Raw genomic sequence first — 55,724 nt, 5'->3', positions numbered from 1 at the left:
ATTGTTCTTGAGACTGACGAGACGTTAGAGAACGAATTCTCTCGGATCATGTGCCTAGCTGGTGTCGCGCTCTATCACAGCCGGATTCCGATGGTGCCCGAAATCCGACCCGACACATTGGCACGGATGGAACAGGACTTGCCTGCGACGGCACGGCTTTTGCCACCATCGCTCAGCTTTGATGCAATCGGATTTGGCTGTACCTCGGCCTCGACCGTGATCGGGTCCGAGAATGTGGCCAAGGTGATAAAGACGGTCTGCCCGGATGCACGTGTGACAGATCCGTTGGCGGCAATCATCGCTGCCGGTCAGCATTTAGGAGCCCGACGATTGGGCTTCGTCACCCCCTATATTCCCGAAGTTTCCGCTGGGATGCGCACAAAGCTGGAACAGGCCGGTTTCGAAATCGCAGGTTTCGGGTCGTTCGAGGAAGGAAATGATCGCGTTGTTGCGCGGATCACAGAAGGGTCGATCCTTGACGCTATTGAAAAGGTCGCGGCTCAAGCGCCCTGCGATGCTGTCATTGTCTCTTGCACGAATCTGCGATGCCTTGACGTCATTGTTCAGGCAGAAGAAAAGATCGGGATTCCAGTCATTTCCAGTAATCAGGCGCTTGCCTGGCATATGCTTCGATTGGCCGGCATTGAGGACCTCAACCCTCAGTTCGGACGGCTCTTTGGATAGAGCGAGAAGGGTGTCCGCCTAGGGCGCTTTCGTTCAAGCAGGCGATTTGAGGCCAAGCGTTGCCAGAGTTGCAGCCATTGTCTGGCCCCAACGGTCCTGCAATGCGCTGTTTGTGTTGCGACGCAGGCCCATTGATTTCAACAGCTCGAACCGTTTCGGGTCATCGCCGCCGAAGGACACCGCAACCCGAGGCCACCAGTAAGTGACCGAGTTCTGCATGTCGTCCGCCGCACCGTTCTCGATCAGTTTGACCGCCCCTTCCAACGCCAGCTCGCCATGATGTGCCTCGACCGGGGCGATGGATCGGAAGGCTTCGGCCAGAGGCTGATACGAGATGGTGGAATACTCGGCCAGTTGTTCGGCCACCGCGCGGCTCATCAGCAGGTTCATGACCACAGCGTCTGTCCAGCCGGACAGCGGATAGTTGAACACCGCCAGACGCATGTCATGCTCGGACCGGGTGGCCCCGATATCCGCATCCCGCGACAAGCGCATGGTCCAAGGATGGTGATTGGCATAGCGTTCGGTATCTGCGCCAAATTCGCCCATGATGCTGAGAACACAATTTGCGTGGTCTGACTTTTCCAGCACGATCTTTGCGGCGGCGATCCGTTCCTTGATCCCCGGCCCCTGATTGATGATGTCGGCAAACCCGGCAGCCCCAGCCAGTTCGCTGTCAACAAATGTCGCCATCAGCTTCATCAGCTCGGCCCGATAGCGAGGCGGCACGTTCGATGGGTTGGTCAGAACACCGCCTGCGGCCAGATAGCTGTCGAGTGTCATTGAATCGGACATATCTGCCCCCTTTCTACCGGTCGTAATCGACGACCACGCGGTCTGTTACCGGATAGGCCTGGCAGCTTAGCACATAGCCTTTTTCCACTTCGTAATCTTCCAGCGCGTGATTGGCGAGCATCTCGACCTCACCCTCAAGCACCTTGCAGCGGCAGGTCGAACAGACACCCGCCTTGCAGGCAAACGGGGCATCCATAGCGTTTGCCAGGGCCGCCTCAAGAATGGATTGGTCCTTGGGTATGGTCACGGTCTGGGTGGATCCATCCAGCGTGATCGACGCACTGCTCTGATTGCCCTGCGTACCCGTTTCTGCCGAAATTGGCTTAGCCTTGGCCCGTCCGGGCTGAGCGCTGGCGAACAGCTCGAACTTGATCTGGCTGTCATCCAGACCGTGCTCGCGCAATGCGGCGGCAATGCCCAGCATCATCGGTTCCGGGCCGCAGATAAATGCGGTGTCGACATGGTCGATATCGACCCAATGTTTGAACAGCTGCGCGCATTTTTCCTGGGTCACCAAACCGGTGAACAGCTCGATCTCTTGTGAATCCGTCTCAAGAACGTGGATCACGTTGAGGCGACCCATATAGAGGTTCTTGAGGTCTTCGAGATCCTCGCGGAACATGATCGTGTTGATGCCCTTATTGGCATAGATAAGGGTAAAGCGTGATTGCGGTTCCTGTGCGAGGGTCGTTTTGAGGATCGACAGCACCGGCGTAATCCCCGAGCCCCCTGCAAAGCCCAGATATTGCTTTTCCGCACCCGCATCTATCGGAGTATGAAAGCTGCCCATCGGCGGCATTGCCTCGACGATGTCGCCGACATTCAGTTCAGTATTCGCCCATCCGGAAAAGGCGCCGCCTTCAACACGTTTGATGCCAACCTGCAGCACGCCTTCATCCTTGCCCGCGCAGATCGAGTAGGACCGGCGCAGTTCTTCGCCCTCAAATTCGCGACGAAATGTCAGATATTGACCGGCGGTGAAATCGAACTGATCTGCAGCGCCGTTCACAGGTTCCAGTGTCACCACCACCGCATCGCGAATGGTTTTGTGGATATCTGTGACTTTCAGGTCGTGGAAACGTGCCATCCGGTGGTCCTCCTCAGATGCACTTGAAATAGTCAAATGGTTCCAGGCAGTCGGTGCATCGCCAATGCGCCTTGCAAGGGGTCGAACCGAACTGGCTGACCTTCTCGACCGCTTTGCTACCGCAGCGCGGGCAGCGATCCGGGCCGCCCGCCGGTTGCGGTGGGGCAATGCCATAGTCCTCCAACCGGGCGCGGCCCTTTTCGCTGAGCCAGTCGGTGGTCCAGGCCGGGGCGATGCTGGTTTCGATCTGCACGTCACTGATCCCGCGATCGTGCAAGGCGGTTTCGATATCCAGGCTGATAATGGATGTTGCCGGACAGCCGGAATAGGTTGGAGTGACCGTCACCTTCAACGTCTCGTCCTGCCACTGCACATCGCGCACAATGCCAAGATCGACCACTGAAATCACCGGAATTTCAGGGTCAGGAACAGCATCCAGCCATTCCCAGATTTGTTTGGTCGATGCCCGATCCATCGGCGTTACCAGCTTGCTTCGGGATAGGCGCGTTGCAGCCACTGCATCTGTGTCAACAGATGACCCAGATGTTCCGTATGCATCCGCCCGTCACGCCCACCTTTATGGGCAAACGCGCCTTCCGGGATCGTCAAGGTCGCCTCGGACAGGATCCGCTGCACCAAAGCGTCAAACTCCGCGCTCAGATCCGCGGGGTTCGGCGCAATGCCCGCCGCGACCATCTCGGCGTCAACTTCGTCGCTGGTGAACATCTCGCCTACATACGGCCACAGGTAGTCCAGAGCCGACTGCATCCGGGCGTGGCTTTCCGCTGTTCCGTCCCCCAGACCAACCACCGTGTCGCCCGAGCGTTCCAGGTGATATGCCACCTCTTTACTGGCTTTCGCGGCAATGGCCGCGACACGGTCATCCCTAGAGTTGAGCAAGCGTCCCAGCATGATGGAATGCCATGCATCGAACAGGAACTGGCGCATCAGGGTCCGGCCAAAATCCCCATTGGGAACCTCGACCAGCAGCACATTGCGGAAATCCCAGGCATCGCGAAGGAAGGCCAGATCGTCAGCGGTTTTGCCGCCTTGGATTTCCCCCGCCAGACCCAACCACATCTGGGTTTGCCCGATCAGGTCCAGGGCCGTGTTGGCCAGCGCGATATCCTCTTCCAGCACCGGCGCATGGCCGCACCATTCACTGACGCGATGGCCAAGGATCAGATCGTTGTCGCCCATCCGTAGAAGGAATTGTACAAATGCCGTGTCCCGGTCCATCACATGGCCCCCACTTCATCGGGGATGTCGAAAAAGGTCGGGTGACGATAGACCTTGCTTTCGCTGGGCTCGTATAATGGGCCCTTGTCGCTGGGCGAGGAGGCCGAGATATTATTCGCCTCGACCACCCAGATCGACACACCTTCATTGCGGCGGGTATAGACATCGCGCGCGTTCTTGATGGCCATCTCCGCGTCAGGGGCATGCAACGAGCCGACGTGACGGTGGCTCATACCATGCTGACCGCGGATAAAGACTTCCCACAGGGGCCATTCGTTTTTCATCGGGTTTCCTCCTCAGGGTCGACTTATTCGGCAGCCACTGTGCCAGAGCGTTTCTTTTCGGCATGGGCCATCAGCCCGTCGCGCACCCATTTGCCGTCGTCCCAGGCTTGGTTTCGGGCGGCCAGCCGGTCGGTGTTGCAGGGGCCATTGCCACTGATGACATCGAAGAACTCGGACCAGTCAGGTTCTGAGAAATCATAATGGCCGCGATCGTCGTTCCAATTCAGCTTTGGGTCAGGGATGGTCAGGCCCAGATACTCGGCCTGAGGCACAGTCTGATCGACGAATTTCTGACGCAGCTCGTCATTGGTGTTCATCTTGATCTTCCATTTCATCGACTGCGTCGAATGCACCGAGTCCTTGTCGGACGGTCCAAACATCATCAGCGATGGGTACCAAAAGCGGTTCAAAGCGTCCTGCGCCATTCGTTTCTGTTCCGGCGTGCCTTCGGCCATCTTGCGGATGGCGTCATAGCCCTGACGCTGATGAAAGCTCTCTTCTTTGCAGATGCGGATCATGGCGCGTGAATAGGGACCGTAAGACGTGCGCTGCAACGGCACCTGGTTCATGATCGCGGCGCCATCCACCAGCCAGCCAACGGCACCAACATCAGCCCAGTTCAGGGTGGGATAGTTGAAGATGGACGAGTATTTCATGCGCCCGTCCAGCAGCATTTCGGTGATCTCATCCCGGCTGACACCCAGTGTTTCGGCGGCGCAGTAAAGGTAGAGACCATGCCCGGCCTCGTCCTGAACTTTTGCCAACAGGATCGCCTTGCGTTCCAGTGTGGGTGCCCGCGTGATCCAGTTCGCCTCGGGCAGTTGCCCAACGATTTCGGAATGGGCGTGCTGGCCGATCTGGCGGATCAGCGTCTTGCGATAGCCTTCGGGCATCCAATCCTTAGGTTCGATCTTTTCGTCAGCGTCGATGCGCGCCTGAAAGGCAGCGAGCTTTGCAGGATCTTCCTGTGTCGCCTCGGACTTAACCATCTGAGCATACATGTCCCGTCATCTCCCCTATACGCGTTCAAGAATAAGCGCTGCGCCCTGACCGACGCCGACACACATGGTGCACAGCGCGTATCGCCCGCCCGTGCGCCGCAACTGATAGGCCGCGGTCATAACCAACCTTGCGCCGGACATGCCCAACGGGTGGCCAATGGCAATCGCGCCCCCATTCGGGTTCACCTGCGGCGCGTCGTCTGGCAGGCTCAGTTCGCGCAGTGTCGCCAGACCCTGTGACGCGAAGGCCTCATTCAACTCTATCACGTCCATTTGCTCGATGCTCAGCCCGGCGCGAGCCAAAACTTTGCGGCTAGCCGGAACCGGGCCAATGCCCATGACACGCGGCTCAACCCCTGCGACAGACATGCCCACGACCCGGGCCATCGGGGTCAGGCCGTTCTTTGACGCTGCCGCCTCATTGGCCATCAAAATGGCCGCAGCGCCGTCATTGACGCCCGAGGCGTTGCCAGCGGTCACCATCTTATCCGGCCCGTTGACACCTTTAAGACCGGACAGTTTGTCCACGGTCACATCCGGGCGCGGATGTTCATCCGTATCGACAATGATCGGATCGCCCTTGCGTTGCGGGATCGTGACCGGGGTGATTTCATCCCGGAACAGACCTGCCTCGTGCGCGGCGGCCCATCGGGCCTGACTGCGCGCCGCAAAAGCATCTTGGTCATCGCGGCTGATACCAAAGTCTTCGGCCACATTGTCGGCCGTTTGCGGCATCGAGTCGATGCCATAGGCCTGTTTCATCTTCGGGTTCACAAAGCGCCAACCGATTGTGGTGTCATAGACCGCATTGCTGCGGGTAAAGGCCGAGGTCGCCTTGGGCATCACAAAGGGCGCCCGCGACATGCTTTCGACGCCGCCGGCCACAGCCAGATCATAATCGCCCGCCTTGATGCCCCGCGCCGCCATTCCAACCGCATCCATTCCACTGGCGCACAATCGGTTCACTGTTGTTCCGGGCACATCAACCGGCAATCCAGCCAACAAGGCCGCCATCCGCGCCACATTGCGGTTGCTTTCACCCGCCTGATTTGCATCGCCATAGATCACATCATCAACGCTGGCCCAATCAACCTGCGGGTTGCGCTCTTTCAGGGCGGCCAATGGAATCGCGGCCAGATCATCTGTCCTGACTGACGACAAAGCCCCCCCATATCGCCCAATCGGAGTGCGCGTCGCGTCGCAAATGAATGCGTCCATCACTTAATTCTCCTGTAGGTGCTGATCCGTATCATTGACCGCATGGTCGGTTTTTAGGGCGTCCATCGATTCGAGGCAAGCTTTATGTTACGAGTTCTTTTACTTTTTTAGTTTTTATGTAACATTTAGCGCGAGAGAAACGCCTGCAATGATCGCCGAATGACCAGCATCGGGCGGATCAGATAGGTGACGCTAAAGAAAACCTAGCTGTCCAGCTCGGCTTCCAAGGATGTTAAATCCGGGCGCGGCAGTTTTTCCAACAACTGAGATACAGCCGCCCGGCATGCAGGGCCTTTCCAGTCAACGGGCAGAAACGCTGCAGGAAAGGCGGGATGGCGCAGAACAATACGGCGCCAATTATGCACGATCAGGACACGCAGAATGGCCGTCTTCATCGGGTCGCCCGCCCCCTCGGGCGGCATCTCTTGGCCGATGATCTGTGTCGATCTCAAGAACTGATCATAGGCGGTTTTCAACGCCTCTGGCCCGCAGAGATCCCGAAGCCAGCCAGGAACAGAGATAGCGCTGCTTTCCACGCCCATCAGCTCTTCAAGACCCGCCGGAACCTGACCCGGAGCCATCGACGTTGCGGGATTGAGAGAGATGTAGTCCCCAGTCAGCATCAGGTCAGCCAATTCTTTGCGCGATGAGTCCGAATTGCTGGCGATAAGTACATGCCAGAGGCCGGGTTCCGGCGCTTCCTTGGCATAGATACGCGGTGCGGCGGTCACACTCTGATGACGGCCAAACGCGGTCAGGCGGTGAAAGCTGCTGCGCCCTTTGCGGGTGCTTTCAATCCAGCCATCCTTGCGCAGCCGATGCAGGGCAACACGCGTGGCTTCGGCCTTGATCCCGGCAAGGCTGGTCAGTGCGGTGATCACCGCACCACTTATCTGATCTGTTTCTTCCTGCGCCAGATCACCGAATATCGTCACCAGCACTGACCACACCCGTTGCGTACCCTCAGAGGTCAGATGGCTAACGCAGGTTTCAAACCAATCAGGGGCTGAATCTTTCATACGGCAAGTATAATCGGGCCAGATCGAATTACCATCCGGCCCAAGAATCTTAGTAGGCCACCATGGTCAGCAGCTCATATTCGGCCACAGGCTCATCATCCTGTTGGGTCAGGGTGACATGCCAGCGCACCTCGCCATATTCATCATTGCGGCGGGTTTTCTTTTTGACCGTCAGGCGCACCTTGATGCTGTCGCCTGCCTCTACCGGTTTCATAAAGCGCAGGTTATCGAGCCCAGTATTGGCCAGGACCGGCCCCTCGTTCGGTTCCACAAAAAGACCCGCCGCGAAAGACAGCAAAAGATATCCATGCGCGACCCGGCCCGGAAAGAACGGGTTACGCTCAGCTGCGGCCTGATCCATATGGGCATAGAAGGTGTCGCCGGTGAATTCGGCGAAATGTTCAATGTCTTCCATGGTCACGGTCCGCGGTGCGGTGTGGATCGTCTCACCAATGGCCAGATCGTGATAGCGGCGTGTAAATGGATGGGCTGGCGCACTGACCTCGGCTGCACCCGGCACCCATCTCTCGCCAATAGCTGTCAATATGTCCGGCGATCCTTGAATCGCCGTACGTTGCATATAATGCATCACACCGCGCACACCGCCCATTTCCTCGCCACCGCCAGCACGGCCGGGACCGCCATGGACCATATGCGGCAAAGGAGAGCCATGGCCTGTGGATTCTTTCATCGAGTCTCGGTTGTTGAAATAGAGCCGCCCATGATAGGCCCCTGCCCCCATAACAAATTTGCGGGCAACATCAGCATCATGTGTGATGACTGAGGCCACCAGAGACCCCTGCCCTCGGTTCGCCAGCTCAATCGCGTGGTCGGCATCGCGATAGCCCATGATTGTACTGACGGGACCAAAGGCTTCGGTATCATGCACACGTTGCGCGGCATCGGGATCGCTGCAATGGAACAGCATCGGTGGCAGAAAGGCGCCCTTATCTGCATCGGCCCCATCGACCACGAAGTCGTCCGGATTGCCAAAGACGCACTCGGCCTCGTGCCCAATAATCGCGGCCTTCTCCAAAACATCGCGCTTCTGACTGGCCGAGACCAGCGCACCCATTCGGGTGGTTTCCAGTTTCGGATCCCCAATGGTGGTCTTTGCCAAACGCGCGGACAGCGCCTCAATAACGGCCTGCACATGCGGCTCGGGCGCGATGATCCTGCGGATGGCAGTGCATTTCTGACCCGCTTTGGTGGTCATCTCGCGCTGAACCTCTTTGACGAACAGATCGAATTCGGGCGTTCCCGGCGCAGCATCAGGACCCAGGACCGAGCAGTTCAAGCTGTCCTGTTCCGCCACGAACCGGACCGAATTCTCCAGGATTACGGGGTTCGCGCGCAGCTTCAGCGCCGTATCCGCCGAGCCTGTAAAGCTGACCACATCCTGCATGGTCAGGCGATCGAGCATGTCGCCCAGCCCGCCTGACACCAGTTGCAATGCACCGTTGGGCAATATGCCCGACTCGAGCATCAGCCGAACGCACAGCTCGGTCACATAGCAGGAATTTGTGGCCGGTTTGACGATAGCCGGAACCCCCGCCAGAAGAGTCGGAGCCAGCTTTTCCAGCATGCCCCAGACCGGAAAGTTGAAAGCGTTGATATGGATCGCAACACCTTTCAACGGGGTGCAGATATGTTGCCCCAGAAAGGTGCCATTGCGCGAAAGCTGCTCGACCTCGCCGTCGAGATAGACATGCCCGTCCGGCATCTCGCGCCGCCCTTTTGAGGCAAAGACGAACATCGTGCCAATACCGCCGTCAATGTCGATCAGATGATCCGCCTGGGTTGCGCCGGTATTGAAGGACAGATCGTACATCGCCTGCTTGTGCTTGCCCAGATGAACAGACAGCGCCTTGAGCATCTTGGCCCGCTGGTGAAACGTCATCTTGCGCAGCGCAGGACCACCAACATTGCGCGCATGATCCAGCATTCCCTGAACGTCCAAGGCGTTGTTTCCGGCTGTTGCGATCACCTCTCCCGTCACCGCGCTTGCGATGTTGCGGGCACCTGCCCCCGGCGCAATCCACTCGCCCGCAGCAAAACTGGAAATCTGTTGGATCGTCATAGGTCTCTCCTTACTCGCGGCAGGGCTAGCGCGCGGGGCATTTGCGGTATCTTATTATTAACCGTACGGTCGGTCAATAAATTTCAGAACAAGCAGCGCGGCTAGTTCAAACCTGCGCGGGCAGGTGGGCGAACCCCCGAAACCGGATACGCCCCCCACGCTGAGCACTTTCCGTGATCTGGTAATCAGGGAACCGGTTCAAAAACCGGCTAACGGCAACCCGACCTTCCATCCGGGCCAAGGTCAAACCAACGCAAGTATGCGGCCCGCCCGCAAACGCGTGGTGCTTGTTGGGACGGCGATCCAACATCATGTCATCGGGGAAATCAAATTGTCGCGGATCGCGGTTGGCCGCGCCGATGCAAAGATGCAGATCGGTTCCTGCTGGAATGACATGTCCATGAAATTCCACCTCTTCAGTGGTCAGGCGATTGCCGAACTGGTTCGGGCTTTCCAGACGCAGAAACTCGTCCACTGCGGTGGAAATCAGGTCTGGATTAACCAACAGCTCGGTCCGCTTATCCCTGTGGCGGTCCAACAGATCCAAAGCGTTGCCTATCAGGTTTGTCGTGGTCTCATGCCCGGCATTTAGAATGAAGATGCAGTTCTGGTACAGTTCAACTTCGGTCAGGCCACCCTCGGTGTCATCCTGTATCAACCGGGTCAAAACATCGGTCTCCGGGTTGCGCGGATCGGCCCTGCGGTCGTCGATGATATCGCGCAGAAAGGCTTTGAACTCGCGGACTGCGCGGTTGCCCCAATCTTCCTGCTCGGGCGTCAGCTGCGGTTCCAACGCCCCGAGAATGGCCAAGGACCACTCACGCAACGGCTCGCGCTCGGACCGAGGGATGCCCAGCAGGTTGCCGATGATCTCGATCGGGATCGCCCCGGCAAAATCCTCGATCAACTCAACTGTGCCCTTGGCCTGCATTTGATCCAACAGCCCGTCGACAAGTTCGATCAGACCCGGCTCCATCTGCGCCAAAGCGCGCGGGTTCATCGCGCCCACCATCACCTTGCGGACACGCGAGTGCAGGGGCGGATCATTGAACACAAGACTGGTGGTGTGATGTTCAAACAATGGGCTATCCACCCCGTATTTGGGGCCAAACACGGCCTTCTTGTCCGAAATGAACCGCGTTGTGTCCCGATAGATGATGTCCAGATCCTGATGTCGTGACAGGATCACCGACCCATCGGGTTGCAGGCAGACGGGCGTATCTTCACGCAGCGCCCTATAGGTAGGATAGGGATCATCGTGGAACCCGTCAGGCAGCTTGGTCAGCGCAAACATCAGTGGCCCATCGCCCCCATCTGTTCCGGCAGAACCAGCACAAGCCAGGGCACCAGAACGATCAGGGCCAGCCGAAAGATATCTGCGATCCAGAACGGAGTTACCCCTCTGAAGATCGTCCCAGTCGACACATCCCCGACCACACCCTTCAGAATGAACACGTTCAGCCCCACGGGCGGGGTGATCAGGCTGATTTCGGTGACGACGACCACAACAATGCCGAACCAGATCGGGTCATATCCCAGCGATGTGACCAGAGGAAAAAAGATCGGCACGGTCAGCAGTAGCATCGACAGGGATTCAAAAACACACCCCAAAATGATGTAGATGCCAAGGATCATCAGGATCACCACAAAGGGCGCAACGTCATACGCTGTGACCATGGCGATCAGCGCTTCTGGCAAACCGGCGAGGTTGATGAAGTTCGAAAATATCTGCGCCCCGATCAGGACCGAGAACAGGGCCGCAGCGGTCGCGGTGGTTTCCTTCAAAACCTCGAATGTTGAACCCAGGCTAAGCCCGCCGCGCGACAAGGCAATCAAAAAGGCGCCCATGGCCCCCATCCCTGCCGCCTCGGTCGGGCTGAAGGTCAGGTTCAGCGGTTGAAAATCGAAGGCACCATAAAGCCCGCCAATGACCAGAAAGAACAGCAGCAACACGGCCCAGACCGAGCGCAAGGCCCTCAGGCGCTCGACCCAACCGTAGCGTTCGCCTGCCGGTCCCGCCTCTGGTTTGCGCCAGACGGTCCAGCGCACCGCGAGAAGATAAAAAAGAATGCCAAGCACACCGGGGATAATGCCCGCAACAAACAGTTTGCCAATCGAGGTTTCCGTCAGCAGGCCATAAATGACCAGGATCACCGAGGGCGGGATCAGGATGCCAAGCGTGCCACCCGCTGCAATCGACGCAGTCGAAAGCTCATCCGCATAACCATACCGGCGCATTTCCGGCATCGCGACCTTGGACATGGTGGCCGCTGTCGCCAGAGACGACCCGCAAATTGCCGAGAACCCGCCGCAGGCCGCGACAGTCGCCATGGCGATGCCGCCCCGGAAATGGCCGAGAAATGCATTGGATACCGCATAAAGCTCGCGCGCGAGCCCGCCTTTGTTCACGAACAGGCCCATCAGGATGAACAGAGGCACCACCGACAATCCGTAATCCTGTGCCGTATCGGTGATCTGGCGACCCACCATCGACATCGCCGCCTTCAAGCCGCGCTCCGAAAAGATGCTGCCGCCACGTTCGTAGGCGAACCCAAGCGTACCAACCAGACCCATCGCGAAGACGATAGGCAGACGCACCAGTACAAGCACCAGAACAAGGGCAAAACCGATAAGTGCGGCGGTCATTGAGAGGTCTCCGACAAGGATTGGGGGGAGAAGATAGTAATCAGGCCCGTGACAATCATCGCCATGGCCGTGATCGCAGTGAACCCGGCGATGAACCAGCCGACATAGAATACCGGGATCGACAGGTATTCAGTCACATCGCCATAGTCCCGTGCGCGCTCGGCAAGAATCCAGACGCGTTTGATCGGCCAGATGAGCATCACGCCCGACACAATATATACAACAGCGTCACGCGCTCGGCTCAGCCGCAAGCGGGAAAATACTCCGTCCGTCAGGTCGACGGCGATCTGACCCTTTCCGGCTGAGATCATCGGCAGAACCGAAAACACCATGATCGCCATGAGAATACGTGTCAGCTCAGTCGCTGCCTCAATCGGGGCGTTGAAGACAGACCGCACTATGACGTCAAAAAAGGTCATCACCATCAGGATGAACAGCGCTATACAGGCCAGCAGCGTCGGAGCGATGCTGACGCGACGCGCAAAAGTCACGAGAGATTGCATGATTGGGTCCCGGCTGGTGAATATGGCTGGCGAAGAGACCCCGCCAGCCGGACTGCGTTACTGGGCAGCCATTTCATTTACGATCATGTCATAGGCCGCCTGTGCGTCAACACCGGTGCCGTTAACCTCGTCAATCACCTTGGCGCGGACATCAACGGCGATCGCGTTGAATTTTTCCAGATCTTCCGCCGAGGCCGCGTTGATTGCGTTGCCCTCAGTGGCTTCGGTCGCCTCGCGGCCGATCCCGTCGATCTCGTCCCAGATCTTGCCGATTTCGCGGCTCAACGGTTCACCAAACACATTCTCCTCCAGCGCCTGCTGCAGCTCAGGGGGCAGGTCGGCAAACGTTTCTTCGTTCATGATGAAGGCAAACGACCCGCGATACAGACCGCCCGGAACCTCGTAAACGTTCTGGGCAACCTCGGTCAGCTTAAAACCCTTGCGGGATTCAAACGGCATGACAACGCCATCGGCTGCTTTCGAAGCAAGGGTCTCATAGACTTTCGGTGCAGGCACCTGGATGCCGGTCGCGCCAAGCGCTGTGCCGACGTCACCGCCAACCCCACCCGGGATACGGACCTTGAGGCCCGACACTTCATCCAGCGTGGTCACCGCGCTGCTGGAATGCAGCTGCGCCGGACCATGCGTATGCAGGGCGATCACTTTCACGCCGCGATGCTCGTCCGCGGCCTTGAGATGCGCGTCATAGGTGCGCCAATATGCAACCGATGCGGCCTCTGCCGAGCCTTCATATCCGGGCAGTTCTATCATCTTTGTGGTGACAAAGCGCCCCGGCTGGTAGCCGTGGAAAATGATCGAGGCATCCGCCGCGCCATCCATGATCAGATCCATCTGTGCTGGTGGCGGCGCGATGCCCAACTTCAGTTCGGCGGTGACCTGACCGTCTGTGGCCTCTTCAACCATTTCCACGAATTTTGGCCACATCTTCGCGTTGATACCGTGGGTCGGCGGTGCCCAGCTGGATATGGTCAGCGTATAATCTGCGGCCAGCGCCACGGTGCCCGAAACGGCCAAGGCGGCTGAGGCCAATAGCGTGCTCAAACTGTTGAATTTCATGGTTTTGTCTCCTCCCTCTGAAACATACATTGAATCTGCGTTAATAGTCCGTTTTGTAACCATCAATAGTCATGGTGATGTGGTCTGCCTCGCAATCCTCCAAGACCCGGGGCTTTCAGAGGCGACGGTCTCCATTATTTCCCGCGACAGCTGCGCCCCAATTTCATCTCGATAGTTCATCGGCCCCCCGCGCCAGCGCGGGAATCCGTAGCCATGGATCTGGACCAGATCCACGGCCATCGCGTTTTCGGCGATACCCTCTTCGATGATCAATGCGCCCTCATTCGCAAGTACCGCCATCAAGCGCGACGAAATCTCGGTGCTCGCAAACGCGCGCCGGGTGATGCCATGTTCAGCCGAGTTGGCTTCGATCAAAGCCTCGACCTGTGTATCACGGATCGGCGTACGGTCGCCGTCATCATAACTATACCAGCCTTTTCCGGACCGCTGCCCGAAACGCTCCATCTCGCAAAGCTGGTCGGCCACAGAGACATAGCGCTCATCCGGTGGGCGTGTTGCGGCATTGCGCTTGCGATTGGCCCATGAGATCTGAAGACCGGTCAGATCCTGCAATTCGTACGGACCCATGGGCATACCAAAGTCGCGCATGGCCTGATCCACTTGATAAGGCAGCGCACCATCTGCCAGAAGATAATCAGCCTCGCGCCGATAGGCGGCCAGCATGCGATTGCCGATAAAGCCATCGCAAATGCCCGATAGGACCGCCACTTTGCCCAGCTTTTTGCCAAACGCAAATCCGGTGGCGATGACCTCTGGGTCCGAATACCCGGTATGTACGATTTCAAGCAGTTTCATGACATGGGCTGGGCTGAAGAAATGTAGACCTATACAGCGGGCCGGACTGTCGATACCGGCGAAAATCTGGTTTGGATCCAGATAAGATGTGTTGGTGGCAAGAATTGCGTTTGTGTCCATATGCCGGGCGAGTTCCGCGAAAACCTGCTGTTTGACAGATATGTCCTCGAACACCGCCTCAATGGCCAGTTGCGCATCCCGTGCGTCGGCATAGCTGTCAACGGCGCGAAAGGCGCTCAGACGGCTCTGCATCTGCGCCTCAGTCAGCTTTCCCCGTTTGGCAGCGCCTTCGAGCAGACCCTTAACACGCCCAAAGGCCGCCGCGGCGGCTTCGGCGTTCTGCTCAATCAACGTGACAGAAAACCCCCCATTCAGGGCGGCGGTTGCAATCCCGGCCCCCATCAGACCGCCGCCGACCACCGCGATACGGCTGATGTCGCGCGGGGTTACGCCTCTGATCAAAGAAGGTTTGGACACGCTCCGTTCGGCAAAGAAAGCATGGCGAAGGGCTCGGCTTTCGGCACCTTGGCGCAGGGCCAAATGGCGGACGCGCTCTTTTGGCAAGGCATCGGCAAAGGGTTCGGTCGCCCACCCCAATGCCGTCAGATTTTCCAGCGGAGACTGCTGACCCTTTGACCGTTTCAAAAGTTCCGCGCGCGAAACCTCGATCAGGTCCGGTGCAAAGCTGGTGAGGCTACGCTGACTGACTGGCACTGGTCGCTGCGGCAGTTCGGCCGCAAAGGCCTCAACGGCAGCCTCAGGCTGTTCAGCGACAAGATCAAGGCCACCCAGCCCTAGTAACGTTTCTGCAGTCAGGATCTCTCCCCGGCAGGCCATGTCAATCGCGGCCTCCATCCCCACAAGACGGGGAATACGCTGGGTGCCCCCTGCCCCGGGGATCAGGCCGACATTGACCTCTGGCAGACCAAATCTGGTGCCCGACGCGGCAATGCGCCAAGCGCAAGCCATGGCAATCTCGAACCCGCCGCCCAGAACAGTACCGTGCATGCAGGCGATAAAGGGAACTTCACTGTCTTCGATCATCTGTACTACGTCAGGCAGATGTGGCTCAACCGGTGGGGCGTCGAACTCTGACATATCGCCACCGGCAACAAAGGTTTTACCCGCACATCGCAGGACAGCCACGCGCGCGCCTTTGATGGCACCTACCGCGTCGGCCAACCCCTGACGCACCGCAGCGGATGTCGCGTTCACTGGCGGATTGTTGATCGTTACCCAGGCAACGTCACCCTTCCGCTCAACGCTCACCACCGGCGATTTTGCCATAACCCATCCCTTTGATTTGCTCAGATTCGGCTTGCGTTTATATATTGACCAACCGTTCGGTTAATGCAATCATAAAGTTGAAACGATACCGGCCGAGGCAGTGATGAGCGATACGATTCTTGTAGAAAATCACGGGAACTGGGTCGAGATTACGTTGAACCGTCCAGACAAGCTGAATTCGTTCAACGAAGACATGCATCATGCGCTTCAGGCTGCCTTGAATTCCGCGCGCGATACAGGCGCGCGGGCAGTGCTGCTGACGGGCGCCGGGCGTGGCTTTTGTGCCGGCCAGGACCTTGGCGACCGCGATCCGTCGAAAATGGACGGGCCGCCGGATCTGGGCAAGACCGTCCGCAGTTTCTATGCCCCTTTGGTGCGGCTGATCCGGTCGCTGAACTTCCCTATCATCTGCGCGGTGAATGGTGTCGCTGCCGGCGCCGGGGCCAATCTGGCACTGGCCTGCGACATGGTTCTGGCAGCGGAAAGCGCGAAATTCATCCAGAGCTTTTCTAAGGTCGGCCTGATACCGGACACTGGCGGCAGCTGGCACCTGCCCCGCCTTTTGGGCGAGGCGCGCGCCAAAGGGCTGGCCTTTACCGCACAGCCCCTGCCCGCCAAACAGGCCGAAGACTGGGGCCTGATCTGGAAAGCCATACCCGACGATCAGCTATTAGCAGAGGCTCGTACGCTGGCTGATCAACTGGCCAATGGCCCGACCCTTGGGTTGGGCAAGACCAAACACTGTATCCAAGCAGCGGCGACGACCTCTTTGTCTGTTCATCTGGAACTCGAGGCTGATGCGATGAAAATCTGCGGCGAAAGCGCGGATTATGCCGAGGGCGTGTCCAGCTTTCTTGAAAAGCGCGCGCCCAATTTTCAGGGTAAATGACGATGACACCAAAGGAACGTGCCAGCAAATCAGCCGCTGCGATGTGGGCGAGTGACGAAGCCAGCAAATGGTTTGGCATGGAGCTTGTCGAGGTGGACGAAGGCTGCGCAGTTCTGGCGCTGACCGTCGTTGCGCATCACTGTAATGGGCACGGCATGTGCCATGGCGGCGTGACCCATGCCCTGGCCGACAGCGCCTTCGCCTTTGCCTGCAACAGCCGTAATCACGCGACCGTTGGCCAGCACACGATGATGAGCTATCTCGCCCCCGGCAAGCTGGGGGATCGCCTGACGGCCACCGCGACCGAGGTCTCGGTTACGGGTCGCAGCGGCATCTATGACGTGCGCGTCACCAATCAAGACAGCAACGTGGTCGCCGAATTCCGCGGCATGTCCCGCGCGATTGGTGGCACGAATTTTCAAGAATAGCTTCGCGACCGAAGGAGTAACGCGATGGAGGACCTGTCCCCTAACAAAGCTGACCTGGACCCGATCGAGATCGCCTCGGTTGACGAAATCCGCGCCACCCAGTTGGAGCGTCTGAAATGGTCCCTGCGTCACGCTTACGAAAATGTGCCAATATACACCCAGCGCTTCGACGATGCCGGCGTGCATCCGGATGACCTGCAACAGTTATCTGACCTTTCGAAATTTCCCTTCACCTACAAGAACGACCTGCGTGACAACTACCCGTTCGGCATGTTCGCCGTGCCGCGCAGCCAACTGGTTCGGCTGCATGCCTCATCCGGGACAACCGGCAAGCCAACCGTTGTGGGCTATACCAAAGGCGATATCGACAACTGGGCCGATCTGGGTGCTCGGTCGCTGCGGGCCGCAGGTCTGCGCAAGGGCGATATCGTGCATAACGCTTATGGCTATGGCCTGTTCACCGGGGGTCTGGGCGCGCATTACGGCATCGAACGTCTAGAGGCGACCGTGGTTCCGATGGGCGGCGGACAAACCGAAAAACAAGTTGGTTTAATCACAGATTTTCAACCCGATGGGATCATGGTGACCCCATCCTACATGCTCAACATCCTCGAACAATTCCATAAGGTGGGCCTTGATCCGCGCGAAAGCTCTCTGAAGGTTGGTATCTTCGGCGCGGAGCCCTGGACCGACGCGATGCGCTCGGAAATCGAGGCTGCATTCGACATGCACGCGGTCGACATCTATGGCCTGTCGGAAATCATGGGGCCCGGCGTTGCCAGCGAATGCGTCGAAACCAAGGATGGCCCTGTGATCTGGGAAGATCACTTTCTGCCAGAAATCATCGACCCCGCCACCGGCGAAGTACTGCCCGACGGTGAAACTGGTGAGCTGGTCTTTACCACCCTGACCAAAGAAGGGCTGCCGATGATCCGCTATCGCACGCGCGACCTGACCTGCCTGCTGACCGGAACGGCCCGCTCCATGCGTCGCATGGCCAAGATCACCGGCCGCAGCGACGACATGATGATCCTGCGCGGCGTCAATGTCTTTCCCAGCCAGATCGAGGAACAGGTCATGGCGACCGGAGGCCTTGCGCCTTATTACCAGGTCGAGCTGTATAAATCCGGCCGGATGGATGCCATGCGGGTCTTTGTCGAAGCCTCTCCGGGATCTACCGATGAAATGTCCAAGACGGCGGCCGCCCGGATGCTGACCAAACGCATCAAGGACATCGTTGGAGTTTCAACCGAAATTGTTGTAGGTGAGCCGGGCGACGTCGAACGCTCTCAGGGCAAGGCGAAGCGCGTCATCGACAACCGCGATAAGGATTAAGCCTTGGCCCGGACAATCGCAAAAGACCACGACCAAAAGCGGGAACAAATCCTGAAAACGGCAGCCAAAGTATTTGCCGACCAGGGGTTTGATCGCGCTTCGATGACCCTTTTGGCCAATGAGTGCGGAATCTCCAAGGCTAACATTTACCACTATTACGACAGTAAGGATGCCATCCTGTATGACATCCTCGAAACCTATCTGCGCGAGCTGCGCGACCGCATTTGCGAGGTCGATCTGACGGGTCTTACACCCGAGCAAAAGCTGCGAAAGACCGTTCGTGAGATCCTGTTCGCTTATCAGGGTGCGGATGATGAACACCGAGTGCAGATCAGCGGCATGAACGCCCTGCGCGACGATCAGCAAAAGCTCTTACGAGGGTATCAGCTGGATCTAGTGAATTTCGTCCGGGACATCCTGAAAGACCTGTCTCCGGACTCGTTTGGCGATGACAAGGACAAGCTGCGCGGTGCCACGATGTCAGTTTTTGGCATGCTGAACTGGTATTATATGTGGAACACAGGCGCAGGCACCAAAGCACGTGAGGATTACGCTGATCTGGTCAGCACCCTAACGCTCCACGGAATACGCAAACTCTAGACCCAGGACGGGCCGCTTCGCAGGACAGTTGCCTAACAGAATAATTTTGGCTCACCCCCCAATTCCGATCCATACCATTGGGTCAGAAATAGGGGGATAAGCCTGCTTTCAATCTGTTACAGCTGGATGCGGAAGGCCGCAAAGCCATCTGCGCCCTCACCGGCATCCTCAATCGAAACACCTTTGACGTCACTCATATAGTCACGCGCCTTCGGGCCTGTTTCGAACAGGACCGTGGTGCCGTCCAGCGGCGCAAACGACCAGTTGGCATCTGCTTTGGGGTCAATCGTGCCCTGTTCGACGATATAGCGGACAATCACGTCGCGGTTGGTGTCCGGCGCCTCGAACACAACCGTGTCGCCCATCGCGCCGGGGAAAGATCCGCCACCGGACGCTCGGTAATTGTTGGTTGCGATAATGAACTCCATGTCATCCGTGACCGGAGAACCATTGAAGGCAAGGTCCACGATCCGGGCCGCGCCAGGGTTGACCTCTTCACCCTTGGGTCCAAACCGCGATGGCTGGGACAGGTCGATCTGATAGGTGACGCCGTCCATCACGTCGAAATTATAGGACGGAAACTCTGGGTTCAGCAGGACCGCGTCGCTTGCGCCCGGTTCGACCTGATTAAACATTCCGGCAGACCTCTCCAGCCAACCTCGGACCTGCGCTCCGTTCACCCGTACGGCGCGAACGGTGTTGGGATATAGATAAAGGTCGGCCACATTCTTGATGGCAACGTCACCCACCGGGACATCGGTGTAATACTCCGGGCCACCACGACCGCCGGCCTTGAAAGGCGCCGCGGCTGACAGAATGGGCAGGCCTTCATGTTCCGTGCCCTTCATCATTTCTTCGACGTACCATTTCTGCGCTATCGACACGATCTGTACAGATGGATCATCCGCTACCAGCGCAAAATAGCTGTGCAGCGGGGCCGACGTCTTGCCGACCGCACGGCGCACATAGGCTAGTGTTTCGTCGTGATCTTTCGCGACCGAGGCCAGCACGGCCTGATCGTCCTCGACCAGCGCCGTGATCGAGCGATCTTCGTTGCGAACCGAAATCGGGCGCGCCTCAGACGTTGTGGTCACCACACGCCACTCGTTCCCATCGCGCTCCAGCAGCAGGTCCAGAAGGCCAAGATGTGATCCCCAGAACCCGCCCATGACGGCGGGTTTGCCCATCAACGTCCCTTTTGCAACGTCAATACCGGGACGGTCGGCAAATGTCTCGGACGGGAAAACAAGGTGGTTGTGACCGGTCACCAGCGCGTCAATCCCGTCAACACCGGCCAGCACAACCGAGGCGTTTTCCATACCGTCGGAATGGTCGGCATCGCCAATCCCCGAATGCGAAAGCGCGATGATCAAGTCGCAGCCCTGCTCTTTCATCTCAGGCACATAGGCCTGCGCTGTCTCGACAATGTCGCGGGCCTGCACGTTGCCTTCGAGATGCTTGCGGTCCCAGTTCATGACCTGCGGCGGCGTAAACCCAATGACGCCGACCTTGATCGGGTGTTTGCTGCCATCGCCCATTTCAATCTGGCGGTCGAGAATCGCATAGGGTTTGACCAGCGTTTTATCCTCACGCGGGTTTGCCCCCTGTTCCTTTGCGACGTTGGCCAGTACAATCGGGAAATCCGCGCCAGCAAGCGCCTTTTCCAAAAAGTCCAAACCGTAGTTGAATTCGTGATTGCCCAATGTGGCGGCGTCATAACCGACTGTGTTGAAGGCGGTGATAATCGGGTGGCTGTCGCCCTCTTTCATCCCCCGCTCATAGGCGATGTAATCGCCCATTGGGTTGCCCTGCAGAAAGTCTCCGTTATCGACCAGCAGAGAATTCGTCGCCTCGGACCGGATGCCGTTGATGATCGAAGCGGTGCGGGAGAGGCCTACCGTGTCGCGAGGCTTGTCGGCGTAATAATCATAAGGGAAGACATGCACATGAATGTCCGTCGTCTCCATTATCCGTAAATGCGCCTGATTATTGGCAGCCGCCGCAGAAAAAGGGTGAAGTGTAATGGCCGCGGCGCTGGCGGTGGTGGTCGCAAGGAACTGACGGCGGGACATCAAGCTGGGGTTGGAAAATGGCATGTGACACCTTTCATTTTCGTTTGTCGACGCGACTTGTGCAGGCCCTGCGAAACAGTGGTGTGACACTGGCTGGCAGGTCCTGCCACGCGTCGAACTGGGCATGAACCAAGTCAGTTTGCCCACAAGTTTCAGGGCGCGTAAAGCAATCCCGGGGTCTCAATTCGATTTTTGTAAAATTTTGCCAATGCCCAAAGCCGCGTTCAGGCAATCAATCGGGCAACGCTTTCTGCTGTATCCAGCTAAGGATCGGCGATGAAAGGTCCAAGGCTGTCGCTGAACTGTTCTATGAATTCCAGCGTGACCAGCGATGGTTGCTTCAAAACCGGTCGCACCAGCGACAGCGTATGAGGCAGAAATGGCCTGAAAGACCGATAGCTCAACCCCCTGTTCTGATATTGTACTGCGTCCAGTTCGCTAACGACAGACACCCCAACGCCCTTCACCACCAATTCGCAAGCGGCCGTGAATTGCCGAACCTCGATATGCGAGTTCAGTTCGACATTCGAGTTTTGAAATGCACGCGACAGGCGTGCGAAAAAGTCGCTGTCGCGCCGGGTGTGGATGATCTTCTGATCGGCAATATCTGCCGGTGTCACGGTCGAAAGGTCTTCCAGCGCATGGCCTGCGGGAAAGACGCAAACTGTGCGGATATCAATATGGGTGCTTTCGACAGCCGGGTGGCCATTAAACCCATCTGTGATTCCGAAATCATATTGCTCGCCGATCATCCACTCCAGGATGCGCTCGGGCCGATCCGGCTCTATCGTCATGGTGACGCCAGGCCGGTCGCTCAGAAATCCGGCTACAACATCTGGTAAGTGACTGGTGGCGAAGCCAGGAAGGCAGGCGACGCGAATATGCCCGGCTTTGCGTTGCGTGATGTCCTGACTGACATCCGAGATCTGCCGCATCAATTCCAGCACGCGCTCTACGCTAGGTTGCAGATAGCGGACCTCTTGCGTCGGAACCAATCGACCTTCTCGGCGGTCGAACAGTTGAAACCCAAGCGATTTTTCCAAGTCTGAAAGCAACCTGCTGACCGCAGGCTGGCTGACCCCCAGATCAAAAGCGGCGGCAGTGACCGAGCCATTGACGGTCACCGCCATAAGTGCCTCAAGCTGCCTAATTCTCAGGGTTTGGCTCATGGAGCGTCCTGTTTTTGCTGCAAATCTCGGTCACTTCATAACATCGTATTATATTTTTTGCCAGAAAATCAGGCTTGAATTATATTTCTGTAACGTTAACGTCGTGAAATCGTCATGTGTGCCGATTACGCGTAGCGCTCGGTATTCAACGAAGCATCGCCTTTGATGCATGGGAGGAATCATGAAAACGAAATTGCTTGGCGCTCTTGCCGTATCGACAGCCTTGTCCCCGATCGCGGCAATGGCGCAAACCGAAGTTCAGTTCTGGCATGCCTTTACCGGCCGCCTAGGTGAGCTTGTGAAAGCTCAGGTTGAAGAATTCAACGCCAGCCAGGATGAATATGTCGTGGTTGAAAGCCACAAGGGCAACTATTCGGAAACCCTGAATGCAGGCATCGCCGCGTTCCGCGCCGGTGAACAACCGCAGATCCTGATGGTATTCGAGGTTGGCACCGCAACTATGATGTCGGCCCAGGGCGCGATCAAACCGGTCTATGAGGTGATGGCTGAAAGCGGTGCGTCATTTGATCCGGACGCCTATATCGGCTCGGTCAAAGGGTATTATACGACCACAGATGGCGACATGCTGTCCCTGCCCTTCAACTCGTCCACGCCGGTTCTATGGGTCAACCGCAACGCGTTCGAAGCGGCGGGCGTTGATCCCGACACCGATCTGTCGACCTGGGAAAAGGTCGGGGACACGCTGGATCAGCTCAAGGCCGGTGGTGAAGATTGCCCGTTAGTCACTGCATGGCAAAGCTGGATTCATCTTGAGAACCTGTCAGCCTATCACGACGTCCCCTTCGCCTCGCAGGATAACGGCTTTGCCGGTCTGGATACCGAGCTGATGCTGAACGGCCCGGCCCAGGTTGCGCACCTGACCGCGATGGGTGACTGGGCCAAGGACGGCAAATTCATCTACACGGGCCGCCGCAACGAAGGTGGCGCGAACTTCCGGTCCGGCGAATGCGCCCTGTTCACCGAAAGCTCGGCAGGATACGCCGGGATCAAAGCCGAAGCCGAGTTTGATTTCGACGTGCGCCCACTGCCCTATTGGGAAGCTGTCACGGCCGAGCCGCAGAACACCATCATCGGTGGTGCCTCACTGTGGGTCATGGAAGGTCATGAGGCCGATGAATACAAAGGCGTCGGCGAGTTCCTCAGCTTCCTGTCCTCGTCTGACGTTCAGGCGGCCTGGCACCAGAACACCGGCTATTTGCCCATCACTACTGAGGCAGGTGAGGCGACCCGAGCGTCTGGTTTTTATGACGAAAACCCGGGCACTGACATCGCCGTCATCCAGATGACCGCGAAAGAGCCGACGGCAAACTCGAAAGGTCTGCGTCTGGGATCATTCGACCAGATCCGTGGTATCATCGACGAAGAGCTTGAGGCCATCTGGGCCGGTGAAAAGACGGCTCAAGAGGCGATGGACAGTGCGAAGGAACGCGGCGACGCGCTGCTGCGCCGGTTCGAATCCGCCAATCAATAAGTCGTAATCTGATGCGGGCCTCGTTGGGCCCGCATTCTACTCTGGTGGGCCAATAGAATGGAAAAACGCGTCATTTTTCGCGGCTGGCTGCTGCCGCTTGCGCTGATCGCCCCGCAGGTCATCATTTCCGCCGTCTTCTTTTTCTATCCTGCTGGTCAGGCCGTATGGCAATCGTTGTTCATTCCCGACCCGTTCGGGCTGTCGTCTCAGTTCGTCGGACTGGGCAATTTCGAATTCCTGCTGAGCGATAAATACTACCGCGCCTCATTCGTGACGACGGCGGTGTTTTCGACGCTTGTGACCCTGTGCTCGATGATCCCGGCCTTGTTTCTGGCGGTCATCGCAGACCGGCTGATCAAAGGATCAGGCGTGTATCGGACCCTGCTGATCTGGCCCTACGCCGTTGCCCCTGCCGTGGCCGGTGTGCTGTGGCTGTTCATGTTCAACACCCGCGTTGGTGTGGTCGCATGGTATCTGGGCCAGCTCGGCTATGACTGGAACCACGTCCTGAACGATGCCGAGGCCATGGGGCTGGTAGTTGTCGCCTCGGCCTGGGGTCGCATCAGCTATAACTTTCTGTTCTTCTTTGCCGCGCTGCAATCCGTGCCTCGCTCGGTCATCGAAGCGGCGGCGATTGATGGGGCCCATTTTTGGCGCCGGTTCTTTACCATCGTACTGCCGCTTTTGTCGCCGACCGCGTTCTTCCTGCTGGTCGTGAACATTGTCTATGCCTTCTTTGAAACTTTCGGCGTGATCCACACGATCACCGGAGGGGGTCCGCAACAAGCCACAACCATCCTGGTCTACAAAGTCTTTTCCGATGGGTTTGTGGGCCAAGATCTGGGGTCGTCTTCGGCCCAGTCGGTCATCCTGCTGGTGGTTGTCGGCCTGCTGACAGTGATCCAGTTCAAATATGTTGAGAAGAGGGTGCATTACTGATGGCGGCCCAACAACATGGAATGGTCGAGAAACGTGGTGCGGGCCTGTGGCTGACCCATGCGTTTATGATCCTTGGCGTTCTGGTCATCTTCTTCCCGATCTGGCTGGCCTTTGTGGCCTCGACCGTCACGCAGGCCGATATCATTTCGCCCCCGATGCCGGTTGTGCCAGGTGATCAGTTCTGGGTGAATTACAAGGCGGCCCTGTTCTCAGGCGTGAACGTCCCGGTCGCAACGATGCTGTTCAACAGCCTGGTGATGGCGATTGGCATTGCCGTGGGCAAGATCGTCATCTCGCTCCTGTCAGCCTTTGCCATCGTCTATTTCCGCTTTCCCGGGCGGAACACGTTTTTCTGGCTGATCTTCCTGACCCTGATGCTGCCGGTTGAGGTGCGGATTGTCCCGACCTTCGAGGTGGTGGCCGGGTTTGGTATGCTCAACAGCTATTCGGGGCTGATCTTTCCGCTGATCGCCTCGGCCACTGCCACGTTCCTGTTCCGCCAGTTCTTTCTGACCATCCCGGACGAACTGGCCGAGGCCGCGCGCGTGGATGGCGCCCGCCCCATGCGGTTTTTTATTGATATCGTGATCCCGATGAGCCGAACCAACATCGCGGCCCTGTTCGTGATCCTGTTCATCTATGGGTGGAACCAATATCTCTGGCCGCTGCTGATCACGACCGACCCCGAGATGAACACCATCGTGATGGGCATCAAACAGATGTTCCCCTCGGGCGATGATTTTGCCCATTGGCCGACGATCATGGCGACCTCGATCCTGGCAATGATCCCACCGGTCCTTGTGGTGGTGTCGATGCAAAAGCTTTTTGTCCGCGGCCTTGTCGATAGCGAGAAATAAGAAATGGCAACAGTATCCCTTGAGAACGTCAAAAAGAGCTTTGGCCCGACGGACGTCATTCATGGCATCGACGTCGATATCGCGGATGGCGAGTTTATCGTGATCGTGGGCCCCTCCGGCTGCGGCAAATCCACTTTGCTGCGGATGGTGGCCGGGCTTGAGACTGTGACATCCGGCGAAATCCGGATTGGCGAAGAGCGCGCCAATGACAAGGAGCCGATGGACCGGGACATTGCAATGGTGTTCCAGAACTATGCTCTGTACCCCCATATGTCGGTACGCCAGAACATGGGCTATGGTCTGAAAATCGCCGGATTGCCCAAGGCTCAGATTGACCAGAAGGTGACCGAGGCCGCTAAGCTGTTGCAGCTTGAGCCGCTGCTTGACCGCAAGCCCCGTCAGCTTTCAGGCGGTCAACGCCAAAGGGTTGCCATGGGCCGCGCTATTGTCCGTGAACCTGCCGTGTTCCTGTTTGATGAGCCGCTCTCAAACCTGGATGCAAAGCTGCGTGTCCAAATGCGTCTGGAAATCCGCGAACTGCAAGAAAAGCTGGGTATCACCTCGCTATACGTGACCCATGATCAGGTCGAGGCCATGACCATGGCCGACAGAATGATCGTGATGAACGGTGGTGTTGCCGAGCAAATCGGCACCCCGCTTGAGGTCTATGAGACGCCGCGGACGCTGTTCGCTGCGCAATTCATCGGCAGCCCGGCGATGAATACCTTTGATGCAGAGCGCCAGGGCGGAAAGATCAGGATCAACGATACCGAGATTGGCCCATCAGGCGGGCCCGATGGCCCGTTCAAATTGGGCATACGACCAGAGCATCTGTTCCTTGATGAAAACGGGCCCTTCGATGTCATAGTTCAGATAGCCGAACCGCTGGGGGCGAATACTTTGTTGCACGGTCAGGTGTCAGGCTCTGGCGCGGCAATCACGATCAGCCTTCCGGGTGTTCATCCGATCGAAGGCCGTCATCCCAATATGCGTTTTTCTGTTGCGCCAGAGCATATGCATCTGTTTGACCCTACCTCTGGCATAAGGCTCGAGGGCTGATGCCTTTCCCTCAGGTCGAGGCGTTTCGCGGCGGTAAAAACCTGATCCGTGTAGTAGGGCACCGGGGGGCACGCGGCGTCCTGCCCGAAAACAGCATGATCGGTTTCGATTTTACGCTGTCCATCGGGGTTCCACTTCTTGAGTTTGACGTGGTGCTGACGGCGGATGATGTGCCTGTCATAACCCATAACCATCGGCTGCACGCGCCGACCTTTCGGGATGCCAGCGGTCAGTTTTTGACCGGAAAAGAACCCAAAGTCTCGTCCCTGTCCTTCGACCAGATTCAACAGTTCGAAATCGGGCGCTTGGACGGACACTCGGATTATGGTCGACGGTTCCCCGATCAGGCCCAACTGGACGGCGTTCGCGTGCCAAAGCTGCAGGTCCTGCTGGATCTGATCAATCGGCCGGAATACGGCGAAGCCAATCTGATGCTCGAACTGAAATCTGATCCGGATCTGGCCCATGACACGGCCTATCTGGACCGCTTTGTCGAACGCGTGGTACAGCAGGTTCGGGCCGCTGGCCTATCCGATCGCGTGTTGCTGCACAGCTTTGACTGGACCCTGTTGGAAGTCTGTCAGCGGCAGGCACCTGACATGCCGGCATCTTACCTGACGCAGCTTCCCGAAAATGCCGATGACGTTGGCGAGGATTCCTCCAAGGCCGTTTGTCCGGACTTTCGAGGCCAAAGCGAAAAAATCCCGCAAATGGTCAAGCAAGCGGGCGGCGCGCTTTGGTGTCCGTATTTCGCAGATGTGATATCTGAGGACGTCGCGCTTGCCAAAGAACTTGGGCTTTGCGTAGCCGTATGGACGGTCAATGAACCGGCGGATATCAGCAGGATGATTGATCTGGGCGTTGATGCCATCGTCTCGGACTATCCTGGACGGGTTCAAAGGCATCTGTCGGATTTGGGCATGAGATGGGTGTGATCCAGCCGCGATTTCCGACACGATCGCCATCGCTAATGACGGGACCATTCAGGATCACATCGCCTCGCTGTCGGGTTAGTCTATAGCTGGGCCGCGCGGTTGTTGCTGCACTACGTGCGCGAGGATTCGAACGCCGCCCATGCTTGTTCAAAGGCTTCAAAATCGAACTCTGACGCGCGTGCTGGGCCAAGAATAAGCTTTTCGGTTTCAAGCAATTTGCGGATCGCCTGTTCCAGGCTGTCCACCACTTCGGGCGGGATCACCAAAGCGCCGTGCCGGTCCGCATGCACCAGGTCCCCGTCCTTGATCGAGAGGCTGAAGATGGTCACCGGGGTGCCCACCTCTTTGACATGCACGAACCCGTGGCTTGGACCGACCGAGCCCGACACAACCGGAAACCCATCCGGCAAATCGCCCAGATCCCGCATCACGCCGTTGGTCAACGCACCGCTGATGCCAAACCCTTTGTGGACCGTGGTATTGATCTCACCCCAATAAGCACCGATGCAGTCCGGGAAATCCAAATCTTCGACAACCGTGACAGCCGGGCCTGTGCCCGTTGCCATGTGCCGGTAGTAATCCATCCGGCGCTGACGGATCACCTCGGGGGGGTCTTCAGGCGGGTTCACTGCCGCGATTTTCGCGGTTCTGGCATAGCCGACCATTGCCCCCGCATCGGGGTCCGAGCACAGCATTGTGCCGCGCGTGAAACTGTCGAACCCCCGCTTGCCTTGCGCCACCTCGATCGCGTTGCAAACGGTGGGGGTGTCGACGGACTTCAAAAGATCCAGCAAGGGTTTTTTCATAGTGCCTCCAGCCAACGGCACAGAGCCGCTGTCGTCCGTTCGGGTTGTTCAAGTGTAGGCAAATGCCCTGCCTGCTCGATGACCTCGAAACAGCTGTTGGGCAGAAGTTCATGCATCAAGGCGTGTCGCGAAACCGGGCACAGAGCATCATCTTTCCCGCACAGGATCAGGGCCTGCCCGGTATAACCGCGTAAGGTATCGCTTTGGTCGGGGCGATCTCGCAATGCTTTGGACTGGTTGATAAAAACATCCGGTCCAAGACTCAACGCCATATCCATGCACAGGTTCAGAATTGCCTCGCGGTTCGGGCCGTCGGTCAGGTAGTTTGGTTTCATCTCCTCGGCCATGACCCGGCCCAAGCCCCCACTGGACACAGAGGCGATTTGTGGACCACGCCTGGCTTTGACGTCATCCCGTTCGGCCAAGTGGTTGGTATCCATCAGCGCCACGCTGACGACGCGCTGCGGTTGCTGCCGGATTATTTCCATCGCAACGATGCCACCCATGGACAGACCCGCAAGGACAAAGCGCGGGGGCGCATAAGACAACACTTCGGCGGCCAAAGCCTGCACCGTGTCATGCCCCCCAATCGGCGCGTAGAGGATAGGATTGCTGCTCGAAAGCGCCGCGATCTGCGGGGCAAAAAGCCGGGCGTCGCACATCATGCCGGGCAACATTACAAGTGGTTTCATGTGACCAATGCAGCCCCGTCGGCCAGAGATCCAAGCTTGGCAAAGGCGATATCAGGATCAACCGCACCAAATCCGGCAAAAGTGCCAAATCCGCAATCCGAGCCCGCGATCACTCTTTCGCGGCCGACAATATTCGAAAACCGTTCAATACGTTGGGCGACCAGTTCCGGATGTTCGACAAAATTTGTCGTGGTGTCGACAACTCCAGGTACAAGCACTTTGTCCTCTGGTATTTCGGCTTTGCGGTCACGGAACACTGTCCATTCATGCGCATGACGGGGGTTCGAGGTTTCGAACAGGACATAGCGGGATTTGGTCGACATCAGCGTGCCGAACACTTTGTCCATTCCAATGTCGCAACAATGCGGTCCTTCGTAATTGCCCCAGCAAATATGGACGCGCACCTTGTCAGCGGGAACGTCCTGCAATGCGTGGTTCAGGGCCTCAACATGCAAATTGGCGACTTTGACAAATTCCTCGTCCGAAAGGTCAGAGAACAGCATATGGCGAGACAAGGCCAGGTCGGGGCAATCCAGCTGTAGGTCCAGACCGGCCCCCACAATGGTTTCGTACTCTTGCTTCATCGCATCGGCGAGTGCAGCCAGATAGGCTTCACGCGTGGGGTAGAAATCATTTTGCAGAAACAGCGAGATGACACCCGGGCTGGCCGCGTTCATAAAACCACGCTCGACACCATGCGCGGCCATGGCGGCCTTGAGGTTGTCGATGTCTTTTTGCAGTTCACCTTGCCCTTTTGACCGCACCTCACCCACACACATTGGGCGCGCATATTGTGGCGTACCGCCATCATCAGCCAGACGTTTCAGGAAGCCGGGAAACATCTTCAGATCCGCTGGCGCGTTGCGCGGGCTGTCCCCGTCAAAGCCGGTATAGCGGTCTTTGACATAGGTGGCGTATGAGATCTTCGATGTCTCGCCATCCGATACGATATCGACCCCGGCTTCGACCTGTTTGCGCACTGTCTCGGACACGGCCGAGGTCATACAGGCATCAAACGCATCCGCGTCAAATGGCTCTGCACGCTCGCGCGCAAAGATGAAATCCACGACCTCCTGACTACGCGGAAGGCTCCCTACATGTGTGGTTGAAATGCGGGTCATTCCTTCTTCTCCCTCTGCAAGTCTAATCTGCGCCGCCCGGAAGGCAGCGCAGTTTGTTTCATGCACCTGTCCAAGTTGTACCTGCCGGATCTTCGGTTGCGGTAACGCGATAGAGCCCCGCGTCACCGGTCATCGAAGGCGTGACGCCATAGCTTTCGCCGGGCAGAACCAGTGCGGTATCCCCATTTGTCAGGGTTGTTTCGACATCCTCAATCGTAATCCGCCAGTGGCCACTGGCCGGCATCAAGACCACAGGCTTTTCGGCTTTGACCGGATCAGACACGCACGAGCCGCGACCAAGGAAATCAACCTCGAAACCCGGCTTGTCTTTGATCAGGCCGTTTTCACCGATCACAACGGCAGGCTTGTTTGATGACAGCGCCATCAAATCCCAATAGCGGGCCACGTAATTGCCAATCACATTTTCGACGGGGACCTCGGGATAGGCTTTCAACTGCTCTTCAGTCAGCAAGGGCATGGGCTGTACGTTATGCGGCAGCGTTTCCCCTTTTTTGCTGTCGTAAAGAACCCCATTGTTTCCCAGCATCAAGCCATGGGCCTGCGCATCCTGAATAACCTGCGGCGCCCAGGTGACCCCGCCCCCGGCATCGTCACCACCAAGGACCGCCATGATCATCCCATAGTCCTGCCCCACATTTTCAAACCCGCGGAAGATACCGGTCGGGATGTTGAAGATGTCTCCTTCTTCGGCAATGAACTCACCAGCCGATCCGTATCTGCCCCAGAAGAACCGCCAACGGCCTTTGGCGACAAAGAACACTTCGGCCGTGGTGTGGCTATGCAGAGAGTTCCGGCATCTCGGCGGTTGGCCTGCGGCACCGATGTTGAAACCAATCTTGTCGGTGATGTGGACATGCTGGTCGGGGCTTTCAGATACGCCCCCGCCGATGATGGTGAAGTTTTCCTTTTGATCTGACCCCGGGGTATGGGCGTCGATGAACGCGGTTTTACAGGGTTTCAATTCGCCATAACGGACGATGCGGCTTTGGATGGTACTCATTTCAGTCTTCCTTTTGGTTGGAGTTCGCTGCGGTCAAACTCCGAAACCAGGCGGGCGGTTGTTCAGTCGCCGGGCACGCAGGCTGGCCCGGTGGGCGTGAAAAAGCCGCAGGGCCTGCCCAGCCTCCAGATTTGAGAGACGATGCGACATTTTACAGATCACCGGTTTTCAAAAGGATCTGTTTCCAGACCGACGTTTCATCAAACAGAGTGTATTCACGGCGCAGGCCCCAGGGGCCGAATTCGGCGTGGCTGATACCCAGCACAAAGACCTCGGCCCCCGTCGGCGTGCCGAACACACCCCATCCATCATGCTTGCCATGCAGCGACCAGCGGATCGCGGCGCGAGGCGGCATCATTGGGTCATCGCGACCGATCTGATGTTGAATTTTGAACTCGGCATTCGGGAAAGAGGCGCGAAGTCCCATCCAAAAGCGATCGACCGGAGCCCAGCTGTGACCAGTCGTGCCGCGCGGATATTCCGATTGCACGGCGCGGTCATACTCGGCACTGATCACGCTCAGGTCTGCAGACATGACCCGGTTCAGAATGTCGGCGTATTTCTGACCCCATTCATTGTCATTACCACGCCCTTTGTAAGGTCCAGGCTGATCATTCGCCGGCGTGTAAGGCTGGGCGCAAGCCTCTGGGCCGCCTTCGCGGGCGATCAGATCGCGGGCATATTCTTTTGGGTCCCAACCCATCTGTTGGACAATCGCACCCTGGTCGCGGATCAGCCATTCATCGTTGATCTGGTTGTTGATGGCGTGACAGTCAGCAAGGATACGGTAGACCAGCTTTTTCCCGGTAGCCTTCCCATAGACACCGTCGCCCAGATGGGTCGCAGTCGACAAAAGCCTGTGCGAGGACAGCATGCCATTTTCCGGTGTGCCGGACCAAATCACATCCTCACCCAGCAATGTGCGGTCGGGGAACTCGGCAAGCGTTGCCATGGTAGCGGCAATGACGCCCTGATTGCCAACGACAACTGACCCCGGGGATCGAACCACGATATCGGGTGCATAGTAATGGTGCAGCGTGGCAATGCCCCGATCTTCCCAGATTTCTTTTGTGATCCCAATAATATAGTCAGGGAAATCTTTGAATTTCGGGTCAAATCCCTTCATGTCTTCCATCCTTCAGGTATACGTGCAGAACCGCGAACAATCAGCGGTCCATCTATTTCCAATCGGTGCGGACCAACATCGGGCCCTTCGATTTTGCTCAGCAAAATGTCCACGGTTTCGGCAACCATACGGTTTGCAGGCTGTCGTACAGTGGTCAGGCTATAGGTTGGCCATGCTGCAACGGCCACATCGTCATATCCGACAACCGAAACATCTTCGGGAATCCTTAGGCCCAACTCGAATCTGAGGGTGTCCATCACTGCAATAGCCATGTGGTCATTGGCCACAAAAACGGCGTCGGGCGGGTCCGAAGCAAACATCTCAAGCGTTGCCGCCCGCGACTGTTCGCTGGTGAAGTTCCCAACGCCGCGCGCATGCAGTTCCGCCCCCGCATCATGCAAGGCGGCCCTGAAACCTGCTTCGCGGTCGCGCTGGGTCGACGCGCCTTCCCAACCGGCGATGTACCCGATCTTTTTATGCCCCCCGGCCAAAAGGAATTCGGCAGCCTTGCGCCCACCCGCGATATTGTCCGAGGTGACCGCCGACATGGCCGGGTCGTCCTGAACCCGGTTAAACAGCACCATCGGCACACCGGCAGCCAGACAACGATCCGACAGATCCGACGACAAAGCCACCGAAGCCGCGATAATCCCATCAACCTGAAAATCCAGTATTTCTTCGATCACGTTGTCTATGTTGCCGGCTTGATGCGACGCCATGAAGACCAGCACGTGGTAGCCGCGCTCTTGCAACTTGTTTGTCAGCTTTTCCAACGCTTCAGGATAGAACTGATTGTTCAGATAGGCGACCACAAGTCCAATGATCCGGCTTTTGCCCGAGACAACCGCACGGGCCAGAAAATTTGGCCGATATCCCAGCTCATCCGCTGCCTTGCGCACTTTCGCGACCGTTTTTTGCGAGGCAGATGCACCAGGCGTAAAGACCCGGCTAACGGCGGATTGGCTGACCCCGGCCAGCCGGGCAACGTCCAACGATGTAACCTTCTGAGTAACCATCAGTCTGCCGTCCAGCCTCCGTCCACCAACATTGCTGTTCCTGTAACCAAAGCCGACGCCTCTGATGCCAGGTACACTACCGCGCCCATAATATCCTCAATCTCTCCCGGGCGGCCCAGCTTGATCTTGTCCAAAATCCAGGCCCGTTTGGTCGGGTCCGCGAATGTAGGCCGGGACAAATCCGTCAGGATGAAAGTCGGGCAAATCGTGTTGACACGGATCTTTGCGGGCCCGAATTCCAGCGCCATCGCCTTGGTAAAACCCTCGACCGCAAACTTGGAGGCGCAATAGACCGCGCGTTCCTGCCCGCCGACATGGCCCATCTGGCTTGAGATATTTATCAGCGATCCGGGACGCCCGGCCTCAAGCAACCCTTTGGCAACGGCTTGGGTTAGGAAATAGGCCCCCCGGACATTGACGTTCATGACCAAGTCAAAATCTTCGGGCACCGTTTCGACCGCCTTGCTATGACGTGCAAACCCTGCCGAGTTCAAAAGGATGTCAAACGGCCCGTTTTCGGCGACAGCCGCGGCAGTTCCTGCGACATCGGTGACATCCATCTCAAGCACCTTGGCAGACCATCCCCTGGCAGTCATCTGATCGGCTATCTCTTGTAACGCACTTGCGCGGCGCGCCGCCAATGTGACCTCGGCACCATGCTCTGCCAGCGCTACGGCGCAGGCCAGACCTATGCCCGACGATGCCCCGGCGACTAGCGCACGTTTGCCGCCTAGACTGAAACTAGGGGTACTGGGAAAATTGAGCATATCAGACCTCGCCGACTGGGTATGGAATTTCACCTGCGACACGCGCTTTGTTGAATTCGCGCAGGCGGGCAAAGACATCTACGCCCAGTTGCCGGTACACGTCCAGCAGGTCGACCAACACCCAGTTCTCCCGGATCAGGCCATCTTCCAATCGCCAGAAATCCAACGATCTCATAGTGATGCGCTGGCCAGAAGGGGCGATACCCATCCAGCCGTCATGAGTGATGGTCTGGATCATGTCCGGCCAGCCGGTAACAGCTGCATAATCACCGTCACCAAAGAAATGAAAGGTGATCTCGTCGGCGTATTTGCCTCGGTCCGGCATGCCACCTAGGAAAGGGATCTGGTGCCAGTTGCGAAACCCTGCAATGCCGCGCCCGGTGCCGATCCCAGCGGGGCCGTACCAGTTCATGCGCGGATGCCAGAACCTTTCCATCTCCATCACTTCGGGGCCACCCTGACTGGGATGCTTTTCCAGATGTTCAAGCATGGAAACGATATGGTCGCAGGAGGCCTTCGATTTTGCCTCATCCCAGGGGCCCCGCACGATACCGTCCAGCGTCGCCGGGCCGGGAATACAGAACTCCTGCCCCAAAGACGGGGCCATCGGCCAGGCCTTCGCCTGCATCATCACTTCGGGAATGTCCCAGAGTGCCTGGATTTCGACAACTTTGCGATTTTCAAAGCGGTAGAATTCGTGGAACCGCATATGGGTCAGATGCCCGGTCGGCGGGATGTCCAACCAAGGGGCGACGAAGGTGCCTACGTAGTGGCCGCCACAGCAGACCCAATCATCACCATGTTGCGTCGGCCCGCCCATCACAATCCAATCCCGGCGTTCCAGATCGGGCATGGATTTCAAAAGCGGTGTGTAGCAGGCATCATAGAGTTCCTGCGGCCCGGTCAGGTCGCCGAATGGATGGGGCATGTGGATGACGGCATCGGGCGCAATCACCGCCTGCAGTGCAGCTCGGACGCCGGTTTCGTCAAAGTTATACATGGCTTCGCGCAATGGCGCGATCAGGGCCTTATGGGTAGAATGTGTGTCCATTGCGAAATCTCGCATTGTGTTATCTGCTTTTCTTTCAAAACCCGTGGTGCCCGGGCAAACCCCAAGCGCAAGTTCTGCAGCAATGACCTCACTCTTATGAGGACGCGTCTGCAGCCTCGCGATAAGCCGCACCTTCGCCGTAAGGTACGTTGATGCCCCCATAACGCCGGACGCGAATATTGCATTGCTCGGCATGGCCGACAAAGCCTTCCAGCATACACAGGCGTGAGCCGTATTCGCCGATCATTGCCGCAGCCTCGTCAGTAACAACCTTCTGGTAGCTGTGAGTTTTCATGAACTTGCCGACCCACAAGCCGCCGGTATAACGTCCGGCCTTTTTGGTCGGCAGCGTGTGGTTCGTGCCGATCACCTTATCACCGTTTGCAACATTGGTCCGCGCCCCAAGAAACAGCGCGCCATAGCTGGTCATGTTTTCCAGGAACCAGTCGTCACGGTCGGTCATCACCTGCACATGCTCAGAGGCGATATCATCGGCAACTTGCAGCATTTCGTCATAAGTGTCGCAGACAATGACTTCCCCATACTCCTCCCAGCTGACTTTTGCGGTTCCGGCGGTAGGCAGGATACCGAGGATACGGTCGATCTCGCTCAGCGTTTCTTCGGCCAGCTTGCGCGAGTTGGTGACCAGAACACAGGGGCTGTTGTAGCCATGCTCGGCCTGCCCCAACAAGTCGGTCGCACAAAGTTCGGCATCGGCAGCGGTTTCGTCGGCAATGACCATGGTCTCGGTCGGGCCCGCAAAAAGGTCGATGCCAACGCGACCAAAGAGCTGCCGTTTGGCTTCTGCCACAAAGGCGTTCCCGGGGCCGACCAGCATGTGGACCGGATCAATGGTTTCCGTTCCGATCGCCATGGCACCAATCGCTTGGATACCACCCATGACATAGATCTCATGCGCCCCACCCAGATACATGGCAGCGATCACGGCCGCATTGGGCTTGCCCTGAAACGGCGGCGTGCAGGCGATGATGCGAGGCACACCCGCGACTTTAGCGGTCGCAACCGACATATGCGCCGACGCAACCATCGGGAATTTACCGCCAGGAACATAACAGCCAACAGACTGCACCGGAATGTTCTTGTGGCCGAGGATGACGCCCGGCAAGGTTTCAACCTCGATATCCAGCATTGAGTCGCGCTGCGCCTGGGCGAAGTTTATCACCTGTTTCTGAGCGAACTTGATGTCGGCCAGCTCGCGTTCGGTCAATGAGGCGATCAGCTCGTCGATCTGTTTCTGGCTCAGGCGGAAGCTTTCCGGCGAGTAATTATCAAACTTTTCCGACAGATCACGCACTGCCGCATCACCTCGGGTTTCGATGTCTTTCAGCGTCGCTTCAACGACAGCGCGGGTTTTGGCGTCATCTTCGGCCCGGTCGGCCTCGGGTTTGCCGCTTTTCAGATATTCGATAGCCATTGTCCTAATCCTCAATTTTCGGGCCGGGGCGGAATTTCTTCTCCCCGGTCAAATGTTTCCCACCCTTTGCCCTGGAACAGATCGACTCCAAGCTGCGAGGCGACATGGGCAAAATCGACATTCACCCAGTTGTCGACGATCTTGCCGTCGACAACTTTCCAGAAATCCATGTAACGGATCTCGACGCGCTTGCCGGTGGGCGCAATCCCCAGAAATTCGCCAGAATGGGTTGCTTCCTGGCGGCCAAAAGCTGCCGCCCACTCGCCCATATAAAGCCGGGCCTCGTCGATGCAGGTCTTGTCGGAAAACGCAGCCTGGAACGGGCGTTGCCAGTTTTCCTGGAATTCCTTCAGGCCCATCTTGGTGCCGCAACCCTGGTTGCCAAGCCAGCGGAACCCTTCGGCGAAGAATTCGCCGATGTCTTCGATACGGTGGTCGTTCAAACCATCGACCATCCCCTCGATCACGGCGCGGGTCTCGTCGGTTTTGCTCATGTCCGTGTCACGTGTCAGCACGGCCTGTTCGGGGCGGGAGCCCTTCATGTTTCTCTTCCTTTTATGGTTACCAAGGGGTCTTCTGTGTGGAGGGCGAGGATTAATCCGCCGTCAGAAAATCCCTTGGCATCCGGTTGAGCGCCGGATGGCGCGCAACGGCGTTATGTCTGGCAGAGCAGCTCATGCAGCCTGCTCGGCGATTTCAGCAAAGAGGTCATAGCCCAGTTGCAACAGCACATGCGGGACATCGACAAAAACCCAGTTTTCGACCAGCAGATCGTCCTCGCGGCGCCACCAGTCGCAGACCCGCATGAAGACGCGTTTGCCACTTGCGGACTGGCCGAGGAAAGGTTTCACCTGGACGCCAGTTAACGAGGGCCAACCGCCCGAGCATACGTAGTTACCTTCGCCATAGCGGGTGAAATGCGCCGTCATACCGTTGCCCGCAGTGCCGCCGGACCAGCCTTCAAAGGTGGCTTCGAAAGGCACCTGGAAGCTGGCAAAACTCTCGATCCCGACGAAAGAACCGAAGGCGCCGGGGCCGTACCAGACCATGTTGTCATGCCAGTAGGGGCGCCAAGCCTCGTTCTCGGTAGCAAGCCCGGCCAGCATTTCTGTGACCATATGATAGCTCTTGGCACCCTCGGCAGGATCCTGCGGAGTGGTCAAGATGCCATCATGGCTGGCAGGGCCCTGAATCATGCCGGTGAAGCCGCGGGTCTTGCCCGGGCTGTCGGGGATCGGCCATTGTCCAGCGGCCAGCATCAGCTCTGGAATATCGAAGAAGATATAGCTTTCCACCGCCTTGCCGTCCTGCATCCGGTGGAACTCGCCGAAGCGCAGATAGGCAAGCTCGCCTGTGGCCCGGATGCCGAGCCAGTCGCGCGAGAACCGACCAACGAAATAGCCGGTGGCGCTGATCCAGTCCTGCCCGTCAAATTCGCCGGCCATGACGATGTCATCGCGCCGAAAAAGCCCGTCGAAGGCAGCGGCGAGCGGGGCGATGACGTGATCGTGCAGCCCGAGGCCGCCCGCGACCTCATTGAAGGGATGCACCACGTTGACATGTGCACCGGGGGCGAAGAAGGCGTCAAATGCCGGCCGGAAGTTGCCAGGATGGCGTTGTGCTTCGGTGAATTTCAGAAAGGGTTTACGGTCGAGGTTTTTCATCTTCTCTGTCTCAATGGGGTCTGTTCGGGGCGTGTTCGGAGAAGCGCCCCGCAAGGTCCCGCGCGCATCAAAGCAAATGGAATTCGTCCCGGCCGCCGGGTCCTGCGCGCAGCCACATTCAGTCTGGCTGTATGCGCATGGGCAGATACGGACTGAGGATGAGTGCGTCCCATCAGAGTTAGCCTTTCACAGCCCCGGCCGTCAGACCGCCTACAATCTGTCGCTGGAAGAACATGACCAGAATGAACAGTGGAACTGTGGCTGAAACCACAGCCGCAACCGCGAACATCACGTTACCTTCAGTCTGCGTTGTACCAAGAAACGCGGCAATGGCAGGCACCATCGTGCGGTTGCTTTCGGACAGAAGCATCGCCCCGACAGCAAAATCGTTATAGGCCAGCAGGAACGAGAACAGCCCGGTGGTGATCACCCCTGGCCACATAACCGGAATGATCACGCGACGAAATGCCTGGAACTGGTTGCATCCGTCGACCTTGGCACTTTCATCCAGCTCGCTTGGGATATTCTTAAAGAAAGAATGCAGCATCCACAGAGTGAACGGCTGGTTTATCGCCACAAGCACGATGATCGTGGTTGGAAGGATCCCCCAGATGTTCCATTCGAAGAAAGGCAGCAAATATCCCGAGACCAGCGTAATCGGTGGCATAGCCCGGAAGATAAGTGCCGTGATCAATAGCCAGAACGTATAGTTGTAGGTCGACCGGGACAGAGCATAGCCCCCCAGCGTTCCGATTGTGAGCGAGATGGTGACAACAAAGAAACAGACGATCCCTGTGTTGAGAACATTCCGCCAGAATTCTTCCTGTATCCAGGCGCCCTCGTACCCTGTGGTTGTGAAAGGCGAGCCATAGACGGCTTCGGTCCGTGCTCCGGTGATGGCATTGGTCCAGTCGGCGATCGAAAAGAAATCCAACTCTACTTTGAACGAACCCCAGACCGTCCAGAGGAACGGGAAAGCGGCCAGAACGAACCATAGGATCACAAATAAGGACGAGGCGATCCGGAGACTTCTAGGCATTCTTTGTGCGCGGCTGGCCATATTATCTTGCTCCTTTGAAGTCGCGCCAGGTGCGGACAAGCACCGGTGACAGCAGAATGGCGACTCCGATTATCGTGATCACAGAGGTCGCGGCCGCGGAAGAAAGCTGCCGGGTTTCACCGCCTAAGTCGTTGAAGATGAATGTACTAAGGGATTGTGCGTGCGCACCTGCGCTGAACCCGATTATCGGTTCAAACACCTTGAAGTTGTCCATCAACTGAATCAACGCAACAAATGTGACCAGTGGCATGAGATGAGGAACGACCACGAACTTAACCTGTTGCCAGCGGGTTGCCCCGTCTATCTGGGCGGCCTCGATTTGATCCTGGGGCAATGTTTGCAACCCCGCATAGAACACGACAAATGCAAATGGAGCGGCGTGCCAAACTCCATAAACCATCAGCGCCACCCACATCAGCCCGGTTGAGGCCTTCAGGCTAAAATCCGGATCCCCGGCCAGATATACTAGGGCGTTGCCGATGACCCCGCGGCTGTCAATCATCCAGAACAGGATAAGCGAGCCAATCAACGGAGTGACGATCATCGGCAGAAGCGAAAAGAAGATCAGCAGCCCTTTGAGATTTCGGTGCAGGGAGTTGATTGCCAGCGCAATCACCAGCCCCAAAATGATTGTGAGCGGCGTCACAACAAACGTGAAGGTCAGCGTAAAAGCCATTGCCCTGTAAAAGGGCAAATTACCGATCTTTGAGAAGAAACCGCCCCAGGTTTCATTCGCAGCCCAGATCTGTCCAATTTCCTGGATCGCCAGGTGGCCACGGTCCAGGTAAATGTCCAATCCGACAAATCGGCCCAGTGGTTTCTCGGCGCGAAGGGCGGCTGTTGCCTCTTGATCAATCGTGGTCTCTGTCGTGCAGCCAATCAGGGGGGTGCAGCTTTCGACCTCTAACAAAACGGCCGGATGAGGCGCGAAAATGGATTGGGTCACCACCGAGACTATCGGCATCGCGATGAACAGCAGCATCGCAAGCCCGGTGGGCAGGAAGAACCACAGGAAGGTCTTATGGCGCATGTCGCAATCCCCACGTGAATTGGTTTGTGCGGGCGGTCCTTACAGACGCCCGCACGAGTCAGGCCCTACTGGAGGAAACCTTGTTCGATGGCAGCCGCGCGATATGCGGCTTCGACATCGGCCAGCGCCTGCTCAGCGCTTTCCTTGCCTTGCATGAAGTCTGAAAGTTCATTGCCTAGCGCGCTGTGCATCAGGCCCATGTAAGGCAACATCGGATAAGGCGGTGTGCCCATTTTGGCCGCCTCAAACACGCCTTCGGCGTCCGCACCAGGCTCGTAGCCTTCGATCAACCATACCGCCAGCGGCGTGGTTTCATCGTTCAGCATGTCAGGACGGATACCGTGTTTCATCGCGATGAACGTAGCCTCGGCTTCTTCATCCGAGATGTTCTTGCCGACGGTCCAGCCGTCCCACCACAGGGTCGATGCCGGCGTCGAGCCGCCGCCGACTGTCAGTGGTGCGCCGATCGCATGACCGTCGATCACTTCCTGAAGCACGCCTTCGGTCGTGGTTTGCTGCGATGCGCGTGAACCCCACATGTTCATGATTGCAACGTTTCCAGCGCGGTATTCGGCATTAGTGGCATTGGAATCGTGGGTCAGAAAGTCGGGGTTCATGTATTCCGACAAAGCCTTCATCATGTTCAGCGCATTGACACCAGCCTCAGAATTCACGTTGGGCTCAGCTGTTCCGGCTTTGAAGTGGCTGCCGCCATAGCCAAGAAAAATGTTGTTGAATTCCTGTGCCAGATTCCAACCCGACGCATAGGCGCCGCCAACCGGGTTTTGCATGATGCCCTGCTCGCGAATGGCTTTGGCCGCTTCGAGCAATTCTTCATAGGTTGTCGGCACTTCGACACCGGCCTGTTCCAACACGTCCTTGCGATACATCAGGTGCTGAGCATTCGCCATGAACGCCACGGCCATAATGTCATCACCAATCTTGATCAACTGACCTGGCTGCAGGTCCTGACCATGCTGTTCCACCAGATCGTTGAGCGGCCGAATAACATCTTCGTTCATCAACGCCACGATCGAGCTGTTGGCGATGATGGCACTGGTGTATTCAGACGGGTTTCCGGACAGACCAGCCACGTTGATGGTCTGGTGCTCGGAGGTCAGGTTTGAATCGACCGATGCGCCTGTGCATTCTTTCGCGCCGGTTGCGACGGCCTGAATGGCCGCAAATTCGTTACCAACGATATTCACGCGCCCGCTAATTTCACAGGCATAACCTGCGCTGGCGGCAAAGGCGGCCAAGGACCCAGCCAATGCAATTTTCTTCAGAAACATTTGTATTCCTCCCTAGGTAGATGGGTGCATCTTCGAAGTCTGCACCTGCGTTAAACCCGGCAATGCGGGTTTGGATTTTCTGTTCAGCGCTCCAAACGCGTTCCGGTTTGCGCATCAAACAAGTGGCAGTGATCGGTGTGGATATGGATTGAAACCTGATCATCGATTTCAGCGCGATAGGTTTTGTCGGCTTTGACCGAAACCAGCGCGCCACCGATCCGAACCGAGACCATCGTGCTGTCGCCCAAAAGCTCCTGCGTGTAGATGGGCCCGTTAATCTCGCCGCCGCTTTCCACGACATTGGCGTCCTCGGCGCGAAAGCCCAGCGTAATCGGGCCGTCCGACGCATTCAGCCCATGCACCTCAGTGTTCTGAGCCCGAAACACCCCATCCTGAACCTGACCATCGATAAGGTTCATTGCCGGATTGCCAATAAAGCTGGCCACAAAAGTGTTTGCGGGTGCATCGTAAATATCGGTCGGAGAGCCAACCTGCTGCACGATACCCTGCTTCATGATCACCACACGATCTGCAAGAGTCATCGCTTCGATCTGGTCATGAGTCACGTAGATCGTGGTCACGGCAAGCTCGTGGCTGAGGTTCTTGATCTGCGCGCGCGTCGAAACACGCAGCTTGGCGTCAAGGTTTGACAGCGGTTCGTCCATCAGAAAGACATTTGGCTCGCGAACAATGGCGCGGGCCAAAGCGACGCGCTGACGCTGGCCGCCCGACAGCTCTGCCGGTTTGCGATGCAGAAAGTCATCCAGTTCGACCATGGCCGAAGCGCGGCGCACTTTTTCGTCATGTGTGGAAGGGTCGATGCCGCGCACCTTCAGCGGGAACCGGATATTCTCATAAACATTCATGTTCGGATAGAGCGCGTAGGACTGAAACACCATGGCAACATCGCGGTCCTTGGGCTCCATGTCATTGACACGCTCGCCATCTATCAGAATGTCGCCCTCGCTGGCGTCTTCCAAACCCGCAATCATGCGCATGGTCGTCGTCTTGCCACAGCCTGATGGGCCAAGAAGAACCAGAAACTCTTTATCGGCAATAGTCAGGTCGAAATTATCCACCCCCACAAACGATCCCCAACGTTTCCCAACACTGCGAAGTTGAATTTCGGCCATTCTGTCCTCCCATGTGCACTTGTCGTGCATACGTTTGCAAGAGCATAGACATCTGATGGAACATCAGGCAAGCTTTTTTTGCATGCGTTTGCAAATCTACGTTTCACTATACAGAAAACCTGTGCTCAATTCCTGGTAAAGCACTGAAAGAAAAGAATATGCCTTACGAAGCCGAGAAAAATATTGTTCTGGATCTTTATGAAGCTCTGAGCCGAGCTGAAGAATCAGCGGTCCCTGACGTGATCTCGAAATATTGCGCCGATGACTATCTGTGGCGCGGATTCCATCCCTTTGACGAACTGCATGGCCCCAGTGACGTAGGTGCCCAGTTCTGGCTTCCGCTGAAACAAAGCCTGACCCGAATGCAGCGCCGTATGGACGTATTCATGGCCGGAGAAAACGAGATGGACGGTTTCACCTCGGTCTGGGTTGTATCAATGGGCCATCTCATGGGGCTGTTCGACAAAGATTGGCTAGGTATCTCGCCAAACGGCAAAATGACATTTCTGCGCTATTGCGAATTCAACAAGGTCGAAAACGGAAAAATCACTGAAACGGCGATGTATTTCGACATACCTCATTTCATGATGCAGGCCGGATTGCAGCCGTTCCCGCCTCAGACAGCCGCGCAGCTCGTGCAGCCGGGGCCCATGACCCATGACGGCCTGATGGTCGGTCCGCAACCTGCGGCGGAAGGAGAGCGGACTCTGGCGGCCATCAACTCTATGATCTCCGATCTGGGCCAATGGAACAGCGGCCTCAGCCTTGAGGACGAACTACGGCGCACATGGTCCGAAGACATGATCTGGTGGGGGCCATCCGGGATCGGGGCGACCTACACGATCGAACGCTACGCCCAACAGCATGCAGGCCCTTTCCGTGCTGGTTTCACTGACCGGTCGAAAACCAAACACATATGCCGCCTGGCAGAGGGTCACTATGGCGGTTTTTTTGGCTGGCCGAACTTCACAGCCCGTCCAACTGGCGGGTTCATGGGAATGCCTGCAACTGACAAAGCCGGTGAATTTCGGGTGATAGATATCTATCGGCGAGACGGGGATAAGTTGGCCGAGAACTGGATATTCATCGACCTTTTGCATTTCTGGAAACAGCAGGGTGTGGACATCCTTGCCAGAATGTCCGAGCTACCGCGAACATAACCGGCAGGATTGACGCACATCAGACCTTGGCTCTGTGCACTACCCCTGGCTCATGGCGCGCAGGGTCAAAAGGTTCTTTGGCGACCCAGCGCCGATTCACCGGGAATACATGCTGAACGAGTTCCGGTCCGACGCCGCCCCAATCGGGGCGGCATTTTTTTGTTTGCAAACGGAGCAAGCGCTGGCTCATATCCCAAGCCTCACATGGGCCCGGCGCCTGAGCGGGATTGCGTATCTGAGCGAACGAGAATGGGCCAAGCGGCGGCGTTCAGGGCGTCCCATTGGCCGGGGTCAACCTCAATCCCCTGTTCCAAAGCTTGGTTATAGTTGGCTGCTAGCTGCGCCGCCGAAATTTCAAACCGCTGAAGTTCGGGTTGCTCCACCTGACGTGTCACCGCGTCCGCCAGCAATGCAGGCTGATTTGTGCAGATGATAGTGACGGTCGAGATTTCTTTTCTGTCATCTGCATTATCCAATCGCCAGTAAGGCGGGAAAGTCGCGCCGCTTTCAAAGCTCGCTCCGTGTGATCCAACCTGATCTTTCCGATAGGCTGAGATATAGACGCCCAACTGCGCGACCATCGACAGGCTTCGCAGGATTAGACCAGGATAGCGGCAGTTGGCCAGTTCGATGATCGCAAAGCCCGACTTGTTGGCCTTGGAGTGCATCAGATAGGCCGCCAATGAGCCGTGCTCGCAGACATCCGCGCCACCTGCATCAAGAACGGCGATGTCGTCATTTTCGAACACCAACCGCGGAGTCGCTCCACCCTTGGGGGCCCAGTGGTGGCAGGGTGATACGGTCGAACCCGCTCAGACCCGCCATTTGCAACCAAGTGACCAATTGGCCAGCTTCCTCATAGTCACCGATCTCGTGCACGGCTCCTTCGTAGGCGCGGGACAGCGCGGTGATCATTTCGTTACGGGATACTTTCATGCCTGTGCCTCCTCAATCTGCGGTTTCAGTGGCAGGAACCAGCTTTCATAGGTCTGGCCGATGTCATCAATCAGCGGTGCCCCCTGATACATTGTGTTACGTACCCATAGCTTCGAACGAGGGGCGAACTTGCTGACGCCAAAGAAGGCAAGCTTGCAGCGCAACAGATCCATGGGGCGCACGTTCCGGTCCGCAAGGTTGGCTCGGATTTCGGCGTATTTGTGCCTGCTCATGGTTTGGATGCGGCGCACGATGCTTTTCAGAGCTGGGCGGCGCAACAGGAAATGAATGACGTCACTGCCTGGATGCTCTTCAAGGTCTTCCAACAACACGTCATAGCAGGCGCGAACACGGCGCCCGATGGGCAGCGGCATTTGTTTCTCAATCCCCGGATCAGCACCGGCAAAACCCAGCTGCTGAGCCTCCCCAACTGAACTGGTCCCCCTTTATGTTTAGGAAACGGAGGACCTAGAATGGCAAACAAGAGACCGAAGCCGGAAGAGATTGTCTCGAAGTTACGGCAAGTTGAAGTTCTGATGGGTCAAGGCATGTCCCGTCTTGATGCGATCAGACAGATCGGAGTTGTTGAGCAAACCTATTACCGCTGGCGGAAGAAGTACGGCGGAATGGGTGTTGATCAATTGAAGGAACTGAAACGGCTTCAGAAAGAGAACGAGCGGCTGAGGCGCGCAGTTTCAGATCTGACGCTGGACAAACTGATCCTGACGGAAGCCACAAAGGATGAAGGGCGGTTAGCAAACCATCCCGTGGATGGTTTGTAGCCCTGAACGCGAAGCCCTACTGAGCCCCGCTCGCCGTCGTGCTTGTATTAATCATGTACGCAACCAGCTGAACGTTTCCGAGAGACGCGCCTGTCGCGTTCTGGGGCAACACCGGTCCACGCAACGGCGCGCCCCACAAGGTCGCGCAGACGAAGGCCGACTGGTGGCCGACATGATCGAGTTGACCCGACAGTACGGCCGATATGGCTATCGCAGGATCGCAGCGCTGCTGAGAGAGGCTGGATGGTCTGTCAGCGATGGGCGAATTGAACGGCTTTGGCGACGAGAGGGGCTGAAAGTGCCAATAAAGCAACCGAAGAAAGGACGGCTCTGGCTAAATGACGGCTCATGCGTTCGGCTACGGCCAGAGTATCGCAACCATGTTTGGTCGTATGACTTCGTTCATTGTCGAACCGACGACGGCAAAGCCTTCCGGACGCTGAACATCCTTGATGAGTACAGCCGGGAATGCTTGGCAATCAGGGTCGAGCGGAAACTGAACTCGACCGATGTAATCGACGTTCTGACAGACCTGCTCATACTTCGCGGCGCGCCCAGTTTCATACGTTCTGACAATGGGCCGGAATTTGTCGCCCAGGCGGTCCGAGACTGGATCGCCGCCGTTGGCGCCAAGACGGCTTACATCGAACCTGGGAGCCCGTGGGAGAACGGATATTGTGAAAGCTTCAATGGCCGGTTCAGGGATGAGCTGCTCAACGGTGAGATCTTCTACAGCTTGCGCGAAGCTCAAATCCTGATCGAACAATGGAGGAAACACTACAACACAAAACGTCCCCACAGTGCACTGGGCTGCCGCCCGTCAGCTCCCGAAACCATCATCTCAATGGATCACAGGCCAATGATGCACTAACAATCAAATTGAACCAGTCAGATGAGGCTGCTCAACAATCAATCATTCATAAGGGAGTAGCAGTTGTTTTAGCCCTCGAAAAGTTTGATGTTAGGTTTGAAACTCTGTCGCTTTGGGCTCACACTGGACGTCGAATGCGATGCAGCATCCGGTGATATGCTGCACCGGTCAACGTCGGGTCGTCGAAGTGGGAGGGAATGGCGGTTCGGAGGATCAGTCATGGAAACACCAAACTTACCCGCCATTCGCGCGCTTCGCCCGGCCTGAAACAAGGGCCGGATCGTAGGACAAAAGCGCCCTCTGAAACCAAAACACATCTGGGCGATCAGGGTTGGACTTGAGCTAGCCAAAATCCACCGGGACTTTGTCGTCTTCAATATGGCAATAGACAACAAGCTCCGAGGCTGCGATCTGGTCCGAATGCAGGTGGTCGATGTAATGGCCTCCGGACAGGTCAAGGAACGAGCCTCCGTTCTGCAGAGTAAGACGCAGAAGCCGGTGCGTTTCGAGATCTTCGAAGGCAGACGTTTGTCAGTCGCGAAGTGGATGGAAAACCCGCTGATGGTTGGTTCGGAATACCTTTGGCCTGGCCGGTTTCATGAACGACTTCATATATCAACGCGCTAATATACGCGGATCGTACGGGATTGGGTCACTTTGAAAGTGCCTTATTACGGGGCTTATAGTTTCCACGCTTCTTTGGTGCGGGTTCGTTGGCATCAACGATAGCAACCAGTTCAGCTATATTCCAGAGGCGATCAGTCAAACCCGCTTCCATTGGAGGTGTCACCTTTAACGTCTGATGCACCTTCACAGAGTTGTAGTACATGAAACGCAGCGCAACGGAGTGCATGCGGTTTTCAACCTTCTTGCTGAAACCACTTGTCAGGCGGGTAAAACGGCGCATGGGCATACGCATGGTCAGGTTTTGACACTCTACATTCGACGTGCTGATCAGAGATTTGTCGGTGCGACCTGACCTAGCTCGCCAAGGTGACTTTGCAGAGCGTTGATCAATTGCGTGCGCTGCCGAGCCAACAATTCCCGGGACCGAAGAACCATCGCTGACGCCTAGGTCTCTTCACGCTTCACAGCAACAATGCGCATCGTTGGTCGACTTGCAGCTTCACAGTTCTGCTTCTGCATCGTCCATATCGTTCTTCTGACGTTAGACGAATGGCTTCACGTGGCCGGATTGATCAGCCTGACTTTGTGACCCAAACGACCGATCTCGCGCGCCCAATAATGCGCACTGGTGCAGGCCTCCATTGCAAACACGCTACGCGGGAATTTGGCAAAGTACTCGAGGACCTGGCCCCTGCGCAGTTTCTTCTGAAGAACCGGGTGACCTGTTCTAGCCGCTCCGTGGACCTGGAACACATTCTTCGCCAAATCCAGGCCAATCATGCCAATCTCTTCCAGTGACGCCTCCATTCAGTTTGTTTGCAAACCCACAATGGCACACCGAGGCCAGCGGGGGCCTCTACACCTTCAGAACCGTTCAAGGGTCGTGTTGTGGCCAAGTCGTCGGTCCTGGGAGTGAGGTCAATGAATTTGCGCGACGACATGATCTACGGCCCAATCACCTGTCGACGTGGCAACGGTTGGCAATGGACGGCTATACGTCATCAGATGTTTTGAGACAGATGGCGGTTTGGCTTTGTTGTGTCATCGCTCATCTGGTTTCAAGCAGCACGGATGGTGGCATTCCAGACGTCAAATAGCTCAAATCGTTTAAGAACGATGCGCTCAAACTATGATCTGGATCAAAATGTACCAGCCTCAGAACGATTATGCAGTAAACTCAGAAAAGGAATCAGAGATAGCCAGGTCAAAGCGATATGAGTCAACTGACCAGCCGACGCGCGTTTTTGGGCGTCACCGCATTCCGGGAGGACAGTAATCTTGTTCGACCTCCGGGTTCGGTTGTGCCTGGTTTTGCAGATCAATGCAGTAAATGTGGCGACTGTGTCGAGGCTTGCCCCGAAAGTGTGATTGCCATTGGTCAGGATGGGTATCCGGTGTTTCAGCCCACCGAGGGTCCCTGCACTTTTTGTGGGAGTTGCGCTCAATCCTGTCCCACGGATGCCCTGGACATAGAACGCCTGCATGATTGGCCGTGGCGCGCGTCGGTCGAAGCTGCGTCCTGCCTGTCTGTCAATGGTGTCAGCTGCCGAGTGTGTCAGGATAATTGCGAACAGAACGCCATCAACTTCAGGCTGCAACTGGGTGGCCGCGCGGATCCATCAATAGACCTCGACGCCTGCACTGGCTGTGGGTCGTGTATGGCGTCTTGCCCGGTCGATGCCGTCACATTGAAACGCAAAACCATATCTCAAACGGAAGTCAGCCAATGAATATCTGCGGATGCCTTTTACATATCGCGCCAGCGCAGGCACTGGCGGCGTCCGAGGCAATGAAAAACACTGTCGGTGTCGAAATTCACGCCGAGGCCGAAGACGGTCGTTTTGTAATTGTTGTCGAAGACACGCCGACACGCCTTGCGTCCGAGATCATCATGGACCTGCACCAGATCCCCGGGGTGATTTCTCTGACGTTGACGTACCACCATTTCGAGGACACTGCGGACAGCCATCCGCATCCCGATGCCCCAAGCCAAACCACCAGCCGGAGGCCCACGCTATGACCATTTCAGAAACTCGTCGGACATTCCTCAAGGCCTCAGCGGCCGCAGCTACGGCCTCTGCCGCAGGTATTCCTCTGGCCACTGCTCAGGCCGCCGCGCAGGTGGGCACCCCTGACATTCGCTGGGACAAGGCCGCCTGCCGGTTCTGTGGCACCGGCTGTTCTGTGCTGGTCGGCACCAAGGACGGGCGTGTTGTCGCCACTCAGGGAGACCCTGACGCGCCGGTCAATCGCGGGCTGAACTGCATCAAGGGCTATTTCCTGTCAAAGATTATGTATGGCAAGGATCGCCTGACCACCCCATTGCTGCGCAAGACCAACGGCGAATATGACAAGAACGGTGAGTTTGAGCCGGTCAGTTGGGACGAAGCCTTTGACGTCATGGCCACCAAGTGGAAAGAGGCGCTGGCCAAAAAGGGCCCGACCAGTGTCGGCATGTTCGGGTCAGGCCAGTGGACGGTTTGGGAAGGCTATGCTGCTTCGAAATTGATGAAAGCCGGGTTCCGGTCCAACAATATCGACCCCAACGCGCGGCACTGTATGGCTTCCGCGGTCGTGGGCTTTATGCGTACCTTCGGAATTGACGAGCCGATGGGTTGCTATGACGATCTGGAACACGCGGATACTTTCGTGCTGTGGGGATCGAACATGGCCGAAATGCACCCGATCCTGTGGTCGCGCCTGACCGACACGCGCCTGACCAAGCCGGGATGCGAAGTGCATGTTCTATCGACATTCGAACATCGCTCATTCGAGCTTGCCGATAATGGCCTAGTGTTTAACCCGCAGACCGATCTGGCGATCCTGAATTACATCGCCAATTACATCATTCAGAACGGCGCGGTGAACGAAGAGTTTGTCAACAAGCACGTCAACATCACCAAAACCGCCACCGATATCGGTTATGGTCTGCGCGATACAAACGCGCTGCAGCAAGAGGCAGAGAACCCAAACTCGGGCAAGCTCGAGACGATCAGTTTTGAAGAATACGCCGAGGCGGTCGCACCTTATACGCTGGAATACACAGCCGAACTGTCTGGCGTGCCCGCCGATAAACTTGAGAAGCTGGCGCAACAATATGCAGACCCGAACCGCAAAGTGATGAGCTTGTGGACCATGGGTTTCAACCAGCACACCCGCGGATCGTGGGTGAATTCGCTGATGTATAATGTGCACCTTCTGGTTGGTAAGATCTCTGAACCCGGCAACTCGCCTTTCTCGCTGACCGGTCAGCCCTCGGCCTGTGGAACCGCGCGTGAGGTGGGCACGTTCGCCCACCGCCTGCCTGCAGACATGGTGGTGGCAAATGACGAACACCGTCAGATTTGCGAAACCGCCTGGAATATCCCGGCAGGTACTATTCCACCTAAGCCCGGGTTCCATGCGGTCTTGCAGCACCGGAAGCTGAAGGATGGTGAACTGAATGCCTATTGGGTGCAGTGCAACAACAACATGCAGGCGGCACCCAATATCAACGAGGAAGGTTACCCGGGTTATCGCAACCCGGAAAACTTCATCGCAGTCTCTGACCCTTATCCAACTGTCACAGCTGTCTCTGCAGATTTGATCCTGCCCACCGCCATGTGGGTCGAAAAAGAAGGAGCCTATGGCAACGCGGAACGCCGTACTCAGTTCTGGCGCCAGCAGGTGAAAGCGCCAGGAGAAGCAAAATCTGACCTGTGGCAGTTGATGGAGTTTTCGAAGCGCTTCACCGTTGAAGAGGTCTGGGATGAAGAACTGCTGGCTAAGATGCCCGAACACCGCGGCAAGACCATGTATGATGTGCTTTACGCCAACGGATCGGTGGACAAGTACCCCCTAGCCGAAACTGCGGAAGGCTTTGACAACGACGAATCCGAGCATTTTGGGTTCTACGTTCAGAAAGGCCTGTTTGAGGAATATGCCGAATTTGGCCGTGGTCACGCACATGACCTTGCACCGTTCGAAACCTACCATCAGGCGCGCGGGTTGCGCTGGCCGGTCGTGGACGGGCAAGAAACCCTTTACCGCTTCCGCGAAGGGTACGATCCGTATGTGCCCGAAGGCGCGGATGTTAAATTCTACGGTCACAAGGACGGCAAGGCAAAAATCATCTTTGCCCCCTACGAACCCGCCGCAGAAGAGCCAGACGAAGAATATGATCTGTGGCTGTCGACCGGTCGCGTCCTGGAACATTGGCATTCAGGCTCGATGACGCGCAGGGTGCCGGAACTGCACCGGGCGTTCCCGTCGGCAGTTGTCTATATGCATCCACAAGACGCCAAGGATCGCGGCCTGCGCCGCGGGCAGGAGATCGTGTTGTCGACCCGCCGTGGCGAGGTCACCAGTCGGGTTGAGACACGCGGGCGTAACAAGGTGCCGCGCGGTTTGGTCTTTATGCCGTGGTTTGATGAACACCAGCTGACCAATAAGCTGACGCTGGATGCAACCTGTCCGCTGTCGAAGGAAACCGACTACAAGAAATGCGCCTGTAAGGTCGAGCGCGCGTAATCGGCACGGATCGCAAAGGTAATCCCCATGCCCCTCGCCAAGACTCCTCTTTCGCCGAAACGTCGCCTTTTCCTTCAGGATACGGCGCGTGCGGCAGGCGGCTGTGTGGTCGGCGGGTCACTGCTGGCCTGGCTGGCCCGCGACGCCCGTGCATTGTCGGCCGAGGCTTTGCGCCCCCCCGGCGCGCTGCCAGAGCGGGAGTTCTTGTCGGCCTGCATTCGCTGCGGGCTGTGTGTGCGAGACTGCCCCTATGATACCTTGAAACTGGCCGAGCTTGGGTCGGATGCCGGGGCGACGGGCACGCCATATTTTATCGCTCGCGATGTGCCTTGTGAAATGTGCGACGATATTCCTTGTGTTGCCGCCTGCCCGACCGGTGCGCTAGATCCCAAGTTGGATAACATTGACGATGCCAAAATGGGCGTCGCGGTTTTGGTCGATCAGGAAAACTGCCTGAACTTCCTGGGTTTGAGGTGTGACGTTTGTTACCGTGTCTGCCCGGTGATTGACGAAGCGATTACGCTGGAAACGGCGCATAACGCCCGCTCGGGCCACCATGCAATGTTTATCCCAACCGTACATGCCGACCGCTGCACCGGCTGCGGCATGTGTGAAAAAAGCTGTGTACTGCCAGAAGCCGCAATCAAGGTATTGCCGGCACGTCTTGCGCGGGGCAGCAGCGCGGATCATTACCGCAAAGGTTGGGAAGAAAAAGATGCCAAGGGCGCGCCGGTTGTTGAAGGCATAATCGACCTGCCCGACCGCCTGCCCGGCCCGGGGGTCGACAACCTAATCGCACCGGGTGGTTTTGAACCCGGCTATGATCTTCCAGGGGTGGGACAATGACCACCCGCACACATATGCCCATAGGCCAAGAAGCCGTGGCGGTCAAAGGCTGGGTCGGCGCGCATAAATACCTGATACTGCGCCGTATCAGTCAGCTGTTCTTTCTGGTCCTGTTCCTGTTGGGACCCTGGTTCGGCATCTGGGTCGTAAAAGGTACCTTGGCAGGATCGCAGACCCTGGGTGTACTGCCGCTGACGGACCCATTCATCCTGTTGCAAAGCATCATCGCCGGGCATTGGCCGGCGATGACCGCTTTTATTGGCGGCTTGATCGTCGTGGTGGCCTATGCGCTGGTCGGAGGCCGCGTCTATTGCTCGTGGGTCTGTCCGATCAACCCAGTGACCGACGCCGCCAACTGGTTGCACAGGCGGTTGGATTTGCCGAAAGGTTGGCAACCTAAACGGCGCACGCGGTTGTGGATATTGGCCACCGCGCTGATCGTCTCGGGTCTCACCGGCGTGATCGCATGGGAGATTATCAACCCAATCACCATGCTGCATCGCGGACTGATCTTTGGGGCCGGTTTTGTCTGGGCCATGGTCGTTGCGATCTTTGTCTTTGATGTGCTTGTCGCCCGTCACGGCTGGTGCGGCCACATATGCCCGGTCGGTGCGTTTTATGGCCTGATCGGCACCAAAAGCCTGTTACGGGTCAGCGCGGTTAACCGCTCGGCCTGTGACGATTGCATGGATTGTTATGCCGTATGCCCCGAAAACCACATCATTTCGCCCGCGCTGAAGGGCAAGCCGGGTGCCACGCCGCTGATCCTGTCAACCGACTGCTCAAACTGCGGTCGCTGTATCGATGTCTGTGCAGTTGATGTCTTCAAATTTACTCACCGGTTCGACGACCAAGTCGCCGCACCTTCCGATCCAGTTCCCGCGCCTGAACCGCGCGTAGCCAGACCTATTTAAGGGAGTGCCGAGATGAACAAGCCAATCCTCACAGGTGTCGTCGCCCTGATCCCCGTTATATTCCTGAGCGGGTTCGTCCTTGCGCAATCTGCGACGGTGCAAACCCTGCGTGGCGCCGAGGTGGATGAACCCATTCCGTTGGACCGGATTCACAAGAACGTGGAAGGACGGATGCAGCGCAACTATCGCCAGCAACCACCGCTTGTCCCCCACTCGATCGAGCAATACCAGATTGACGTGCGCACCAATCAATGCCTGTCCTGCCATGACTGGACCAAAGCCGGGGAACGCAATGCGCCGACCCTGTCGATGACCCATTATCTGGATCGTGACGGCAATGAGTTGGATCACATCGCCGGGACCCGTTATTTCTGCAACCAGTGCCACGTGCCTCAGGCAGATGCGCCTGCGTTGGTCGACAACGTGTTTGAACCCTCGTCCGGCAACTAATCCAACGCATGTCTGAAAGGAGCACCAAGATGGCAGACTCCCCCGAAAACCGCGGTTGGATCCGCCGCCTCTGGAACGCGATCTGGACCCCGGCTGTTATGTTCAGCTCGGGCTTTCTGATCCTCGCCGGGTTTCTGGCCGGTATTCTGTTCTGGGGTGGGTTCCACTGGACATTGGAACTGACCAATACCGAGGAATTCTGTACCTCGTGCCACACGATGGAAACCAATCTGGGCGAATACCGCGAGACGATCCACTATAACAACCACTCCGGTGTCCGCGCGATCTGTTCTGACTGCCACGTGCCACATGAATGGAACCACAAGATCAAGGCCAAGATCATGGCTGTTAAAGATGTCTATCACGAGCTTGCCGGAACCATCAGCACGCCTGAGAAATACGAAGCGCATCGGCTAAGTATGGCTTCGGCGGTCTGGAAAAAGATGAAGGCCTCTGACAGCCGCGAGTGCCGCAACTGCCATAACTTTGACTATATGGATTTCACCATTCAAGAAGCACGCGCTGCATCGGAACATCAGCGGGCAATTGACAACAACATGACCTGCATCGACTGCCACCAAGGCATCGCACACAGCCTGCCGCAGGGTTATCAGGAAGAATACCAGAAAATCACCGATGCGCTGGCTAATAAATCCGCAGGTAACTTGCAACAACAGGTTGCAGACGGCAGCGCAGAAATCCGGTCATACCTGACCACACAGTCGGACTGAAAAGGGGTAAGTTATGCTGGAACTTCTGGGAACAATCGGCGGCAACATCATCGGCCTTCCAGGCATTCTGGGCGTTGCGCTTGGCATGATGACGCGCCGCCTCTGGCTGGGGGCCATGATGGGCGGTTTGATCGGCATTGTTGGGACGCTGCTGTTTGCCCATTGGGACTTTGCCAATGTTGCAACGACCGAACTTTTGATCGCCATTGTTGTGGGTCTGTGTGCCGGGACACTGGGTTCTGCGATCCGTATCAAAGGGGCAACGGTCTAACAGAAAGACCGAAGCGTGCTGGGCAATGGCGGCGTAATGATTGGTCCTTTACCCGATGCTCTGGGGTAGATAGCGGCTAGGTGCAGAAGGGCTCTGATGGAATGGACATCCCCTGATTTCTCATCTGATAGGTTTTCGAGATGGAAGCCGTCAGAACTATCGAGCAATCCGTGCCGAGGGACCATTGCTCGCGTTGGTGTAGATTTTCAGCTGCAGCCCACGCGCCACTGGAGCATTCGACCACGCCTTGCAATGGACAGGTATTACGACATCTAGCTGCAATAAAATAGATATCATATCAAACCCTTAAAGATAGTGTTTCAGCCAAATTGATTCAGGAAAGTAGGCCTCAATGAGTCCACCGCAGATTGATTCCATATCTTATTGCGCACAATGGCGCCCCTAAGCGCGTAATCTTAGGGTCAGGACCCATTGATTTCCGTTTTGCGGCGTGATTCACGGTTCAAAAACGAGCGGTGAACATGTCTGATCTCTTCTGGCTTACGGATGCGCAAATGGCGCCTCTGGAGCCTTTCTTCCCGAAGCCCCACGGCAAGCCGCGCGTCGATGACAGGCGTGTGTTGAGCGGGATTATCTTCATCAATCGCAATGGTTTGCGGTGGCGGGATGCCCCTGCCGCCTATGGACCGCACAAGACGCTGTACAATCGATGGAAACGGTGGAGCGACAAGGGCATCTTCGCGCGAATGATGGCCGGTCTGGCCGCCGAGCACGGCGAACAGAAGACTGTGATGATCGACGCGACCTATCTGAAGGCTCATCGGACAGCGACCAGCATGGGCGTCAAAAAGGGGGGCGTGGACGCCTGATTGGCCGAACCAAGGGCGGCATGAACACCAAACTGCACGCCATCTGCGACAGTCAGGGACGCCCGCTGAACC

55 protein-coding genes and 4 pseudogenes (1 of these 59 running past the window's edge) are annotated in these 55,724 nt (G+C 57.1%); 23 read left to right on the top strand and 36 right to left on the bottom strand.

The features are described from left to right. Positions 1-684, top strand: the 3' portion of a protein-coding gene (locus AC2FFF_RS09345) for a maleate cis-trans isomerase family protein (protein WP_142639862.1). The gene continues 57 nt to the left of window position 1, outside the view; 684 of the gene's 741 nt are visible here — the last part of the coding sequence; its start codon lies beyond the left edge, outside the window; it ends in the stop codon at positions 682-684. 33 nt (positions 685-717) lie between these two features. Here AC2FFF_RS09345 and AC2FFF_RS09340 read toward each other — a convergent pair whose 3' ends face one another. The 14 genes from AC2FFF_RS09340 to AC2FFF_RS09275 all read right to left on the bottom strand — a co-directional run bounded on the left by AC2FFF_RS09340 (position 718) and on the right by AC2FFF_RS09275 (position 15,736). Further along, positions 718-1,479 carry a Phenylacetic acid catabolic protein gene (locus AC2FFF_RS09340; RefSeq protein WP_271949049.1) on the bottom strand — a complete coding sequence of 254 codons (762 nt, stop codon included), beginning with the start codon at positions 1,477-1,479 and terminating at the stop codon, positions 718-720. A 13-nt stretch (positions 1,480-1,492) separates the two neighbouring features. Then, complete coding sequence (locus tag AC2FFF_RS09335; RefSeq protein ID WP_271949052.1) at positions 1,493-2,566, bottom strand: 2Fe-2S iron-sulfur cluster-binding protein; 1,074 nt, start codon at positions 2,564-2,566, stop codon at positions 1,493-1,495. Between the two features lie 13 nt (positions 2,567-2,579). Next, positions 2,580-3,041 (bottom strand): 1,2-phenylacetyl-CoA epoxidase subunit PaaD, encoded by a 462-nt coding sequence (gene paaD, locus AC2FFF_RS09330; protein WP_142639942.1) that lies wholly within the window; start codon positions 3,039-3,041, stop codon positions 2,580-2,582. Between the two features lie 5 nt (positions 3,042-3,046). Further along, on the bottom strand, positions 3,047-3,805 hold the full coding sequence (gene paaC / locus AC2FFF_RS09325; protein WP_281972862.1) for a 1,2-phenylacetyl-CoA epoxidase subunit PaaC: 759 nt from the start codon (positions 3,803-3,805) through the stop codon (positions 3,047-3,049). After that, complete coding sequence (gene paaB / locus AC2FFF_RS09320; protein ID WP_142639870.1) at positions 3,805-4,089, bottom strand: 1,2-phenylacetyl-CoA epoxidase subunit PaaB; 285 nt, start codon at positions 4,087-4,089, stop codon at positions 3,805-3,807. The genes paaC and paaB overlap by 1 nt, the downstream gene beginning before the upstream one ends. Positions 4,090-4,112: 23 nt before the next feature. Beyond that, a complete protein-coding gene (gene paaA / locus AC2FFF_RS09315) occupies positions 4,113-5,090 on the bottom strand; it encodes a 1,2-phenylacetyl-CoA epoxidase subunit PaaA (RefSeq protein ID WP_281972861.1) in 978 nt (325 codons plus the stop codon). Between the two features lie 15 nt (positions 5,091-5,105). After that, entirely contained in the window at positions 5,106-6,308 is a 1,203-nt protein-coding gene (gene pcaF, locus AC2FFF_RS09310) for a 3-oxoadipyl-CoA thiolase (RefSeq protein WP_496882924.1), read from the bottom strand. Positions 6,309-6,511: 203 nt separating this feature from the next. After that, positions 6,512-7,327, bottom strand: a complete 816-nt coding sequence (locus tag AC2FFF_RS09305; protein WP_496882923.1) for a PaaX family transcriptional regulator C-terminal domain-containing protein — start codon at positions 7,325-7,327, stop codon at positions 6,512-6,514. A gap of 49 nt (positions 7,328-7,376) precedes the next feature. Beyond that, the gene (paaZ, locus tag AC2FFF_RS09300; protein WP_142639877.1) at positions 7,377-9,407 is read right to left on the bottom strand and encodes a phenylacetic acid degradation bifunctional protein PaaZ; all 2,031 of its coding nucleotides are present in this window, start codon (positions 9,405-9,407) and stop codon (positions 7,377-7,379) included. Between the two features lie 106 nt (positions 9,408-9,513). Further along, entirely contained in the window at positions 9,514-10,701 is a 1,188-nt protein-coding gene (locus AC2FFF_RS09295) for a cytochrome P450 (RefSeq protein ID WP_281972858.1), read from the bottom strand. Then, positions 10,701-12,053: a TRAP transporter large permease gene (locus AC2FFF_RS09290; RefSeq protein ID WP_142639881.1), complete on the bottom strand. Its 1,353-nt coding sequence runs from the start codon at positions 12,051-12,053 to the stop codon at positions 10,701-10,703. Before AC2FFF_RS09290 ends, AC2FFF_RS09295 begins: the two co-directional genes overlap by 1 nt. Then, complete coding sequence (locus AC2FFF_RS09285; RefSeq protein ID WP_142639883.1) at positions 12,050-12,556, bottom strand: TRAP transporter small permease; 507 nt, start codon at positions 12,554-12,556, stop codon at positions 12,050-12,052. The genes AC2FFF_RS09290 and AC2FFF_RS09285 overlap by 4 nt, the downstream gene beginning before the upstream one ends. 57 nt (positions 12,557-12,613) lie before the next feature. Continuing rightward, entirely contained in the window at positions 12,614-13,633 is a 1,020-nt protein-coding gene (locus AC2FFF_RS09280) for a TRAP transporter substrate-binding protein (RefSeq protein ID WP_271949076.1), read from the bottom strand. Positions 13,634-13,702: 69 nt separating this feature from the next. After that, on the bottom strand, positions 13,703-15,736 hold the full coding sequence (locus AC2FFF_RS09275; protein ID WP_281972855.1) for an FAD-dependent oxidoreductase: 2,034 nt from the start codon (positions 15,734-15,736) through the stop codon (positions 13,703-13,705). Between the two features lie 103 nt (positions 15,737-15,839). Between AC2FFF_RS09275 and paaG the strand changes: the two genes are divergently transcribed. Genes paaG through AC2FFF_RS09255 form a run of 4 tightly spaced genes read left to right on the top strand, consistent with a single transcriptional unit; the run spans position 15,840 to position 18,988 of the window. Continuing rightward, positions 15,840-16,625: a 2-(1,2-epoxy-1,2-dihydrophenyl)acetyl-CoA isomerase PaaG gene (gene paaG, locus AC2FFF_RS09270; protein WP_142639889.1), complete on the top strand. Its 786-nt coding sequence runs from the start codon at positions 15,840-15,842 to the stop codon at positions 16,623-16,625. A 2-nt stretch (positions 16,626-16,627) separates the two neighbouring features. Then, positions 16,628-17,053: a hydroxyphenylacetyl-CoA thioesterase PaaI gene (gene paaI / locus AC2FFF_RS09265; RefSeq protein WP_142639944.1), complete on the top strand. Its 426-nt coding sequence runs from the start codon at positions 16,628-16,630 to the stop codon at positions 17,051-17,053. Between the two features lie 24 nt (positions 17,054-17,077). Beyond that, a complete protein-coding gene (gene paaK, locus AC2FFF_RS09260) occupies positions 17,078-18,388 on the top strand; it encodes a phenylacetate--CoA ligase PaaK (RefSeq protein ID WP_281972854.1) in 1,311 nt (436 codons plus the stop codon). A gap of 3 nt (positions 18,389-18,391) precedes the next feature. After that, positions 18,392-18,988 (top strand): TetR/AcrR family transcriptional regulator, encoded by a 597-nt coding sequence (locus AC2FFF_RS09255; protein ID WP_142639893.1) that lies wholly within the window; start codon positions 18,392-18,394, stop codon positions 18,986-18,988. A gap of 116 nt (positions 18,989-19,104) precedes the next feature. Here the strand turns inward: AC2FFF_RS09255 and AC2FFF_RS09250 are convergent, their stop codons facing one another. Next, positions 19,105-21,084 (bottom strand): bifunctional 2',3'-cyclic-nucleotide 2'-phosphodiesterase/3'-nucleotidase, encoded by a 1,980-nt coding sequence (locus AC2FFF_RS09250; protein WP_282021800.1) that lies wholly within the window; start codon positions 21,082-21,084, stop codon positions 19,105-19,107. 239 nt (positions 21,085-21,323) lie between these two features. Continuing rightward, a complete protein-coding gene (locus tag AC2FFF_RS09245; RefSeq protein ID WP_281972852.1) occupies positions 21,324-22,229 on the bottom strand; it encodes a LysR substrate-binding domain-containing protein in 906 nt (301 codons plus the stop codon). Positions 22,230-22,410: 181 nt separating this feature from the next. Here AC2FFF_RS09245 and ugpB point away from each other — a divergent pair, with 181 nt between their 5' ends. The 5 genes from ugpB to AC2FFF_RS09220 are packed head-to-tail and all read left to right on the top strand — an operon-like array spanning position 22,411 to position 27,511. Then, entirely contained in the window at positions 22,411-23,721 is a 1,311-nt protein-coding gene (gene ugpB, locus AC2FFF_RS09240; protein ID WP_281972851.1) for a sn-glycerol-3-phosphate ABC transporter substrate-binding protein UgpB, read from the top strand. A gap of 57 nt (positions 23,722-23,778) precedes the next feature. Beyond that, positions 23,779-24,660, top strand: a complete 882-nt coding sequence (ugpA, locus tag AC2FFF_RS09235; protein ID WP_142639899.1) for a sn-glycerol-3-phosphate ABC transporter permease UgpA — start codon at positions 23,779-23,781, stop codon at positions 24,658-24,660. A 20-nt stretch (positions 24,661-24,680) separates the two neighbouring features. Further along, entirely contained in the window at positions 24,681-25,517 is an 837-nt protein-coding gene (gene ugpE, locus AC2FFF_RS09230; protein ID WP_281973021.1) for a sn-glycerol-3-phosphate ABC transporter permease UgpE, read from the top strand. A gap of 3 nt (positions 25,518-25,520) precedes the next feature. Continuing rightward, positions 25,521-26,576 carry a sn-glycerol-3-phosphate ABC transporter ATP-binding protein UgpC gene (gene ugpC / locus AC2FFF_RS09225; protein WP_281972850.1) on the top strand — a complete coding sequence of 352 codons (1,056 nt, stop codon included), beginning with the start codon at positions 25,521-25,523 and terminating at the stop codon, positions 26,574-26,576. Beyond that, on the top strand, positions 26,576-27,511 hold the full coding sequence (locus tag AC2FFF_RS09220; RefSeq protein ID WP_496750714.1) for a glycerophosphodiester phosphodiesterase family protein: 936 nt from the start codon (positions 26,576-26,578) through the stop codon (positions 27,509-27,511). Before ugpC ends, AC2FFF_RS09220 begins: the two co-directional genes overlap by 1 nt. A 110-nt stretch (positions 27,512-27,621) precedes the next feature. Here the strand turns inward: AC2FFF_RS09220 and AC2FFF_RS09215 are convergent, their stop codons facing one another. The 15 genes from AC2FFF_RS09215 to AC2FFF_RS09145 form a co-directional block, all read right to left on the bottom strand. Beyond that, the gene (locus AC2FFF_RS09215; protein WP_281972848.1) at positions 27,622-28,317 is read right to left on the bottom strand and encodes an RraA family protein; all 696 of its coding nucleotides are present in this window, start codon (positions 28,315-28,317) and stop codon (positions 27,622-27,624) included. Next, on the bottom strand, positions 28,314-29,009 hold the full coding sequence (locus AC2FFF_RS09210; RefSeq protein ID WP_281972846.1) for an alpha/beta fold hydrolase: 696 nt from the start codon (positions 29,007-29,009) through the stop codon (positions 28,314-28,316). Before AC2FFF_RS09210 ends, AC2FFF_RS09215 begins: the two co-directional genes overlap by 4 nt. Next, a complete protein-coding gene (locus tag AC2FFF_RS09205; RefSeq protein ID WP_142639909.1) occupies positions 29,006-30,130 on the bottom strand; it encodes a cobalamin-independent methionine synthase II family protein in 1,125 nt (374 codons plus the stop codon). The genes AC2FFF_RS09210 and AC2FFF_RS09205 overlap by 4 nt, the downstream gene beginning before the upstream one ends. A 58-nt stretch (positions 30,131-30,188) precedes the next feature. Further along, positions 30,189-31,151, bottom strand: coding sequence for a cupin domain-containing protein (locus AC2FFF_RS09200; protein WP_281972845.1), 963 nt, complete (start codon positions 31,149-31,151; stop codon positions 30,189-30,191). Positions 31,152-31,302: 151 nt separating this feature from the next. Further along, on the bottom strand, positions 31,303-32,277 hold the full coding sequence (locus tag AC2FFF_RS09195) for a nuclear transport factor 2 family protein (RefSeq protein ID WP_281972844.1): 975 nt from the start codon (positions 32,275-32,277) through the stop codon (positions 31,303-31,305). Further along, positions 32,274-33,293 (bottom strand): LacI family DNA-binding transcriptional regulator, encoded by a 1,020-nt coding sequence (locus tag AC2FFF_RS09190; protein ID WP_142639914.1) that lies wholly within the window; start codon positions 33,291-33,293, stop codon positions 32,274-32,276. Before AC2FFF_RS09190 ends, AC2FFF_RS09195 begins: the two co-directional genes overlap by 4 nt. Continuing rightward, a complete protein-coding gene (locus AC2FFF_RS09185) occupies positions 33,293-34,060 on the bottom strand; it encodes an SDR family NAD(P)-dependent oxidoreductase (protein WP_271949099.1) in 768 nt (255 codons plus the stop codon). The genes AC2FFF_RS09190 and AC2FFF_RS09185 overlap by 1 nt, the downstream gene beginning before the upstream one ends. A 1-nt stretch (position 34,061) precedes the next feature. Then, the gene (locus tag AC2FFF_RS09180; RefSeq protein WP_281972843.1) at positions 34,062-35,111 is read right to left on the bottom strand and encodes an ester cyclase; all 1,050 of its coding nucleotides are present in this window, start codon (positions 35,109-35,111) and stop codon (positions 34,062-34,064) included. Between the two features lie 94 nt (positions 35,112-35,205). After that, the gene (gene hisD, locus AC2FFF_RS09175) at positions 35,206-36,546 is read right to left on the bottom strand and encodes a histidinol dehydrogenase (RefSeq protein ID WP_142639918.1); all 1,341 of its coding nucleotides are present in this window, start codon (positions 36,544-36,546) and stop codon (positions 35,206-35,208) included. 11 nt (positions 36,547-36,557) lie between these two features. Next, complete coding sequence (locus AC2FFF_RS09170) at positions 36,558-37,088, bottom strand: ester cyclase (RefSeq protein ID WP_281972842.1); 531 nt, start codon at positions 37,086-37,088, stop codon at positions 36,558-36,560. 132 nt (positions 37,089-37,220) lie between these two features. After that, positions 37,221-38,210: a nuclear transport factor 2 family protein gene (locus AC2FFF_RS09165; RefSeq protein ID WP_142639922.1), complete on the bottom strand. Its 990-nt coding sequence runs from the start codon at positions 38,208-38,210 to the stop codon at positions 37,221-37,223. 178 nt (positions 38,211-38,388) lie between these two features. Beyond that, positions 38,389-39,270, bottom strand: coding sequence for a carbohydrate ABC transporter permease (locus AC2FFF_RS09160; RefSeq protein ID WP_281972841.1), 882 nt, complete (start codon positions 39,268-39,270; stop codon positions 38,389-38,391). A gap of 1 nt (position 39,271) precedes the next feature. After that, entirely contained in the window at positions 39,272-40,300 is a 1,029-nt protein-coding gene (locus AC2FFF_RS09155; protein ID WP_142639926.1) for a carbohydrate ABC transporter permease, read from the bottom strand. A 65-nt stretch (positions 40,301-40,365) separates the two neighbouring features. Beyond that, on the bottom strand, positions 40,366-41,592 hold the full coding sequence (locus tag AC2FFF_RS09150; protein WP_271949112.1) for an ABC transporter substrate-binding protein: 1,227 nt from the start codon (positions 41,590-41,592) through the stop codon (positions 40,366-40,368). 83 nt (positions 41,593-41,675) lie between these two features. Continuing rightward, positions 41,676-42,725 carry an ABC transporter ATP-binding protein gene (locus AC2FFF_RS09145; RefSeq protein WP_142639930.1) on the bottom strand — a complete coding sequence of 350 codons (1,050 nt, stop codon included), beginning with the start codon at positions 42,723-42,725 and terminating at the stop codon, positions 41,676-41,678. Positions 42,726-42,883: 158 nt separating this feature from the next. Between AC2FFF_RS09145 and AC2FFF_RS09140 the strand changes: the two genes are divergently transcribed. After that, entirely contained in the window at positions 42,884-43,885 is a 1,002-nt protein-coding gene (locus AC2FFF_RS09140) for an ester cyclase (RefSeq protein ID WP_142639932.1), read from the top strand. 200 nt (positions 43,886-44,085) lie between these two features. On the opposite strand, the gene AC2FFF_RS09135 is transcribed toward AC2FFF_RS09140, so the two are convergent. From AC2FFF_RS09135 to AC2FFF_RS09125, 3 genes are read right to left on the bottom strand one after another with little or no spacing between them, the layout of a single operon-like run. Beyond that, entirely contained in the window at positions 44,086-44,634 is a 549-nt protein-coding gene (locus tag AC2FFF_RS09135; protein ID WP_142639934.1) for a hypothetical protein, read from the bottom strand. Further along, a complete protein-coding gene (locus AC2FFF_RS09130; RefSeq protein WP_142639936.1) occupies positions 44,621-44,821 on the bottom strand; it encodes a DUF3726 domain-containing protein in 201 nt (66 codons plus the stop codon). The genes AC2FFF_RS09135 and AC2FFF_RS09130 overlap by 14 nt, the downstream gene beginning before the upstream one ends. Next, positions 44,818-45,195 (bottom strand): hypothetical protein, encoded by a 378-nt coding sequence (locus AC2FFF_RS09125; RefSeq protein ID WP_142639938.1) that lies wholly within the window; start codon positions 45,193-45,195, stop codon positions 44,818-44,820. Before AC2FFF_RS09125 ends, AC2FFF_RS09130 begins: the two co-directional genes overlap by 4 nt. A 99-nt stretch (positions 45,196-45,294) precedes the next feature. On the opposite strand from AC2FFF_RS09125, the pseudogene AC2FFF_RS09120 reads away from it, so the two are divergent. Both AC2FFF_RS09120 and AC2FFF_RS09115 read left to right on the top strand, forming a co-directional pair. Next, positions 45,295-46,474 (top strand): annotated as a pseudogene (locus AC2FFF_RS09120) (IS3 family transposase). Positions 46,475-46,852: 378 nt separating this feature from the next. Then, entirely contained in the window at positions 46,853-47,101 is a 249-nt protein-coding gene (locus tag AC2FFF_RS09115) for a site-specific integrase (protein ID WP_246097372.1), read from the top strand. A 25-nt stretch (positions 47,102-47,126) separates the two neighbouring features. Here the strand turns inward: AC2FFF_RS09115 and AC2FFF_RS09110 are convergent. Beyond that, positions 47,127-47,462, bottom strand: a pseudogene (locus AC2FFF_RS09110) (IS1 family transposase); the annotation flags it as partial. Further along, positions 47,444-47,908, bottom strand: a pseudogene (locus AC2FFF_RS09105) (IS110 family transposase); the annotation flags it as partial. The pseudogenes AC2FFF_RS09105 and AC2FFF_RS09110, both read right to left, overlap by 19 nt. Between AC2FFF_RS09105 and AC2FFF_RS09100 the strand changes: the two are divergent. From AC2FFF_RS09100 to AC2FFF_RS09055, 10 genes and pseudogenes are all read left to right on the top strand, one after another. Further along, positions 47,896-48,198, top strand: coding sequence for a transposase (locus AC2FFF_RS09100; protein ID WP_425595617.1), 303 nt, complete (start codon positions 47,896-47,898; stop codon positions 48,196-48,198). The pseudogene AC2FFF_RS09105 and the gene AC2FFF_RS09100 overlap by 13 nt on opposite strands. A gap of 117 nt (positions 48,199-48,315) precedes the next feature. Next, positions 48,316-48,831, top strand: coding sequence for a ferredoxin-type protein NapF (gene napF, locus AC2FFF_RS09095; RefSeq protein WP_281973978.1), 516 nt, complete (start codon positions 48,316-48,318; stop codon positions 48,829-48,831). Beyond that, a complete protein-coding gene (locus tag AC2FFF_RS09090) occupies positions 48,828-49,121 on the top strand; it encodes a chaperone NapD (protein WP_281973977.1) in 294 nt (97 codons plus the stop codon). Before napF ends, AC2FFF_RS09090 begins: the two co-directional genes overlap by 4 nt. Next, positions 49,118-51,610 (top strand): nitrate reductase catalytic subunit NapA, encoded by a 2,493-nt coding sequence (gene napA, locus AC2FFF_RS09085; protein WP_281973976.1) that lies wholly within the window; start codon positions 49,118-49,120, stop codon positions 51,608-51,610. The genes AC2FFF_RS09090 and napA overlap by 4 nt, the downstream gene beginning before the upstream one ends. A 27-nt stretch (positions 51,611-51,637) precedes the next feature. Beyond that, complete coding sequence (gene napG, locus AC2FFF_RS09080) at positions 51,638-52,456, top strand: ferredoxin-type protein NapG (RefSeq protein ID WP_281973975.1); 819 nt, start codon at positions 51,638-51,640, stop codon at positions 52,454-52,456. Beyond that, complete coding sequence (gene napH / locus AC2FFF_RS09075) at positions 52,453-53,370, top strand: quinol dehydrogenase ferredoxin subunit NapH (protein WP_281973974.1); 918 nt, start codon at positions 52,453-52,455, stop codon at positions 53,368-53,370. The genes napG and napH overlap by 4 nt, the downstream gene beginning before the upstream one ends. Before the next feature lie 12 nt (positions 53,371-53,382). Next, positions 53,383-53,820 (top strand): nitrate reductase cytochrome c-type subunit, encoded by a 438-nt coding sequence (locus AC2FFF_RS09070; protein WP_185956760.1) that lies wholly within the window; start codon positions 53,383-53,385, stop codon positions 53,818-53,820. Between the two features lie 29 nt (positions 53,821-53,849). Next, positions 53,850-54,551, top strand: coding sequence for a NapC/NirT family cytochrome c (locus AC2FFF_RS09065; RefSeq protein ID WP_185956761.1), 702 nt, complete (start codon positions 53,850-53,852; stop codon positions 54,549-54,551). A 13-nt stretch (positions 54,552-54,564) separates the two neighbouring features. Continuing rightward, entirely contained in the window at positions 54,565-54,822 is a 258-nt protein-coding gene (locus AC2FFF_RS09060) for a hypothetical protein (RefSeq protein ID WP_142640413.1), read from the top strand. 482 nt (positions 54,823-55,304) lie between these two features. Beyond that, positions 55,305-55,724: pseudogene (locus AC2FFF_RS09055) on the top strand (IS5 family transposase); the annotation flags it as partial.

The sequence above is a fragment of the Ruegeria sp. YTSA226 genome (assembly GCF_059609905.1).
Note: the sequence above shows the minus strand (reverse complement) of the source record. Positions and strands in the feature narration are given on the sequence as shown.

What these genes read in the sequence shown, in the direction of transcription:
- AC2FFF_RS09340 (WP_271949049.1), bottom strand. Translation starts at nt 1,479, where the DNA reads ATGTCCGATTCAATGACACTCGACAGCTATCTGGCCGCAGGCGGTGTT.
- AC2FFF_RS09335 (WP_271949052.1), bottom strand. Translation starts at nt 2,566, where the DNA reads ATGGCACGTTTCCACGACCTGAAAGTCACAGATATCCACAAAACCATT.
- paaD (WP_142639942.1), bottom strand. Translation starts at nt 3,041, where the DNA reads ATGGATCGGGCATCGACCAAACAAATCTGGGAATGGCTGGATGCTGTT.
- paaC (WP_281972862.1), bottom strand. Translation starts at nt 3,805, where the DNA reads ATGGACCGGGACACGGCATTTGTACAATTCCTTCTACGGATGGGCGAC.
- paaB (WP_142639870.1), bottom strand. Translation starts at nt 4,089, where the DNA reads ATGAAAAACGAATGGCCCCTGTGGGAAGTCTTTATCCGCGGTCAGCAT.
- paaA (WP_281972861.1), bottom strand. Translation starts at nt 5,090, where the DNA reads ATGTATGCTCAGATGGTTAAGTCCGAGGCGACACAGGAAGATCCTGCA.
- pcaF (WP_496882924.1), bottom strand. Translation starts at nt 6,308, where the DNA reads ATGGACGCATTCATTTGCGACGCGACGCGCACTCCGATTGGGCGATAT.
- AC2FFF_RS09305 (WP_496882923.1), bottom strand. Translation starts at nt 7,327, where the DNA reads ATGAAAGATTCAGCCCCTGATTGGTTTGAAACCTGCGTTAGCCATCTG.
- paaZ (WP_142639877.1), bottom strand. Translation starts at nt 9,407, where the DNA reads ATGACGATCCAACAGATTTCCAGTTTTGCTGCGGGCGAGTGGATTGCG.
- AC2FFF_RS09295 (WP_281972858.1), bottom strand. Translation starts at nt 10,701, where the DNA reads ATGTTTGCGCTGACCAAGCTGCCTGACGGGTTCCACGATGATCCCTAT.
- AC2FFF_RS09290 (WP_142639881.1), bottom strand. Translation starts at nt 12,053, where the DNA reads ATGACCGCCGCACTTATCGGTTTTGCCCTTGTTCTGGTGCTTGTACTG.
- AC2FFF_RS09285 (WP_142639883.1), bottom strand. Translation starts at nt 12,556, where the DNA reads ATGCAATCTCTCGTGACTTTTGCGCGTCGCGTCAGCATCGCTCCGACG.
- AC2FFF_RS09280 (WP_271949076.1), bottom strand. Translation starts at nt 13,633, where the DNA reads ATGAAATTCAACAGTTTGAGCACGCTATTGGCCTCAGCCGCCTTGGCC.
- AC2FFF_RS09275 (WP_281972855.1), bottom strand. Translation starts at nt 15,736, where the DNA reads ATGGCAAAATCGCCGGTGGTGAGCGTTGAGCGGAAGGGTGACGTTGCC.
- paaG (WP_142639889.1), top strand. Translation starts at nt 15,840, where the DNA reads ATGAGCGATACGATTCTTGTAGAAAATCACGGGAACTGGGTCGAGATT.
- paaI (WP_142639944.1), top strand. Translation starts at nt 16,628, where the DNA reads ATGACACCAAAGGAACGTGCCAGCAAATCAGCCGCTGCGATGTGGGCG.
- paaK (WP_281972854.1), top strand. Translation starts at nt 17,078, where the DNA reads ATGGAGGACCTGTCCCCTAACAAAGCTGACCTGGACCCGATCGAGATC.
- AC2FFF_RS09250 (WP_282021800.1), bottom strand. Translation starts at nt 21,084, where the DNA reads ATGCCATTTTCCAACCCCAGCTTGATGTCCCGCCGTCAGTTCCTTGCG.
- AC2FFF_RS09245 (WP_281972852.1), bottom strand. Translation starts at nt 22,229, where the DNA reads ATGAGCCAAACCCTGAGAATTAGGCAGCTTGAGGCACTTATGGCGGTG.
- ugpB (WP_281972851.1), top strand. Translation starts at nt 22,411, where the DNA reads ATGAAAACGAAATTGCTTGGCGCTCTTGCCGTATCGACAGCCTTGTCC.
- ugpA (WP_142639899.1), top strand. Translation starts at nt 23,779, where the DNA reads ATGGAAAAACGCGTCATTTTTCGCGGCTGGCTGCTGCCGCTTGCGCTG.
- ugpE (WP_281973021.1), top strand. Translation starts at nt 24,681, where the DNA reads ATGGTCGAGAAACGTGGTGCGGGCCTGTGGCTGACCCATGCGTTTATG.
- ugpC (WP_281972850.1), top strand. Translation starts at nt 25,521, where the DNA reads ATGGCAACAGTATCCCTTGAGAACGTCAAAAAGAGCTTTGGCCCGACG.
- AC2FFF_RS09220 (WP_496750714.1), top strand. Translation starts at nt 26,576, where the DNA reads ATGCCTTTCCCTCAGGTCGAGGCGTTTCGCGGCGGTAAAAACCTGATC.
- AC2FFF_RS09215 (WP_281972848.1), bottom strand. Translation starts at nt 28,317, where the DNA reads ATGAAAAAACCCTTGCTGGATCTTTTGAAGTCCGTCGACACCCCCACC.
- AC2FFF_RS09210 (WP_281972846.1), bottom strand. Translation starts at nt 29,009, where the DNA reads ATGAAACCACTTGTAATGTTGCCCGGCATGATGTGCGACGCCCGGCTT.
- AC2FFF_RS09205 (WP_142639909.1), bottom strand. Translation starts at nt 30,130, where the DNA reads ATGACCCGCATTTCAACCACACATGTAGGGAGCCTTCCGCGTAGTCAG.
- AC2FFF_RS09200 (WP_281972845.1), bottom strand. Translation starts at nt 31,151, where the DNA reads ATGAGTACCATCCAAAGCCGCATCGTCCGTTATGGCGAATTGAAACCC.
- AC2FFF_RS09195 (WP_281972844.1), bottom strand. Translation starts at nt 32,277, where the DNA reads ATGAAGGGATTTGACCCGAAATTCAAAGATTTCCCTGACTATATTATT.
- AC2FFF_RS09190 (WP_142639914.1), bottom strand. Translation starts at nt 33,293, where the DNA reads ATGGTTACTCAGAAGGTTACATCGTTGGACGTTGCCCGGCTGGCCGGG.
- AC2FFF_RS09185 (WP_271949099.1), bottom strand. Translation starts at nt 34,060, where the DNA reads ATGCTCAATTTTCCCAGTACCCCTAGTTTCAGTCTAGGCGGCAAACGT.
- AC2FFF_RS09180 (WP_281972843.1), bottom strand. Translation starts at nt 35,111, where the DNA reads ATGGACACACATTCTACCCATAAGGCCCTGATCGCGCCATTGCGCGAA.
- hisD (WP_142639918.1), bottom strand. Translation starts at nt 36,546, where the DNA reads ATGGCTATCGAATATCTGAAAAGCGGCAAACCCGAGGCCGACCGGGCC.
- AC2FFF_RS09170 (WP_281972842.1), bottom strand. Translation starts at nt 37,088, where the DNA reads ATGAAGGGCTCCCGCCCCGAACAGGCCGTGCTGACACGTGACACGGAC.
- AC2FFF_RS09165 (WP_142639922.1), bottom strand. Translation starts at nt 38,210, where the DNA reads ATGAAAAACCTCGACCGTAAACCCTTTCTGAAATTCACCGAAGCACAA.
- AC2FFF_RS09160 (WP_281972841.1), bottom strand. Translation starts at nt 39,270, where the DNA reads ATGGCCAGCCGCGCACAAAGAATGCCTAGAAGTCTCCGGATCGCCTCG.
- AC2FFF_RS09155 (WP_142639926.1), bottom strand. Translation starts at nt 40,300, where the DNA reads ATGCGCCATAAGACCTTCCTGTGGTTCTTCCTGCCCACCGGGCTTGCG.
- AC2FFF_RS09150 (WP_271949112.1), bottom strand. Translation starts at nt 41,592, where the DNA reads ATGTTTCTGAAGAAAATTGCATTGGCTGGGTCCTTGGCCGCCTTTGCC.
- AC2FFF_RS09145 (WP_142639930.1), bottom strand. Translation starts at nt 42,725, where the DNA reads ATGGCCGAAATTCAACTTCGCAGTGTTGGGAAACGTTGGGGATCGTTT.
- AC2FFF_RS09140 (WP_142639932.1), top strand. Translation starts at nt 42,884, where the DNA reads ATGCCTTACGAAGCCGAGAAAAATATTGTTCTGGATCTTTATGAAGCT.
- AC2FFF_RS09130 (WP_142639936.1), bottom strand. Translation starts at nt 44,821, where the DNA reads ATGAAAGTATCCCGTAACGAAATGATCACCGCGCTGTCCCGCGCCTAC.
- AC2FFF_RS09125 (WP_142639938.1), bottom strand. Translation starts at nt 45,195, where the DNA reads ATGCCGCTGCCCATCGGGCGCCGTGTTCGCGCCTGCTATGACGTGTTG.
- AC2FFF_RS09115 (WP_246097372.1), top strand. Translation starts at nt 46,853, where the DNA reads ATGGCAATAGACAACAAGCTCCGAGGCTGCGATCTGGTCCGAATGCAG.
- napF (WP_281973978.1), top strand. Translation starts at nt 48,316, where the DNA reads ATGAGTCAACTGACCAGCCGACGCGCGTTTTTGGGCGTCACCGCATTC.
- AC2FFF_RS09090 (WP_281973977.1), top strand. Translation starts at nt 48,828, where the DNA reads ATGAATATCTGCGGATGCCTTTTACATATCGCGCCAGCGCAGGCACTG.
- napA (WP_281973976.1), top strand. Translation starts at nt 49,118, where the DNA reads ATGACCATTTCAGAAACTCGTCGGACATTCCTCAAGGCCTCAGCGGCC.
- napG (WP_281973975.1), top strand. Translation starts at nt 51,638, where the DNA reads ATGCCCCTCGCCAAGACTCCTCTTTCGCCGAAACGTCGCCTTTTCCTT.
- napH (WP_281973974.1), top strand. Translation starts at nt 52,453, where the DNA reads ATGACCACCCGCACACATATGCCCATAGGCCAAGAAGCCGTGGCGGTC.
- AC2FFF_RS09070 (WP_185956760.1), top strand. Translation starts at nt 53,383, where the DNA reads ATGAACAAGCCAATCCTCACAGGTGTCGTCGCCCTGATCCCCGTTATA.
- AC2FFF_RS09065 (WP_185956761.1), top strand. Translation starts at nt 53,850, where the DNA reads ATGGCAGACTCCCCCGAAAACCGCGGTTGGATCCGCCGCCTCTGGAAC.
- AC2FFF_RS09060 (WP_142640413.1), top strand. Translation starts at nt 54,565, where the DNA reads ATGCTGGAACTTCTGGGAACAATCGGCGGCAACATCATCGGCCTTCCA.